The organism is Rhodoferax sp. TH121, from assembly GCF_002251855.1.
Lineage (GTDB): Bacteria > Pseudomonadota > Gammaproteobacteria > Burkholderiales > Burkholderiaceae_C > Allorhodoferax.
In genome coordinates, this window is the sequence record NZ_NOXW01000018.1 from 113,976 (window position 1) to 171,646 (window position 57,671).

52 protein-coding genes and 1 riboswitch (2 of these 53 cut by a window edge) are annotated in these 57,671 nt (G+C 63.5%); of the genes, 45 read left to right on the plus strand and 7 right to left on the minus strand.

Translation table 11 applies throughout. The features are described from left to right. A protein-coding gene (locus CHU94_RS03715) for an ATP-binding protein (protein ID WP_094476898.1) crosses the window boundary here: on the plus strand, window positions 1–219 show its final stretch. It extends 2,109 nt beyond the left edge of the window; only the last 219 of its 2,328 coding nucleotides appear in the window; its start codon lies beyond the left edge, outside the window; the stop codon is at window positions 217–219. A 195-nt stretch (window positions 220–414) separates the two neighbouring features. Then, complete coding sequence (locus CHU94_RS03720) at window positions 415–708, plus strand: hypothetical protein (protein WP_094476900.1); 294 nt, start codon at window positions 415–417, stop codon at window positions 706–708. Window positions 709–756: 48 nt separating this feature from the next. Here CHU94_RS03720 and recQ read toward each other — a convergent pair whose 3' ends face one another. Further along, the gene (recQ, locus tag CHU94_RS03725) at window positions 757–2,640 is read right to left on the minus strand and encodes a DNA helicase RecQ (protein ID WP_255033817.1); all 1,884 of its coding nucleotides are present in this window, start codon (window positions 2,638–2,640) and stop codon (window positions 757–759) included. A 139-nt stretch (window positions 2,641–2,779) separates the two neighbouring features. Between recQ and CHU94_RS03730 the strand changes: the two genes are divergently transcribed. From CHU94_RS03730 to CHU94_RS03835, 22 genes are all read left to right on the plus strand, one after another. Then, on the plus strand, window positions 2,780–5,044 hold the full coding sequence (locus CHU94_RS03730) for an EAL domain-containing protein (RefSeq protein ID WP_094477083.1): 2,265 nt from the start codon (window positions 2,780–2,782) through the stop codon (window positions 5,042–5,044). Window positions 5,045–5,057: 13 nt separating this feature from the next. After that, window positions 5,058–5,144, plus strand: a riboswitch (S-adenosyl-L-homocysteine riboswitch). Window positions 5,145–5,168: 24 nt separating this feature from the next. After that, window positions 5,169–6,245, plus strand: coding sequence for a homocysteine S-methyltransferase family protein (locus CHU94_RS03735; protein WP_094476902.1), 1,077 nt, complete (start codon window positions 5,169–5,171; stop codon window positions 6,243–6,245). A 15-nt stretch (window positions 6,246–6,260) separates the two neighbouring features. Continuing rightward, complete coding sequence (locus tag CHU94_RS03740) at window positions 6,261–7,259, plus strand: Gfo/Idh/MocA family protein (protein ID WP_094476904.1); 999 nt, start codon at window positions 6,261–6,263, stop codon at window positions 7,257–7,259. A 29-nt stretch (window positions 7,260–7,288) separates the two neighbouring features. Then, window positions 7,289–10,054, plus strand: a complete 2,766-nt coding sequence (gene metH, locus CHU94_RS03745) for a methionine synthase (protein ID WP_094476906.1) — start codon at window positions 7,289–7,291, stop codon at window positions 10,052–10,054. A 162-nt stretch (window positions 10,055–10,216) separates the two neighbouring features. Beyond that, window positions 10,217–11,020: a hypothetical protein gene (locus CHU94_RS03750; RefSeq protein WP_094476908.1), complete on the plus strand. Its 804-nt coding sequence runs from the start codon at window positions 10,217–10,219 to the stop codon at window positions 11,018–11,020. A gap of 47 nt (window positions 11,021–11,067) precedes the next feature. Further along, window positions 11,068–12,837, plus strand: coding sequence for a GspE/PulE family protein (locus CHU94_RS03755; RefSeq protein ID WP_303396084.1), 1,770 nt, complete (start codon window positions 11,068–11,070; stop codon window positions 12,835–12,837). A 2-nt stretch (window positions 12,838–12,839) separates the two neighbouring features. Continuing rightward, entirely contained in the window at window positions 12,840–14,078 is a 1,239-nt protein-coding gene (locus CHU94_RS03760) for a type II secretion system F family protein (RefSeq protein ID WP_094476910.1), read from the plus strand. Window positions 14,079–14,081: 3 nt separating this feature from the next. Next, complete coding sequence (locus CHU94_RS03765) at window positions 14,082–14,597, plus strand: hypothetical protein (RefSeq protein ID WP_141211374.1); 516 nt, start codon at window positions 14,082–14,084, stop codon at window positions 14,595–14,597. Between the two features lie 192 nt (window positions 14,598–14,789). Beyond that, entirely contained in the window at window positions 14,790–15,194 is a 405-nt protein-coding gene (locus tag CHU94_RS03770; protein WP_094477087.1) for a type II secretion system protein, read from the plus strand. Between the two features lie 88 nt (window positions 15,195–15,282). Continuing rightward, entirely contained in the window at window positions 15,283–15,765 is a 483-nt protein-coding gene (locus CHU94_RS19645; RefSeq protein ID WP_176451916.1) for a type II secretion system protein, read from the plus strand. Further along, a complete protein-coding gene (locus CHU94_RS03780) occupies window positions 15,758–16,195 on the plus strand; it encodes a prepilin-type N-terminal cleavage/methylation domain-containing protein (RefSeq protein WP_176451917.1) in 438 nt (145 codons plus the stop codon). Before CHU94_RS19645 ends, CHU94_RS03780 begins: the two co-directional genes overlap by 8 nt. A 2-nt stretch (window positions 16,196–16,197) precedes the next feature. Continuing rightward, complete coding sequence (locus CHU94_RS03785) at window positions 16,198–17,019, plus strand: prepilin-type N-terminal cleavage/methylation domain-containing protein (protein WP_094476916.1); 822 nt, start codon at window positions 16,198–16,200, stop codon at window positions 17,017–17,019. Further along, on the plus strand, window positions 17,016–17,414 hold the full coding sequence (locus CHU94_RS03790; protein ID WP_094476918.1) for a hypothetical protein: 399 nt from the start codon (window positions 17,016–17,018) through the stop codon (window positions 17,412–17,414). Before CHU94_RS03785 ends, CHU94_RS03790 begins: the two co-directional genes overlap by 4 nt. A gap of 2 nt (window positions 17,415–17,416) precedes the next feature. Continuing rightward, window positions 17,417–21,646 carry a DUF6701 domain-containing protein gene (locus CHU94_RS03795; RefSeq protein ID WP_094476920.1) on the plus strand — a complete coding sequence of 1,410 codons (4,230 nt, stop codon included), beginning with the start codon at window positions 17,417–17,419 and terminating at the stop codon, window positions 21,644–21,646. A 168-nt stretch (window positions 21,647–21,814) separates the two neighbouring features. After that, the gene (locus CHU94_RS03800) at window positions 21,815–22,894 is read left to right on the plus strand and encodes a hypothetical protein (RefSeq protein ID WP_094476922.1); all 1,080 of its coding nucleotides are present in this window, start codon (window positions 21,815–21,817) and stop codon (window positions 22,892–22,894) included. 8 nt (window positions 22,895–22,902) lie between these two features. Next, window positions 22,903–23,565, plus strand: coding sequence for a PilN domain-containing protein (locus CHU94_RS03805; RefSeq protein ID WP_094476924.1), 663 nt, complete (start codon window positions 22,903–22,905; stop codon window positions 23,563–23,565). Continuing rightward, window positions 23,562–24,176 (plus strand): hypothetical protein, encoded by a 615-nt coding sequence (locus tag CHU94_RS03810; RefSeq protein WP_094476926.1) that lies wholly within the window; start codon window positions 23,562–23,564, stop codon window positions 24,174–24,176. The genes CHU94_RS03805 and CHU94_RS03810 overlap by 4 nt, the downstream gene beginning before the upstream one ends. After that, a complete protein-coding gene (locus CHU94_RS03815; protein ID WP_141211375.1) occupies window positions 24,173–24,601 on the plus strand; it encodes a hypothetical protein in 429 nt (142 codons plus the stop codon). Before CHU94_RS03810 ends, CHU94_RS03815 begins: the two co-directional genes overlap by 4 nt. Then, window positions 24,598–26,349 (plus strand): pilus (MSHA type) biogenesis protein MshL, encoded by a 1,752-nt coding sequence (locus tag CHU94_RS03820; protein WP_141211376.1) that lies wholly within the window; start codon window positions 24,598–24,600, stop codon window positions 26,347–26,349. Before CHU94_RS03815 ends, CHU94_RS03820 begins: the two co-directional genes overlap by 4 nt. Next, the gene (locus CHU94_RS03825) at window positions 26,349–27,248 is read left to right on the plus strand and encodes an ExeA family protein (protein WP_094476932.1); all 900 of its coding nucleotides are present in this window, start codon (window positions 26,349–26,351) and stop codon (window positions 27,246–27,248) included. Before CHU94_RS03820 ends, CHU94_RS03825 begins: the two co-directional genes overlap by 1 nt. After that, a complete protein-coding gene (locus CHU94_RS03830) occupies window positions 27,245–28,366 on the plus strand; it encodes a hypothetical protein (protein WP_094476934.1) in 1,122 nt (373 codons plus the stop codon). Before CHU94_RS03825 ends, CHU94_RS03830 begins: the two co-directional genes overlap by 4 nt. Window positions 28,367–28,374: 8 nt before the next feature. Beyond that, a complete protein-coding gene (locus tag CHU94_RS03835; RefSeq protein ID WP_176451918.1) occupies window positions 28,375–29,136 on the plus strand; it encodes an ABC transporter substrate-binding protein in 762 nt (253 codons plus the stop codon). Between the two features lie 53 nt (window positions 29,137–29,189). Here CHU94_RS03835 and CHU94_RS03840 read toward each other — a convergent pair whose 3' ends face one another. Beyond that, a complete protein-coding gene (locus tag CHU94_RS03840) occupies window positions 29,190–30,734 on the minus strand; it encodes a YifB family Mg chelatase-like AAA ATPase (protein ID WP_094476938.1) in 1,545 nt (514 codons plus the stop codon). A gap of 249 nt (window positions 30,735–30,983) precedes the next feature. On the opposite strand from CHU94_RS03840, the gene glnK reads away from it, so the two are divergent. The 7 genes from glnK to CHU94_RS03875 all read left to right on the plus strand — a co-directional run bounded on the left by glnK (window position 30,984) and on the right by CHU94_RS03875 (window position 38,186). Then, window positions 30,984–31,322 (plus strand): P-II family nitrogen regulator, encoded by a 339-nt coding sequence (glnK, locus tag CHU94_RS03845; RefSeq protein ID WP_094476942.1) that lies wholly within the window; start codon window positions 30,984–30,986, stop codon window positions 31,320–31,322. Window positions 31,323–31,341: 19 nt separating this feature from the next. After that, window positions 31,342–32,859 carry an ammonium transporter gene (locus CHU94_RS03850; RefSeq protein ID WP_094476944.1) on the plus strand — a complete coding sequence of 506 codons (1,518 nt, stop codon included), beginning with the start codon at window positions 31,342–31,344 and terminating at the stop codon, window positions 32,857–32,859. A gap of 111 nt (window positions 32,860–32,970) precedes the next feature. Continuing rightward, window positions 32,971–33,837, plus strand: coding sequence for an aldose 1-epimerase (locus CHU94_RS03855; RefSeq protein WP_094476946.1), 867 nt, complete (start codon window positions 32,971–32,973; stop codon window positions 33,835–33,837). After that, window positions 33,834–34,745 (plus strand): SMP-30/gluconolactonase/LRE family protein, encoded by a 912-nt coding sequence (locus CHU94_RS03860; RefSeq protein ID WP_094476948.1) that lies wholly within the window; start codon window positions 33,834–33,836, stop codon window positions 34,743–34,745. Before CHU94_RS03855 ends, CHU94_RS03860 begins: the two co-directional genes overlap by 4 nt. Window positions 34,746–34,895: 150 nt before the next feature. After that, window positions 34,896–36,110 carry a glycolate oxidase subunit GlcE gene (gene glcE, locus CHU94_RS03865; RefSeq protein ID WP_094476950.1) on the plus strand — a complete coding sequence of 405 codons (1,215 nt, stop codon included), beginning with the start codon at window positions 34,896–34,898 and terminating at the stop codon, window positions 36,108–36,110. 9 nt (window positions 36,111–36,119) lie between these two features. Then, complete coding sequence (glcF, locus tag CHU94_RS03870) at window positions 36,120–37,376, plus strand: glycolate oxidase subunit GlcF (protein ID WP_094476952.1); 1,257 nt, start codon at window positions 36,120–36,122, stop codon at window positions 37,374–37,376. Window positions 37,377–37,439: 63 nt separating this feature from the next. Continuing rightward, on the plus strand, window positions 37,440–38,186 hold the full coding sequence (locus CHU94_RS03875; protein WP_094476954.1) for a hypothetical protein: 747 nt from the start codon (window positions 37,440–37,442) through the stop codon (window positions 38,184–38,186). 16 nt (window positions 38,187–38,202) lie between these two features. On the opposite strand, the gene CHU94_RS03880 is transcribed toward CHU94_RS03875, so the two are convergent. From CHU94_RS03880 to CHU94_RS03890, 3 genes are all read right to left on the minus strand, one after another. Beyond that, window positions 38,203–40,161 (minus strand): hypothetical protein, encoded by a 1,959-nt coding sequence (locus tag CHU94_RS03880; RefSeq protein ID WP_094476956.1) that lies wholly within the window; start codon window positions 40,159–40,161, stop codon window positions 38,203–38,205. An 11-nt stretch (window positions 40,162–40,172) separates the two neighbouring features. After that, window positions 40,173–41,087 (minus strand): hypothetical protein, encoded by a 915-nt coding sequence (locus tag CHU94_RS03885; protein ID WP_141211377.1) that lies wholly within the window; start codon window positions 41,085–41,087, stop codon window positions 40,173–40,175. A gap of 87 nt (window positions 41,088–41,174) precedes the next feature. Beyond that, on the minus strand, window positions 41,175–41,660 hold the full coding sequence (locus CHU94_RS03890; protein WP_094477091.1) for a glutathione peroxidase: 486 nt from the start codon (window positions 41,658–41,660) through the stop codon (window positions 41,175–41,177). A gap of 104 nt (window positions 41,661–41,764) precedes the next feature. Here CHU94_RS03890 and CHU94_RS03895 point away from each other — a divergent pair, with 104 nt between their 5' ends. Then, window positions 41,765–42,991: a GGDEF domain-containing protein gene (locus CHU94_RS03895; RefSeq protein WP_094476960.1), complete on the plus strand. Its 1,227-nt coding sequence runs from the start codon at window positions 41,765–41,767 to the stop codon at window positions 42,989–42,991. Here the strand turns inward: CHU94_RS03895 and lplT are convergent. After that, complete coding sequence (gene lplT / locus CHU94_RS03900) at window positions 42,988–44,271, minus strand: lysophospholipid transporter LplT (protein ID WP_094476962.1); 1,284 nt, start codon at window positions 44,269–44,271, stop codon at window positions 42,988–42,990. The two genes, CHU94_RS03895 and lplT, sit on opposite strands and share 4 nt — an antisense overlap. A 127-nt stretch (window positions 44,272–44,398) precedes the next feature. Between lplT and alr the strand changes: the two genes are divergently transcribed. Continuing rightward, the gene (gene alr / locus CHU94_RS03905; protein WP_094476964.1) at window positions 44,399–45,493 is read left to right on the plus strand and encodes an alanine racemase; all 1,095 of its coding nucleotides are present in this window, start codon (window positions 44,399–44,401) and stop codon (window positions 45,491–45,493) included. 10 nt (window positions 45,494–45,503) lie between these two features. Next, window positions 45,504–46,715 (plus strand): HD-GYP domain-containing protein, encoded by a 1,212-nt coding sequence (locus CHU94_RS03910; protein ID WP_141211378.1) that lies wholly within the window; start codon window positions 45,504–45,506, stop codon window positions 46,713–46,715. 3 nt (window positions 46,716–46,718) lie between these two features. On the opposite strand, the gene CHU94_RS03915 is transcribed toward CHU94_RS03910, so the two are convergent. Further along, a complete protein-coding gene (locus CHU94_RS03915) occupies window positions 46,719–49,298 on the minus strand; it encodes a cation-translocating P-type ATPase (RefSeq protein WP_094476968.1) in 2,580 nt (859 codons plus the stop codon). A gap of 236 nt (window positions 49,299–49,534) precedes the next feature. Between CHU94_RS03915 and radA the strand changes: the two genes are divergently transcribed. From radA to waaF, 11 genes are all read left to right on the plus strand, one after another. Beyond that, window positions 49,535–50,902, plus strand: coding sequence for a DNA repair protein RadA (gene radA / locus CHU94_RS03920; RefSeq protein WP_094476970.1), 1,368 nt, complete (start codon window positions 49,535–49,537; stop codon window positions 50,900–50,902). Between the two features lie 38 nt (window positions 50,903–50,940). Beyond that, the gene (locus CHU94_RS03925) at window positions 50,941–51,282 is read left to right on the plus strand and encodes a hypothetical protein (RefSeq protein WP_094476972.1); all 342 of its coding nucleotides are present in this window, start codon (window positions 50,941–50,943) and stop codon (window positions 51,280–51,282) included. 95 nt (window positions 51,283–51,377) lie between these two features. Further along, window positions 51,378–51,776: a DUF1924 domain-containing protein gene (locus CHU94_RS03930; protein ID WP_255033825.1), complete on the plus strand. Its 399-nt coding sequence runs from the start codon at window positions 51,378–51,380 to the stop codon at window positions 51,774–51,776. A gap of 30 nt (window positions 51,777–51,806) precedes the next feature. Further along, window positions 51,807–52,343: a diheme cytochrome c gene (locus tag CHU94_RS03935; protein ID WP_094476974.1), complete on the plus strand. Its 537-nt coding sequence runs from the start codon at window positions 51,807–51,809 to the stop codon at window positions 52,341–52,343. A gap of 33 nt (window positions 52,344–52,376) precedes the next feature. Next, on the plus strand, window positions 52,377–53,138 hold the full coding sequence (locus CHU94_RS03940; RefSeq protein ID WP_094476976.1) for a cytochrome b/b6 domain-containing protein: 762 nt from the start codon (window positions 52,377–52,379) through the stop codon (window positions 53,136–53,138). 49 nt (window positions 53,139–53,187) lie between these two features. Then, window positions 53,188–53,856: a response regulator transcription factor gene (locus CHU94_RS03945; RefSeq protein ID WP_094476978.1), complete on the plus strand. Its 669-nt coding sequence runs from the start codon at window positions 53,188–53,190 to the stop codon at window positions 53,854–53,856. Window positions 53,857–53,862: 6 nt separating this feature from the next. After that, on the plus strand, window positions 53,863–55,224 hold the full coding sequence (locus tag CHU94_RS03950; protein ID WP_094476980.1) for an ATP-binding protein: 1,362 nt from the start codon (window positions 53,863–53,865) through the stop codon (window positions 55,222–55,224). A 4-nt stretch (window positions 55,225–55,228) separates the two neighbouring features. After that, a complete protein-coding gene (locus tag CHU94_RS03955; RefSeq protein ID WP_094476982.1) occupies window positions 55,229–55,663 on the plus strand; it encodes a glycerate kinase in 435 nt (144 codons plus the stop codon). 49 nt (window positions 55,664–55,712) lie between these two features. Continuing rightward, window positions 55,713–56,651: a branched-chain amino acid transaminase gene (locus tag CHU94_RS03960; RefSeq protein ID WP_094476984.1), complete on the plus strand. Its 939-nt coding sequence runs from the start codon at window positions 55,713–55,715 to the stop codon at window positions 56,649–56,651. 5 nt (window positions 56,652–56,656) lie between these two features. Then, the gene (locus CHU94_RS03965) at window positions 56,657–56,863 is read left to right on the plus strand and encodes a zinc-finger domain-containing protein (protein ID WP_094476986.1); all 207 of its coding nucleotides are present in this window, start codon (window positions 56,657–56,659) and stop codon (window positions 56,861–56,863) included. 107 nt (window positions 56,864–56,970) lie between these two features. Beyond that, on the plus strand, window positions 56,971–57,671 hold the 5' portion of the coding sequence (waaF, locus tag CHU94_RS03970) for a lipopolysaccharide heptosyltransferase II (protein WP_255033832.1). It continues 289 nt past the right edge of the window; the window shows 701 of its 990 coding nt (coding positions 1–701); its start codon is at window positions 56,971–56,973; its stop codon lies off the right edge, out of view.

The window sequence follows — 57,671 nt, forward strand, 5'->3', positions numbered from 1 at the left end:
GCCGAAGCCTGTGCAGGACAAGCGGTGTTGCCCGCAGCCCTGGCCGGCCGCTTGGCAGCGTTGGACCAGCTGTGTTTGGGTGACGTGGCCGCGGTACGGCGCCAGGCCGACATTTTGGGCGTGGCCTTGGGGCCAGAGGAGTTTCTGGAGCAGTTGGAGGCCGAACATCGGCTCAAACCCGAGGTGCGTGAACGCCGATCCATGGGGTTTGTGCACTGAGGCGGGCGTTTCTGCGACCAGATTGCCCATTCCGGGGATGCACCGTTCTGGTAACCCATTTGTAATTATTTGAATCGGCTGTCAACCGATCCCCTCCTTGGTGCGTGAAAGGCTCATGCGGACGCCAAACCGCAGCCCGCGTTGGACTCACTGGGGCTGCATCGGTGTCTATTTCTTTCCCTTTGCGTCGCAACTATGCACCGAGACACGATCCAAGTGCCTGAAAAAGGCACCTACAAGTGGCAGCTGTTTGATTACTGGTCTGGCGAATTCCGCCAAACCCATGCGGACCATTCGGCCTACATCGCTCTGAATTTTGCCGGCGCTTTGGAAGCCTGCCGTGCCAAATTCCAGGCATTGGTGCAGCACCACCGGGCCAAAGCGGCCGACGCAAGCTGCTCGGCCCGCCACTTGCGCGCCATCCAGCGCCTGCAAAACACCATGTCCGGGGCTGCCATGGCCTACGAGAGCGGTTTCCACCGCCACTGAGCCGCCGGTTTCTCCCCCCGGGGCGGTTTGCCCGGGCCGCATCAGGCCTTACTCCAGCGCCACCACCCGCAGAACATCACTGGCATAGGCTTCCAGCTTTTTGGCGCCAATGCCGCTGATGCCCTGCAGGTCGTCCAGGCTCTGGGGTGCCCGCTGGGCAATAGCGGCCAGTGTGGCGTCGTGAAAGATCACATACGCTGGCAGGTTGTGCTCCTTGGCGACCTCGGCACGCCAAGCCTTCAGGGCCGAGTAGCGCAGCAGCCCCTCGCTGTCCAGGTTGATCGGGGCCTTGACCACCGCCCCCAGGCGTGGGTTGCGCCGGCTCTTGCGGTCGGCCGGGGTCGACACCGATTCCCGCAACAGTACCGGCACCTCGCCTTTCAGCACCCCGCGTGACTCGGCCGTGAGCTGAAGCGTGTTGAACTCGCCGCCCTGCACCGCCACAGCGCCCATGGCAATCAATTGGCGCAGCACACCACGCAACTGCAGTTCCGAGAAATCGGAGCCCAGGCCGAACGTGCTCAAGCTGGCATGGTTGTACTGGGACACCTTCTCCGTGGTCTTGCCGCGCACAATGTCCATTAGATGGCCGGCACCAAAGCTCATGCCGCTCATCTGCTGGATCCGGTAGATCGTGGACAGCAACTTGCGGGCGGCGTCCGTGCCGTCCCACACCGCAGGCGGGTTCAGGCAGTTGTCGCAGTTGCCGCAGGGTTCGCTCTTCTCACCAAAGTAGCCCAGCAGCCGGACCCGGCGGCAGTCGGTTGCCTCGGCCAAGCCTAACAAGGCGTCGAGCTTGCCACGCATCACCTGTTTGAATTCTTCGCTGGCCGGGCTCTCATCAATCATGCGGCGCTGGTTCACCACGTCCTGCAGGCCGTAGGCCATCCAGGCGTCGGCGGCCAGGCCATCGCGTCCGGCGCGCCCTGTCTCTTGGTAATAGCCTTCGATGTTCTTGGGCATGTCGCGGTGGGCGACAAAGCGCACGTCGGGCTTGTCGATGCCCATGCCAAAGGCGATGGTGGCCACCATGACGATGCCTTCTTCGCGCAGAAAGCGGTCTTGGTGGGTCTGGCGCACTTTGGCATCCAGCCCGGCGTGGTAGGGCAGGGCCTTGATGCCGGCGTCCACCAGCGTCTGGGCCATGTCTTCGACTTTCTTGCGGCTTTGGCAGTAGACGATGCCGGCGTCGCCTTCATGTTCGCGTTCGATGAAGCGCAGCAGTTGGGTGGTGGAATCCTTCTTTTCGACGATGGTGTAGCGGATGTTGGGTCGGTCAAAGCTGCTGACAAAGGCGCGTGCGTCCTCCAGCTGCAGCCGTTCCAGGATGTCGGCGCGCGTCAGGTCGTCGGCGGTGGCGGTGAGGGCAATGCGCGGAATGCCCGGGTAACGCTCGTGCAGCACCGTCAAATTGCGGTAGTCGGGCCGGAAGTCATGGCCCCACTGACTCACGCAATGGGCTTCGTCAATGGCAAACAGGCTGAGCTTGCCACGTTCGAACAGTGAATCCAGCAGCGCCAGAAAGCGCGCGTTGTTGACCCGTTCGGGTGCGGCGTAGAGCAGCGTGATTTCTCCGCGCAGCAGTTGCTGCTCGATCTGGTAGGCCTCGTCGCCGCTGAGCGTGGAATTGAGGAAGGCGGCGCTCACACCGGCCTCGTGCAGCGCACCCACCTGGTCATGCATCAGCGCGATGAGCGGAGAAATGACCAGCGTGGCACCCTGGCCTGCCTGTTGGCGCACGATGGCCGGTACCTGGTAACACAGACTTTTACCGCCGCCAGTGGGCATCAGCACCAGCGCGTCTCCTCCATCGGCCACATGCTGCACGATGGCCTCTTGCGGGCCACGGAATGCGTCGTAGCCGAAGACGGTACGCAAAATGCGGTTGCACGCATCCAGGCTAGCGCAAGGAGGGGGAGAATTTGCTATCAAAACAGGAGCTAGTCGCGCAGTATCTATGAGGTCTGGAGGCCTAAAACTTCCAAAGTGTGAGTTTGTGGGCACTGCCGCAGTTTTTCGCGGTCCGGACGGCTATTGTCGGGCATGGCCATGGCTACACTCAGCGTCCATGATGGACTCCCAGAGCGCGCTGGATGCGCAACACCCCACCAAAGCACTGCTGCAGCTGTGCAAACGTCTGGAGCGCGCGCGTACCTTGCCCGATATTCTGGGTGCGGTGGCGCCTGTGGTGGAGGGGGTGCTCGGATATGCCCACACTTGGTTGGCCTTGGTCGGAGACCGGCCCGGTTTTGTGTCTGTGATCAGCCAACTCACGTCGGATCCCCGCTACCTCGATCGGCACCAGATTGCCCAGACCATGGACATCCCGATTGCCGGGGACCGCATGCTGGAAGAAATTCTGGCAGCCGACCACGTGGTGGTGGTGAACGATGCCCGCACCGACCCGCGCACCAACAAGGCCGTGGTGGCGCAACTGGACAACCGCACCATCGTGAATGTGCCCCTGTGGCTGGCCGGTGAGCGGCTCGGGGTTGTGGGCATGGGCACCTTTGGCGATACAGAGGGCGTGCGCCCGCCGCAGGACTGGCAGCTGGACTTTATGCAGGCATTGGCGGGACACGTGGCCGTGGCGCTGGACCGGGTGCGCTTTCTGGAGCGCCAGAAACGTGCCGAAGATGCTCTGTACCAAGAGAAAGAGCGTTTGCAGGTCACCCTGCACGCGATCAGTGACGCCGTCATCACCACCAATGCCCAGGGGCAGCTGCTCTACATCAACCCGGTGGCGGAGGCCCTGACCGGGGTCTCGCTGGTGGCCACCGTCGGTCAGCCCTACCAGCTGGTGTTTCCCCTGGATGGCACCGAGGTGGCGCCCGGTCTGGATGTGGTGGCCAGCGCCATGGCAGCGGGACAGACCCAGCGTTACCCGCAGCTGGACCTGGTCTTTGCGCGGGGCCGTGTACTGGTGGAGGCGGCGGTGTCCCCCATCCGCGATGCAGACGGGGTGGTGCAGGGGGCCGTGCTGGTGTTTCGCGATGTGACCGAGCAGCGCCGCCTGAGCCGGGAAATCGCGTTTCAGGCCACGCACGACGAGTTGACCGGACTGGGCAACCGCCGTGCTTTTGAGGCCACGCTGACCCAGTGTTTTGTACGTACCCGCGAGCAGGCAGAGACCCATGTGCTGTGTTATCTGGACTTGGACGAGTTCAAGGTGGTGAACGACACCTGCGGCCACAGTGCGGGTGACGCGCTGCTGTGTCAGGTGGCCCAGCTGTTTTTGGAGGTGCTGGGCCCGCAAGACCACTTGTGCCGCCTGGGTGGCGACGAGTTTGGCATGGTGCTCACCGCGCACAGCCTGCCGCAGGCCATGCGCGTGGCGGAGCAGCTGCAGCAGGCGCTGGCGGCCTACCGTTTTGTCTGGCATGACCAAAGTTTTGGTGTGGGGGTGAGCATTGGCATGGTGCAGCTCGATGCCCGCAGTGAAAGTGTGGGCGCGCTGCTGCAGGCGGCTGACAGCGCGTGTTATGTCGCCAAGGACGCCGGTCGCGGCCGCATCCACGTGTATGCCACCGATGACCCGGCACTGGCCCGGCGCTATGGTGTGATGGAGTGGGTCAGCCGCATTGAAAACGCATTGCGCAATGACCGTTTTGTGCTCTATGCCCAGCCCATTGTGCCCATTGGGGAGGGGGCCGTGCGCGGCTTGCACTGCGAGTTTTTGCTGCGCATGCATGATGAACATGGTGGGCTGGTGTTGCCGGGTGAATTCATGCCCGCGGTGGAGCGTTACCACCTGGCCGCACGGGTGGACCGCTGGGTGGTACGCCAGGCGCTGGCGTGGATGGTGCAGCACCAGGACCAGATCGAGCAGTGTTCCATCAACCTATCGGGCCAGTCGCTGGGCGACACCCAGTTCATGGCCTTTGTGCTGGAGGCGCTGGCCACCACCCCCATGCCGTGTCACAAGCTGTGCTTCGAGATCACCGAAACCGCCGCGATTGGCAACCTGCACGCCGCCCAGGACTTTATCGACACACTGCGCCAACTGGGCTGCAAGCTCTCGCTGGATGACTTTGGCAGCGGCTTGTCGTCCTTTGCCTACTTGCGCAACCTGCCGGTGGATGTGCTCAAGATCGACGGCCAGTTTGTGCGTGACATCGCCACCGATGCGGTCAGCCTGGCCATGGTCAAGTCCATCCACGAGATTGGCTGCCTCATGGGTAAGCAGACCGTGGCTGAGTTTGTCGAGAACCCGGCCATCCTCGATGTGTTGCGCGGATTTGGCGTGCATTACGCACAAGGCTATGCGGTGGGTTTCCCCGTGCCGCTGGACCAGGTCCTGCTTTCTCTGGCTCCCGGCACGCCGGGCACTTTGTGAACTAAAATCGGCCCTTCCCAAGGGGCGCTGCAGCTGGCGCCTGCCTTCAGACAGGCAGGCCTCCGGTCAGGCTTGGGGACTCCAACCGCGCTCACTTGTTGAAACCCACACAGTGAGCCGCCGAATGAAGCCCATCACCTACACCCGCGCCCAAACCCTTCCCGGCATTCTCGCCAGCCGCATCGCCATTCTGGATGGCGCCATGGGCACCATGATCCAGCGCTTCAAGCTGGGTGAAGCCCAGTACCGCGGCGAGGGCTACAGTGGCCCCGGCGGCCAGGGCGATCGGTTCAAAGACTTTCCCAAAGACGTCAAAGGCAACAACGAGCTGCTGAGCCTGACACGCCCGGACGTGATCACCGACATCCACGAGGCCTATTTGGCCGCCGGTGCGGACATGATCGAGACCAACACCTTCGGCGCCACCACCGTGGCTCAGGCCGATTACGACATGGCCGACTTGGCGATCGAGATGAATTACGTGTCTGCCAAGTTGGCCCGCGCCGCTTGTGACAAGTACAGCACGCCCGACAAGCCCCGCTTTGTGTGCGGCGCCCTCGGCCCCACACCCAAGACCGCCAGCATCAGCCCCGACGTGAACGACCCCGGCGCGCGCAACGTCACCTTTGAAGAACTGCGGGCCGCCTACTACGACCAGACCAAGGCGCTGGTGGAGGGCGGGGCCGACGTGATTCTGGTGGAAACCATTTTTGACACGCTCAACGCCAAGGCCGCGCTGTTTGCGGTGGACGAGTACTTTGAAGCCAGCGGCGAGCGCCTGCCCATCCTCATCAGCGGCACCGTGACCGATGCGTCTGGCCGCATTCTGAGCGGCCAGACCGTGACCGCCTTCTGGCACAGCGTGCGCCATGCGCAACCCCTGGCCATCGGCCTGAACTGCGCGCTGGGTGCGGCGCTGATGCGCCCCTATATCCAGGAGCTGAACAAGGTGGCGACCGACACCTTCATTAGCTGCTACCCCAACGCCGGCCTGCCCAACCCCATGAGCGACACCGGCTTTGACGAAACCCCCGATGTGACCAGTCGTCTGGTGCGCGAGTTTGCCGAAGAGGGGCTGGTCAACATCGTGGGCGGCTGCTGCGGCACTACGCCCGACCACATTGGCGCCATCGCCCATGCGGTGAACCCGATTGCCACGCGCAGCGTGCAACGCCATTTCTTCTACAAAGAAGCCGCTTGAGGCAAGGACATCACCATGAAAAAAGTTAGCTGGGGCGTGCTGAGCACCGCCAAGATCGGCATGGAGAAAGTCACCCCCGCGCTGATGCGCAGCCAGTGGTGTGATGTGCAAGCCATCGCCTCGCGCTCGCTGCCATCTGCACGCGCGGCGGCGGACAAGCTGGGCATTCCCAAGGCCTATGGTTCCTACGAAGAATTGTTGGCCGACCCGGCGATCGAGGCGATCTATAACCCTCTGCCCAACGACCTGCACGTGCCGCTGACGCTGGCGGCCGCGCGCGCAGGCAAGCATGTGCTGTGTGAAAAGCCGATAGCCTTGAACGCCAACGAGGCTGCGCAGTTGCGCGAAGTGGCGGCCAAGGTGCACATCATGGAAGCCTTCATGGTGCGCTTCCACCCGCAATGGATGCGCACGCGCGAGCTGGTGCAAAGGGGGGCGCTGGGCGAGCTGCGCACGGTACAGGCGTGGTTCTCGTACTTCAACCGCAATGCGACCAACATCCGCAACGATGCGTCCAAGGGCGGCGGCGCGCTGATGGACATCGGCTGCTACCCCATCGTGGCGGGGCGTTTCCTGTTTGACGCCGAGCCAGTGCGTGTGATGGCGCTGGCCGACATGGACCCGGACTTTGGCGTGGACCGCAGCTTCAGCGCGCTGCTGGACTTTGGCCAAGGGCGCCGCTTGGATTTCACGGTGTCCATGCAGACCACGCCTTACCAGCGCGTGCACGCCATTGGCACTGAAAAGCGTGTGGAGATCGAGATCCCCTTCAACGCGCCTCAGGGTCAGGAAACCCGCATTTTTGTGGACGATGGCAAGGTGCTGGGCGGCCGCGCTGCAGTGGTGGAAACCTTTGCGGCCTGCGACCAGTACAGCCTGGAGGGCGATGCCTTCTCGCTGGCCATCCGTGGCGAGCAGCCCTTGCAATACGGCGTCGACGACGCTATCCAGAACATGCGCATCATCGACGCGCTGTTTGCCTCCCAGCGCACGGGCGCATGGGTTGCGGTGTAAACCGCCGAACTCTGATTTTTAGGTTATTTATGCCTCAAGCTACCGCTAATACTGCGCCAGCAGCTCCTAATACTGTAGCGCCCATGCTGCTGTCAGGGCTCGAACCCATCACCATTGACAGCAACAGCCTGTTCGTCAACGTGGGTGAGCGCACCAACGTCACCGGCTCCAAGGCCTTCGCCCGCATGATTCTGAACGGGCAGTTTGAAGAGGCCTTGGCCGTAGCCCGCCAGCAGGTGGAAAACGGCGCGCAGATCATCGACATCAACATGGACGAGGCCATGCTCGACAGCCAGGCGGCCATGGTGCGTTTCCTGAACCTGATCGCATCCGAGCCCGACATCTCCCGCGTGCCCATCATGATCGACAGCTCCAAGTGGAGCGTGATCGAGGCCGGCCTGCGCTGTGTGCAAGGCAAGGCGGTGGTGAACTCCATCAGCATGAAAGAGGGCCTGGACGAATTCAAGCGCCAGGCCAAACTCTTGCGCCGTTATGGCGCGGCTGCGGTGGTCATGGCCTTTGACGAAAAAGGCCAGGCCGACACCTACGCGCGCAAGATCGAGATCTGCGAGCGCGCCTACCGCATCCTGGTGGACGAGGTGGATTTCCCGCCCGAAGACATCATCTTTGACCCCAACATCTTCGCCATTGCCACCGGCATTGAAGAGCACAACAACTACGCGGTGGACTTCATCGAGGCCACCCGCTGGATCAAGCAGAACCTGCCCGGTGCCAAGGTAAGCGGTGGCGTGTCCAACGTGTCCTTCAGCTTCCGCGGCAACGACCCGGTGCGCGAGGCCATCCACACGGTGTTCCTGTACCACGCCATCCAGGCGGGCATGGACATGGGCATCGTGAATGCGGGCATGGTGGGGGTGTACGACGATCTGGAGCCCGCGCTGCGCGAGCGCGTGGAAGACGTGGTGCTGAACCGCCGCCCCGATGCGGGCGAGCGCTTGGTGGAGATTGCCGAAACTGCCAAGAGCGGCGCCAAAGACGAAAGCAAAAAACTGGAATGGCGTGGCACGCCCGAGGCGCCTGCCTCGGTGCACGCACGCCTTTCCCATGCGCTGGTGCATGGCATCACCGACTTCATCACGCAGGATACGGAAGAGGCCTACCGCGAGATTCTGGCCAAGGGTGGCCGTCCGCTGCACGTGATTGAAGGCCCGCTCATGGACGGCATGAACGTGGTGGGCGACCTGTTTGGCCAGGGCAAGATGTTCCTGCCGCAGGTGGTGAAGAGCGCACGCGTGATGAAGAGCGCCGTGGCGCACCTGCTGCCATATATCGAGGCCGAAAAGGCTGCGATGGTCGAGGCCGGTGGCGAGGCCAAAGCCAAAGGCAAGATCGTGATTGCGACGGTGAAGGGCGATGTGCACGACATCGGAAAAAATATCGTCACTGTTGTCTTGCAATGCAACAACTTTGACGTGGTGAACATGGGCGTCATGGTGCCCTGCCACGAAATCCTGGCCAAAGCCAAGGAAGAGGGCGCGGACATCATTGGCCTCTCCGGCCTGATCACGCCCAGCCTGGAAGAGATGCAGTACGTGGCAGGCGAGATGCAGAAGGACGACTACTTCCGCAGTCGGAACATCCCGCTGCTGATCGGCGGCGCGACCTGCAGCCGGGTGCACACCGCGGTCAAGATTGCACCCAACTACGAAGGCCCGGTGGTCTACGTGCCTGACGCGTCCCGCAGCGTCAGCGTGGCCCAAAGCCTGCTGAGCGAGCAAGCCGCCAAGTACATCGACGAACTCAACGCCGACTACGACAAGGTACGCCATCAGCACGCCAATAAAAAGCAGACGCCCATGTGGCCGCTGGCCAAGGCCCGCGCCAACAAGACGCCGATCAACTGGGCCGCGCACCAGCCCACGACACCGAAGTTCATCGGCCGCCGCGTCTTCAAGAACTTTGATCTGGGCGAGCTGGCCAAGTACATCGACTGGGGGCCTTTCTTCCAGACTTGGGACCTGGCCGGCCCGTTCCCAGCCATCCTGAAGGACGAGGTGGTGGGTACCGAGGCTGTGCGCGTGTACGCTGACGGTCAGCGCATGCTCAAGCGCCTGATCGAAGGCCGTTGGCTCACGGCCAACGCTGTGGTGGCCCTGTACCCTGCCAATACGGTGAACGACGACGACATCGAGTTTTATACGGACGAGACCCGCAGCGAAGTTGCCATGACCTGGTACGGCCTGCGCCAGCAGACCGAGAAGCAAGAGATCGACGGCGTGATGCGCCCCAGCCGCTGCCTGGCAGACTTTGTGGCGCCCAAGGGGGTGAAGGCGGACTACGCTGGCCTGTTTGCGGTGACCGCGGGCATTGGCGTGGACAAGAAAGAAAAGTACTTCCTCGACGACTTGGACGACTACTCCGCCATCATGCTCAAGTCGATTGCCGACCGCCTGGCTGAAGCTTTTGCCGAATGCCTGCACCAACGCGTTCGCCTGGACCTGTGGGGCTACGCGGCCAACGAAGCGCTGAGCAACGAAGAGCTGATTGCCGAGAAGTACCAAGGCATCCGCCCCGCGCCCGGTTACCCGGCCTGCCCGGACCACAGTGTCAAGAAAGACATGTTTGCACTGCTGCAGTGCGAGGAAATTGGCATGGCTGTGACCGAAAGCCTGGCCATGACCCCGGCGGCCAGCGTGAGCGGCTTCTACATCGGCCACCCGGACGCCACCTATTTCAACGTGGGCAAGATTGGCGAAGACCAGGTGCAGGACCTGGCCAAACGCCGCCAGCTCAACCAGGCCGATCTGGAGCGCCTGCTGGCGCCCAATTTGTAAACACCGGCCCCCGCCGGGTGTTGGGCCAGCCCCATCTTTACCCAGCGTTACAACTCAGACACGGTGGCGAGTACTGCGCTGTGTACCTTTGGCAGGCCTTGGTCGTTGTAAGGCGACCCAGGCTTGAAGGGGCGATTCCGCCCCTTGCCAAAGGAGAGATGTATGAGCAGTGCCATGTCCTTGCCCGGCGCCGTACCGGCGGCCGGTGTGTCTAGCAACCGTTTTCTGTGGGCGTCGGTCGGCGCCTTGGGGGCGACCACGCTGGCCCTGGGGGCCGCGTTGGTGCAGGTGAACTATCGCAATGCCGACGTTGCGGCGCCCGCTGTGCCGCAGCCCCCCGCAGTCGCAGCGGCGGCACAGCCAGTCCCCGAGTTGCCAGCGGTCCAAGCAGCGCCCGCCAAGGTGGCTACACCTACCCCTGAAAAAGTGCAAAAAGTAGCCAAAGCGCCCGTAAAATCTGCGCAAGTAGCTCCTAAAACAATAGCAAAAACACCGCCTGCCGTGGTGGAGCCTGTGGTGGCCGACAGCCTGCCTGGGCGTGACCAGTCGTGGGAACCCGTGGCTGCGGCGCCCCAAGTGGCGCCCAAGCTGGTGTGCAGCAGCTGTGGCACGGTGGAAACCGTGACCCCCATCCAGCGTGAAGCGGCACCCAGTGGTGCTGGTGCGGCGGTGGGGGCAGTTTTGGGTGGCGTGCTCGGCAACCAGGTGGGCGGTGGCAGTGGCAAGACCCTGGCCACCATCGCCGGCATTTTTGGCGGCGGCATTGCGGGCAATGCGGTCGAGAAAAACATGAAGAAAGAAACCGTCTACCAAGTGGCCATCCGCATGGAGGACGGATCTTTGCGCCGCGTCGAGCAAAGCAGCCCGGCCGCAGTCGGTGCGCGGGTGACGGTGGACGGCAACACCATCAGCCCCGCCAGCAACGCTGCGCCAGCGGCTTTGCCTGCAGCGCACAACGCCACCTGAAGGACCTCGCGTGCTATTATTTTTGCAAACCGCAAAAGGAATAGCGCATGAACATGGCAACGGCAGCGCCCGGTGCGACCGACGGCCCGCGCCCCCCCTCAGGTCGTCCTGAAAAACTGCGTCTGGGCGATGTGCTGGTCCAGCAACGCCTGATTTCCCAAGAGCAGCTCCAGCAAACCCTGGAGCTGCAGCGCACCACCGGCAAGAAGGTGGGGCGCTTGCTAATTGAAACAGGTGTCATCACTGAAGAGCTGCTGGCTAACGGCTTGGCACGCCAGCTTCGCATTCCCTTCGTCAACCTCAAGACCTTCCCCTTCCGGGCGGATGTGGTCAAGTTGCTGCCTGAGTCGGCTGCGCGGCGCTTTCGGGCGCTCGTGCTGGAGGACAAGGGCGACATGCTGCTGGTGGCGCTGGGCGACCCGCTAGATCTGTTTGCCTACGACGAGCTGACCCGGCTGCTTAAGCGCAATATTGGCATTGCCGCGGTGCCCGAGAGCCAGCTGGCCCTGGCCTTTGACCGCCTGTACCGTCGCACCGAAGAAATCACGGGCCTGGCCCGCGCCCTGGAAAAAGACCTGGGCGATGCGGTGGACTTTGGCGAGCTGACGGCCACTGTCGGCACCGAAGGGGCGCCCGTGGTGCGCCTGCTGCAGTCGCTGTTCGAAGACGCCATGCAAGTCGGCGCGTCGGACGTGCACATTGAGCCGCAAGAGGGGTTTCTGCAAATCCGCGTGCGCGTGGACGGCGTGCTGCAAACCCAGACCCAGGCCGACAAACGCATTGGCGGTGCGCTGGCCCAGCGCCTTAAGCTCATGGCGGGGCTGGATATTTCCGAGAAGCGCCTGCCGCAGGACGGCCGTTTCAGCGTGCGCCTGAAAGACAACACCATCGATGTGCGCCTCTCCACGCTGCCCACCACCTATGGCGAGTCGGCGGTCATGCGCTTGCTCAACCAGGGGGCGGGCATGCGCCGCCTCGACAGCATTGGCATGCCACCCGACATGCTCAAGCGCTTTCGGGAGGTGCTGGCGCGCACCTCGGGCATGGTGCTGGTGACCGGCCCCACGGGCTCGGGCAAAACCACCACGCTGTACGCCGCACTGGCCGAAATCAACGCCGCCGAGCTCAAGGTTATTACCGTGGAAGACCCGGTGGAGTACCGATTGCCCGCCATTACCCAGGTGCAGGTGAACGACAAAATCGAGCTGACCTTTGCCCGCGTGCTGCGCGCCTGTCTGCGCCAGGACCCTGACGTGATCCTGGTGGGTGAAATGCGCGATGCGGAGACGGCCGAGATCGGTTTGCGTGCCGCCATCACCGGGCACCTGGTGCTCTCCACCTTGCACACGCGCGATGCCATCAGCACGCCGTTCCGTTTGCTGGACATGGGCGTGCCGCCCTTCATGGTGGCGACTTCCCTGCAGGCGGTGATTGCCCAGCGTCTGGTGCGGGTCAACTGCTCCGAGTGTTCGGCACCCCACACGCCCACGCCACAAGAACAGTCGTGGCTGGACGCCACGCTGGAGCCTGGCACCACGCTCACGCCCAAGCGCGGACTGGGCTGCTCTGCTTGCAATGGCACGGGATACGCTGGGCGCCAGGGGGTCTACGAGCTGCTGGAGATGGACGCCGTGCTCACCCATGCTGCCTCGCATTCCGACCCCGCCAGCTTCATGCGCACCGCACGCGAGCGCATGCAAGGCCACACCATGGCCCACCACGCGCTGGAGTTGGTGCGCCAAGGTCGTACGTCCCTGGCCGAAGCCTTGCGCATCGGTTTTGATGCGGACGACGACGAAACCACACTGGGTAGCTGAGCATGGCCCTCTACGCCTGGCGTGGCCGCAACAACCGGGGCGAGGCCGTCAACGGCCAGCTCGAAGCTATGACAGAGGGCGGCGTGGCGGACCAGCTCCTGTCCATCGGGGTCTCGCCCGTGCATATCGCACTGGCCGAGGCCAAAGAAGAAAAAACCAGCGGTTCTGCGCTGGCATGGCTCAACCGCAAACCGGTGGTGGTGGAAGACTTGCTGATCTTCTCGCGCCAGATGTACACGCTCAACAAGGCGGGGGTGCCCATCCTGCGCGCCTTTGCCGGACTGGAGGCCTCCGCCACAAAACCGGCGATGGTGGACATGCTCAAGGACATCCGCGCCAGTCTGGACCAGGGGCGCGAACTGTCGGCATCGCTGGCTCGGCATAGCGCGCTATTTGGCGGGTTCTACATCTCCATGATCCGTGTGGGCGAGATGACAGGCCGCTTGACCGAGGTGTTTCTGCGCCTGACCGAGCACATGGAGTTTGAGCGCGATGTTCGCGAGCGCATCAAGCAGGCCGTGCGCTACCCCATGTTTGTGATGATCGCCATGGTTATTGCCATCGTGATCCTGAACATCTTTGTGATTCCGGTGTTTGCCAAGGTGTTTGCGGGCTTCAACACCCAGCTTCCTCTCATCACACGTGGCCTACTCGCGTTTTCCAGCTGGATGATTGCCTGGTGGCCTTTGCTGTTGGCGCTGACAGTGGGTGCCGTGGTTGCCGTACGCGCCTACTTGCGTACCCCTGAAGGGCGCTACCGCTGGGACTCCCGCAAACTCAAGCTGCCCATTGTGGGCGACATCATTCTCAAGGCCACCTTGGCCCGCTTTGCACGCAGCTTCGCGCTGTCCAGCCAGAGTGGGGTGCCGCTGGTGCAGGCACTCACTGTGGTGGCGCAAACGGTGGACAACGCCTTCATTGGCAGCCGTATCGAGCAGATGCGTGACGGCATCGAGCGCGGCGAGAGCATCTCCCGTTGCGCAGCGGCCACTGGGGTGTTCACGCCGGTGGTGCTGCAGATGATCAATGTGGGCGAGGAAACCGGCGAGCTGGATAACCTGCTGTTTGAAATTGCCGCCATGTACGAGCGCGACACTGACTACAACATCAAGGGCCTGTCTGCCTCGATCGAGCCGATATTGCTGGCCGTCATCGGAGTCTTGGTGCTGTTGCTGGCTTTGGGGGTGTTTTTGCCACTGTGGAACATGGGCCAGGCCGCCATGGGCCGGGGCGGCGGCTAGGCCGTGGCCGTATTGCGCCCCGCAGCCCAGCCCGCGCCGGTATGGAATGCGCGCCTCACCGAATGGGGCGCGATGGTGGTGTTGGTGCTGGTCTTGGGCATGGTGTTGGCGTACCAAGCGCGTGAGTTGCGTGGTCAGGCCGAGTTGGCCCAGATCAAAGGCACCCTGGGCGCCTTGCGCACCGCGCTGGTGGTGGCTCACCTGGAGTCCAAGGTCGCCAAGGCCCGTCCAGAGGGTGGGGTTGTGGTGCCAGCACAACGCAATCCCTTTGATGCACTACAGCAGTCTCCGCCCAACTATGCCGGCCTTGCAGGCCCTGAGGCATTGGCAGTCTTGCCCGGTGGTAGCTGGGTGTTTGACCCTGTGTGCCGCTGCATTGGGTACCGCCCTACCGAGACCGCTTGGTTGCAGTCCCCAGTGGGAGCCGTGTCGATGTGGTTTCGCGTGGGCTCGACCGAAGGTCCGCTGCAGATCACGGCCCAGGAATCCTATGTCTGGATGGGGCAGCCTGTGGACTGAGGTTGCGGACGGGATTGCAAACGCGACAAATACAGGGAAATTGTGAGTTAACTCACATACTTAGCCTGCAAACTTCATCCACAACAATAGTTCATTGCCCTAGAATTAATCCGTCATGCAACGATCAAGATGACGTTGGGAGCCCGGCAGGTCGCTTGGGCTGCAAGATTTTTCACACGAAAGGCGGACAACATGAAACAAGTACAACGCGGCTTTACGCTGATTGAGTTGGTGATGGTGATCGTGATTTTGGGCGTGCTGGCCGCGGTTGCGATTCCGAAGTTTGTGGATTTGAAGAGTGACGCGCAAGAGGCATCCATGAAGGGTGTTGCTGGTGCTGCTGCGTCTGCTTCCGCCATTAACTACGGTGGGTGCTCTATTTCCACAGCGGCTAGTGCGCCAGCAAAATGCAAAGTGGTCAATGATTGTGACGATATCAAAGCTGCTCTGAGTGGCGGAGTCTGGCCTACTGGGTACAGTGTGACCACTGGTACGGCCTCCACAACGAACGGGACTTCAATGACATGTACATTGGCTCTATCCGGTTTCACCCCAACCACGCCCGTCACATTTGAAGTGATTGCTGCAGGAAACTAATTTGGTGTAACTACTTCGTCGCTACCAGAAGCTGCGTATGTGACCAAGTGTTTGTGGCAACTCAACTATGCAACGCGAGGATTTCTTCATGAAACCCTCGCGTTTTGCTTTTTATGGTGGCTTTACCCTGATCGAGCTGGTCATGGTGTTGGTGATGCTGGGTGTGCTTGCCGTGTTCGCAGCGCCACGGGTGTTCAACCGCAATGACTTTGAGGCCCGGGGGTTTCACGACCAGGTCTTGTCCACCCTGCGTTTTGCGCAAAAAACAGCCATCGCCCAGCGCCGCACAGTGTGTGTGGCGTTCACGTCCACCACCGTCTCACTCACCCGCGCTGCGGCAGAAGCCAGCAATGTCTGCGACCCCACCCTGCCGGTGCCCGGTCCGCGTGGCGAGCTGGTGTTGACTGCGCCCGCGAATGTGGTTTTCACGGTTGTGCCTACCGGCTTTTCGTTCGACGGGCTGGGCCAGTCGCGGCCCGCCAGTGTGGCGCCCGCAGTGCGTACCATGACGGTGGTAAACGCGGGGCGCACCATCACCGTGGAAGAGGTGACCGGCTATGTGCATGACTAGGCTCCGCCAGCGGGGCTTCACCCTGATTGAGTTGATCATCTTTATCGTGGTGGTCGGTGCAGGCGTGGCCGGTATTTTGTCGGTCATGGACCAGGTCGTGCGCGGCAGCGCTGACCCCATGCTCACCAAACAGGCGGCCGCCCTGGCCGACTCGGTGCTGGAAGAGGTGCTGCAAAAAGCCTATGCAGACCCTGACGGAACCAATGTAGGAGAGACGGGCCGCCCCGATTGGGACAATGTGGACGACTTCAACGGGGCGACCCAGGCCGCGTTTGGGCTGCCACCCGAACTGGCTGGCTACACCTTGACGGTGGCCGTCATTGACGGCACGGCCACGTTGGGAGTTGCGGCGCGGCGGGTGGTGGTCACTGTCACCATCACTGCCAGGGGCGAGAGTGTGGTCTTGGCTGGCTACCGGGCGAATTACTGAACATGCGGCAATCCTCACGTACAACACCCCTGCGCCAGCGTGGCTTCACGCTGGTGGAATTGGTCATGGTGATCGTGATCATGGGTGTGATTGGCGCGGTGGTGGCCGTGTTCATGCGCAGCCCCATAGACGCCTATTTGGACAGCAGCCGCCGGGCCGCGCTGACGGACACGGCCGACACGGCGGTACGCCGTATGTCGCGGGATGTGCGCAAAGCCTTGCCCAACAGCGTACGCACTCCCAATCCCCAGTGCCTGGAGTTCATTCCTACCCGTACCGGAGGCCGCTACCGGACCGCCGAAACGGTGGCCGGTGACAACACCAGCCTCAATTTTGCTGTAGCCGACACTACTTTCAATATGTTGGGCCAAAACAGCCTGTCCCCCGCAGACCAGCAAATTCAGATCGGGGACACCATTGCCGTTTACAACCTAGGCATTGCCGGGGCCAGTGCCTATTTGGGCAACAATACTGCGGCGGTAACCGGCGTTACTGATGGAGCGGAGACCACCATTAGCATTGCTGCCAAACAGTTTCCCCTGGAGTCGGGTAGTACACGCTTCCATGTGATTCCTCTGGAAGAACAGGTGGTGGCATATGTGTGCACGGGCGGCAACCTGCGCCGCACGGTCATCACTGGCAGCTTTGTTAGTGCCTGCCCAACAACAGGGCCGGTGTTGGCCACCAATGTGGAAAGCTGTACGTTTGTGTACAACGGCAGTGATTTGCTGCGCAATGGTCTGGTGCAGATCCAACTCAACCTCAGCTCCAACAACGAACCCGTGCGCCTGTACCACGAGGTACACGTGAACAACTCGCCATGACACGCCCACCCATATTCCAACAAGGTTTTGCCGCAGTAGCCGCCGTGTTTTTGGTAGTGGGGCTGGCGGCTTTGGGCGCTTTTATGCTGTCCTTTTCCAACACCCAACAGCTCACTTCAGCGCAAGACGTGCAGGGCTCGCGGGCCTACTGGGCCGCTCGCGCGGGCTTGGGTTGGGGGCTGGCCAGCCTGAAGGCCAACCCGACGGTTTGCCCCGCACCCAACCCGCGAAATTTTGTGCTCGATGGCTTTACCGTCGAGGTCAATTGCACGTCCTCCGTGTACTCGGACGCAGGCGTTAACAACGTGCCCATTTACCGTGTGGTTTCGCGCGCCAGCCAAGGGGCGGGTGCTGCCGCAGTAGAGCGTAGTGTGTCGGCGTCTGTGGAGTTTTAACGATGAACATGATGTATGCGATTGCGCGGGTTTTGGTGCTAGGACTGTTGGCCGCAGCCACCCAGCTGCATGCGGCCAACTATGTGTTTCCCGGCACCTTGCCTGCCGGTTGCAGCGGTTCAGGCCCCAGCTACACCTGCAGTGCGTTGACATTGGGAAACAACGACACCATCACCATCAACACGCCGCGACCGGCGACTATCTCCATTAACGGCAACTTTTCCACTGACAACGCCAAGATCAATAGCTCGGGGGCCCCCGGGAATCTCACCATCAATGTCAGCGGCACCATCACCACCGGTTACCGCGCGGAGGTGAATGCCAATGTCACCGCAGGGGTCGTGAACGACACCGGCGGCGAGGTTAAGTTTGGCGGAGATGTGACCGCAACGAGCGGCAATGTGTTGCTGGGCTACAAAACCACCGTGGCTGGTACGGTCACTTCTGGCAGTGGCTCCATCACCATGGGCAATGAGGCGCAAATTGGCGGCTCGGTGGTGAGCACCAGTGGCGCGGTGTTGATCAAGTACCGATCCGAAGTGACGGGCTCTGTGTCCACCAATGGCACGGTGACCCTTGAGAACGAAACCACCGTGGGGGGCTCAGTGGTGGGCGGCGCTGGTGCGATCAATGTGCAGTTCAAGGCAGAAGTGACTGGTTCGGTGGTGAGCACCACGGGGGCGATCACGATGGCCAATGAAACGGTGGCCGGTGCCTGCGTCAAATCGTCAGGTTCTGCGTCCATTACGCTGAACTACCAATCCAGTGTCAACAGTGTGTGCTGCGGTGCTACCTGTGGCAACAGCTGTGTCACCAACAACAGCAGCTTTGCCATGCCGCCTGCGTGTACCTCGCAAATCATCGCCGAATACCGCATGGATGAGGCTTCGTGGAACGGCACGGCGGGCGAGGTGAAAGACAGTAGCGGGAATGGCGCGCATGGGACGGCCAAGATTTCCAATGGTTCCACGCCAGTGGCCAGCACTGCGGGCGGCAGCCCTGCCTACACCAATGCCAGCCAGTCCACTTGCCGGTATGGCGAGTTCGACACCACCTCTGGCACGGTGCGCACCTACACCTATGTGGAGTTGCCCTCCATGCCGGTGCTCACCAACGGCTTCAGTGTGACGGCCTGGATTCGGTCTACCGATGTATCCGCCAGTGGTCAGCGTATTTTTGTGCGCGACGATAACCAGAACGGCTGGGCCATTAGCCTGGGCGATGGTGGTTCTGGAAGGCTGCGGTTTTTTAACCGCAGCACGGCCAACTCGGGCGCCGTGACTGGTGGAACCAATCCCAACGCGGGTGCGTTCGCGATTGACACGCCCGCCGTCATCAATGCCAACACCTGGTACTTTGTGGCCGCCACCGTGAATACGGTGAGCAAGACCATCACGGTGTATGTCTATAGCAATACGGGTACGCAGCTGGCCAAGGCCAGCTCCCTGTATTCGGGCACTTGGTCTGATGGCACAGGCATGGCTGCCATCGGCGGTGAAACGGCAGCCTCCGGTGAAGGGCAGACCGCGGCCTTTCACTTTCGGGGCAATGTGGATGAAGTGGCCTTTTTTACAGGGGCCCAGACCCAAAGCCAGATTGAGACGCGGCTGACCCAAGTGCGCACTTGCACCGCATCGCAGACCTGCATCGTGGATGACTTTGCCAGCGGTTCCCTCAACAACAGCCTCTGGAACCCGGTGACTATTGGCGGAAGTTACTTGCCTCAGGTGGTGGACGTGTCCGGGCAAAAGCGCTTGCGCCTGACCACCGCGGGCGGCAACCAAGCTACGCTTGTGCAGCTTAAAAAATGGTTTCCGGGTGCTGGCAACAAAATTGTTGTGCAGTTTGACCACTATGCCTATGGCGGCAACGGCGCCGATGGTGTGGGGGTAGTGTTCTCGGATGCCAGCGTGGCACCAGCGCCTGGTGGCAACGGCGGTTCTTTGGGGTACGCGCAAAAAAATGCGACCAACGGGTACGCTGGAGGCTGGCTGGGCGTGGGCATTGACGAGTTTGGCAACTTCCCCAACTCCACGGAAGGGCGTCTCGGCTACCCCACCGGGTGGACGCCGCCTGCGGGCGCAGCAGTTGCCGCAGGGTTTTATGCTGATAGCGTGTCCGTGCGCGGTAGCGGCTCGGGAACCACGGGGTACCGCCTGCTGGCCAACAGCGGCGTATTGGCACCCGAGATTTGGACCAATTCCAACAACTCGGCATCGCTGCAGAAATACCGGATCACCATTGACAACACCAACAACGTCAACGCCTATGTGACGGTACAGCGCGATACCACGGGAACGGGCGGTAGTTACACCACCGTGATCCCCACCTTCGATGCGCGTGGCACCAACAGCCTGCAGGCTGCGGTGCCAGCCAACTGGTTGGTGTCGTTCACCGGCGGAACGGGCGGCTCCACCAACGTCCACGAACTGGCCAACATCAGCATTTGTGCCACCTACATGAACGACCCTGGCGGATCGTCCGACGCCAGTGCTTTTGATTGCCTGGAGACAGGTACCAATGCCCCCTGGAGCCCAAGCGCGCGCAAACCGCTCTATACCAAGCGCGCGGGCGTGAACTTCAGCATGGACATTGCCGCCCTCAAGGCGGATGGCACGCTGGAAAGCAACTACGTGGCCGCGGGCGGCAATACCAAGCATGTGCGGGTTGAGCTGTTCAATGACTCGGCCACACCTGCACCTGCGTGTTCGGCGTACAGCAGTCCTGTGGCCAGCCAGACGGTGTCCTTCACATCGGGCACCTACTCGGGGTCTGCCGGCCGCGCATTGTCAGGAAACTTCAACGTGGCCGCCACCTACGCCAAACTCCGTTGCCGTGTCCGCGAGTGCACCGACAGCAGCTGTGGCAGTTTCACGGCGGTGGCGCCCGCGTGTTCGTCCGACCAGTTTTCGGTGCGCCCCAGTGCCGCCACCTTGGTCACGTCCGCCACCGCCGCCGCACCATCCACCTCGGCTACCCCTGCCATCCGCGCAGGTGCCAATTTCACCTTGCTGGCAACCACAACGCCCGCGACTTACACCGGGAGTCTTGTGCTGGATACCGGAAAGCTCAGCGCCCAAACCACGACCCAGGCCAGTACCCAGGCCGCTGGGGGCGTGGTGGGCACCTTGTCGGCCAGCACGGTGACGGCCAACGTGACGGTGGGCAGTTCCACCTATTCCGAGGTGGGGTATCTCTATTTGGCTGCTGGCGCTTACCGTGACGACGCCCTAACCGCGGTGGATGCTGCGCAGGGCGATTGCGTGACGGACACCACCAATGGCAACAACCTGTCCGACAGCCTCAGTGGTGGGAAATATGGCTGCGCGGTGGGGAACAGGACAACGGTGTCATTGGGGCGGTTTTATCCCGATCACTTCACCATCTCGTCGCCTGCGGTGGTCCCGTTTTGTTCCGCGACCGCCACTGCGTTCACGTATTTTGGCCAAGACGGGTTCGGGACCAACTTCACCATGACCGCGCAGAACACCAGCAATGGCACGACCCAAAACTACCGTGGCGTGTTTGCCAAGTTTGTGACGACGGCCTACGGCAACTATGGCTTCACGGCCGCGACCTTGCCGGCCGGTTCTGCGCTGCAGACCAGCGCGACCGCCCCCACTGGCACATGGACCAATGGTGTGGCCTCCATCGTGGCGCGTCATCAAGTGAGCCGCCCGACGAACCCGACCGCCGATACCCTGCTGACCGTCAGTGCCGCGCCTACCGACGGTGAAGTGCCTGCAAGTGCCACAACGGCGGTGGGCTCCAATGTGCGCCTGCGCTACGGCCGCTTGCGCATGCAGAACGCTTACGGTTCGGAACTTCTGGCCTTGCCGGTCCCGCTGGAGGCTCAGTACTGGAATGGCAATTTCTATGTAGTCAATGCCGATGACAGCTGCACCACCTTGCCCATGAACAGCATCGTGATGTCCAACTTCACCGGCAACCTGCAAGCGTGTGAAACCCAGATCACTCCTACCGGGACGCAGACCCTTGCCAACGGGCGCATCCCGGGTGGGCTGATCCTCACGCGTCCAGGTACCACCAATTCCGGCAGTGTGGACCTCGCGGTAAATGTGACGGCTACCCCCGCGGGAAATACCTGTGTAGGTCCCGCGTCCAGTGCAGCCAGCGCTGCCAACCGCCCCTGGTTTGGCCCCAATATCGGAGGTCGTGCCACCTTTGGTATTTACAGGAGTCCGCTGATCTACTTGCGCGAGAACTATTGAGCGCGCCACAGGTTTTCTCAATTCATGTGAAATACTGCCTACAAAGCCTGTCATGATTGCGCAATCAGCTATTAAAATGAGAGCAAGCCGCTCTGCACCGTCACCCAACATGATCGAAGCAACGCTCCATTGCCCCCTCTGTGTTTCCGCCCGGAAGGTCTGCTGACCATGCGCTGGCCCTGGCAACGCAAGTCTTCAGCGGACCTCCTGGTCGTCTCCTGGTCGGACCAGACCTTGGCCTATGTGCGTGCGCGTCCGGCAGGCCGGGCGTATGAAGTTAGCAGCGTGGGGGTGGAGCGCCCCGACAGCGGCAGCCGCGAGGATGTGGTGCAACGCTTGCAAGCCCTGGGCCTGAAGGGCTTGCGCACGCACATCATGTTGCGCCCCGAGCAGTACCAGTTTTTGCAGATCGATGCCCCCGCTGTCCCCCCCGAAGAGCTGCGCTCTGCCGCCCGCTACCAAGTGCGGGATTTGGTGGACTCCCATCTGGATGACATCACCCTGGACGTGATGCGCTTGGGCGACGGACAGGAAAAAGGCCAGGCACACCTGTTCGTGGTGGCTGCCCAGAATGCGGTGGTGCGGGAGGCCATGGCCTTGGCGGATGCGATGGATTGGGACGTGGGCGTGATTGATGTGCAGGAAACGGCCCAACGCAATCTGCAAAGCCTGGTGGCTCAGAGTGAGGGCCTTCAAGAGCGGGCCACCGCTGCGCTGGTGCTGACCGATGGCAAGCAGGCCCTGCTGACCATCAGCGCCAACGAAGAGCTCTACTACACGCGCCGCCTGGAGCTGCCCGATGGCTTCATGACCATGGCCTGGAGCCAAGGCGAACCTGCAAGTACCTCTGACAGCTACACCCCGGTAAGCGAGTACGTACCTGACTACAGTGTGGGTGGTGTCGCGTACGGCAACGACTATTCCGATGCACGAGGTGCTGGTTTGGCGGCTGGCAACGCGGCCGTTGCCGACCATGAACGCGCACAGCGTTTGGTGGTGGAGGTGCAGCGCTCGCTGGACCTGTGGGAACGTTCCTGGACCCAGTTGCCCCTTGCAGGTGTGCGTGTGTTTGCGGGTGAACGCTCCCTGGAGTTGGCGGACTGGTTAGGGCGTGAAATCGGGCAAGCCGTGGGTGTGCTGGACATCGCCGCGCACTGGAAGGGTTTGCCGCCCTTGGACACGCCAGATGCCGCCTATTGCTTGCCGCTGGTGGGCGTGTTGCTGCGCAGTGAAACGCGCAAACTGTAGGGTCGACCATGCCGCAGCAAATCAACCTCTGTACCCCGCTTTTATTGGCGCCCAAACGCTATTTCTCTGCGCAGACGATGGCCGCGGCGCTGGCTGTCTTTGTGGTGTTGGGTGGTGCTTTGTGTGCCGCTTGGGTCTGGAACCTCAATCGCAGTGCCGCAGACATGGCGCAGCTCAGGGCGGGCCAGGCAACAGAACTTGCGAGCCTGCAGGCCGCCCTTTTGGCAAATACCGCTGGATCGGCTCCCTTGAGCCCGGACTTGCAAGCCCAGGTGCAAAGCCTGCGCAGCCAGGTGCAGGCGCAAGAAAAGGTATTGCTCGCTTTGCAGCAAGGGCGCATGGTGCCGGGTGCTGCGCACTCTGACCGCTTGGCCCTGGTGTCGCGCAGCATTCCCGGGCCGGTGTGGCTGACCGGCGTGGATGCCGATGCCACGCGTTTTGAAGTGGCGGGGTACACCTTGGAGCCTGCGGCCCTGAACGAGTGGGTGAATCGCCTGGCCTTCAGCCCCCTCATGCAAGGCTTGCGCCTAGCGACGGTCAAAGTGCAAAGTGCGCGTCTGGCCAAGGCAACAGCTGAGGCAACGTCTGCGTCCGGCGGACGCGAGGTGTGGTCGTTCACGCTGGTGAGTGCCCAGCCACCGGCGCCCCCTGCAACAGGAGGCACCCCATGAAGCAATGGTGGCTCCAGCAAAGCGCACGTATTGACGCCTTGAGCCTGCGCGAGCGGGTGTTTATGTTTGTGTCGGTGATCGCGTGCTGTCTGGCGCTGGCAGACGTTCTGTGGCTTTCACCTGCAGCGGGGGCGCACCAGCTGCAAACCCAGCAATTCGTTGCCCAGAATGCAGAGCTGCAGCGTTTGCGCACTGAACTGCAAAATTCTCCCAAGCCGGTGGATGTGAACCTGCCTCTGCGCACCGAGGTGGCTGCCCTGCAGCAGCAACTGGCAGAGCTTCAGAGCCGCATTGCGGCCGATGCGGACAGCGGCAGCCCGGCCCTGGAGCCGGTGTTGGCCGAGTTCCTGCGCCGCCGCGAGGGGTTGACTTTGCTTTCCACTGCGACGCTGGCGGCCGATCCAACGGCCGGCAAGGAGAGCACGGTGCCTGGCATTACCCGGCGCGGCGTAGAACTCAAAGTGTCGGGCCCTTACGGTGAGCTGCTCAAGTACGTCAAAAGTCTGGAGCAGGCACTGCCCAATTTGCGCTGGGGCCCTATGCAACTGCGCAGCGAAAAACAGCCGCCCGAATTGACTTTGCAAGTGTTTGTGCTGGAGGTGCAGCCATGACGCTTGGGCATCGCGCTTTGCGTGCGTTTGTCGTTGGGGCTTGCATGGCAGCCCAGGCGGTGCAAGGACAGGAGTTCCGCGACCCGACCACGCCGCCGCCCGAGGCCATGGCCCAGCCAGGCGCGGTTGCCGCACCGACCCCTGGTATGGCCGTGGTGATACAGGATGGCAAGCCCCATCTGGTGGTTGGCACACGCTTGGTGGCGGTGGGCCAGAAGGTGGGCAACGCCAAGCTGGAACGCATCACCGAAACCGAGGTGTGGTTGCGGGAAGGCAAACAACTGACCAAGGTACCCCGCTTCAGCGGCATCCAGCGCAGTGCGGCCAAGCCTGCCGTGCCGTGTCTGGCCCCGTCGGCCCAGACCCGCAACCGCTCCAAACCTGTCGTGACCCCCGCAGCTCCCTGCGAAGGAGTGCAACCGTGAAGTCTCGCCCCATGAAAGAAATGATCACCCCATCTGCTCCCCCTCGCCGATCTGCGCTGGCCATTTGGTCCTTGCTGGGTGCCGGGGTACTCAGCGGCTGTGCCGCATTGGATCGCCCGCTGCGCACCCCCGATGTGAGTGCCGCGGTGCGCGCCGAGCTGCCAGCGGCAGCGCCCAGTCCCGTGGTGCCTACCAAGGTGTCGGATGCGCTGGCCGAGCCGGCTCCGCCCCCCGTGGCCTTGCCCCCCGAGCCTCGTCTGGACTTGTTGGTCAACAATGCCCAGGCACGGGAAGTGTTTTTGGCCATCGTCGCGGACACGCGCTACAGCATGCTCATGCACCCCGACGTGTCTGGAACCTTGTCCGTCACTTTGCGTGGCGTGACCGTGACGGAGGCGCTGGAAGCCATTCGCGACGTGTACGGCTACGACTTCAAGATCGATGGCCGCCGCATCACCGTCTACGCCCCCACTTTGCAGACCCGCGTGTTCACGGTCAACTATCCGACCTCCTTGCGCTCGGGCAGCAGCGAGTTGCGGGTGTCGTCCGGAGCGGGCTTGCAGAGCACCACGGCAGGAACTTCTTCCACAACGGCCAGCAGCACAGCATCTGCTGCCCAGCAGCCGGAAAACAGCCGGGTCTCGACTTCCTCTCGGTCCGACTTTTGGGGAGAACTGGCGGCATCCGTCCGCAGTCTGGTCGGAACCGGCGAGGGGCGCAACGTGGTGTCTAGCCCGCAGGCGGGCATTCTGGCGGTGCGTGCCATGCCGGAAGAGCTGCGCCAGGTGGACAAATTTCTCAAGGCCACCCAGGCCTCCGTGGAGCGCCAGGTCATGCTGGAGGCCAAGGTGGTGGAAGTCGAGTTGCGCGACGGTTACCAGAGCGGTGTGAACTGGGGCGCCATGGGGAGTGATGTAAACGGGCAGGCCGCCGTGGGCGTGCTGGGCAGCGGGGTGAGCAGCACCAATGCTTTTGTGCAGGGCACCACCACCATCAACGGTGCCGTGGCCTTCCCGGCGGCAGCCACCGGCGGCGGTCTGTTTGGTCTGGCGTTGGCGACCAGCCAGTTCGGCGCGGTGTTGGGTTTCCTGGAAACCCAGGGGGATGTGCAAACCCTGTCCAGCCCGCGCCTGGCCACACTGAACAACCAGAAGGCCGTGCTCAAGGTGGGGTCTGACGAGTTTTATGTGACCGGGGTCACTGGCGGTACATCCACCAGCAGCAGCTCCACCACGAGCAGCAGCAACACCACCATGCCCACTGTCACCTTGACGCCGTTCTTCTCGGGCATCTCGCTGGATGTGACACCGCAGATTGATGATGGCGTGAATGTCACCTTGCATGTGCACCCCTCGCTCACCACCGTGACTGAGAAAACCAAGCAGGTCGATTTGGGCAGTGTTGGCAATTACCGCTTGCCCTTGGCATCGAGCAGCGTGAATGAAACTGACACGCTCGTGCGTATTCAGGATGGCAATATCGTGGCGATTGGTGGGCTGATGCAGCTGGAGTCCAGCCGCAATGCCTCGGGCATTCCGGGAACCACCGGCATGCCTGGCTTGGGCGCCCTGTTTGGCAACCGCGCCACGCAAGGTCGCAAGAAAGAAGTGATTGTGCTGATCAAGCCCACCATCATCCGCTCCGCAGCCGATTGGGAGGCCCAAGGCCGCCGTACGCGTGCGGCGCTGGATGACATGGATGCCGCGCGCGCGCGCGTGATCCAGATCGACGGCAACCAAGTCAAGTGATGTACCTGGGGCACTTTTCGCTGCGGGAGGCCCCGTTTTCCATCACGCCGGACACGGACTTTTTCTTTGCGCACGAAGGTGCGCAAGCTTCCCTCAACATGTTGCTGGTGGCTTTGCGCAGCGGTGAGGGTTTTCTCAAGGTGGTAGGGGAGCTGGGTTGTGGCAAAACTGTGTTGTGCCGCCAACTGCTCAAAACCTTGCAAGGCGAGTGCGTTACCGCCTACATTCCCAACCCCGACATGGGGCCAGACGATTTGCTGGTGGCTTTGTGCGGGGAATTGGGGTTAGCCGTCGAGCAACCAGTGCAGCGCCACCAGCTGATGGCTGGGTTGGCCCAATGCCTGCTGGACCATGCCCAGCACGGACGCCGGGTGGTGGTTTGCATCGACGAAGCGCAGGCCATTCCCGTGCGCACGGTCGAAAGCCTGCGCCTGCTGTCGAATCTGGAAACTGAAAAACGCAAGCTCTTGCAGCTGGTGCTGTTGGGTCAGCCGGATCTCGATGACAAGCTCGCGCGACCAGAAATTCGCCAGCTTTTGCAGCGCATCACCTTCAGCGAATACTTGGGCCCCATGCGTCCCGAGCGGGTGCCTGCCTACATGGCTCACCGCTTGGAGCGTGCAGCGTTGGGTGCAACGACGGATACGGATGTATTTACGCCCGCTGCAGCGCGTGCCATTGCCCAGGCCAGCGGTGGTGTTCCTCGCCTGATCAATATCTTGGCGCACAAATGCCTGATGCTGGCATACGGAGAAGACCGACATCGGGTCAGTGCCGCACATGTGCGTCTGGCAGCGCAGGACACGCCCGGCGTGCTACCCCGTCCATTGTGGTGGCGGCGCTTGTGGCCGGTGTCCCGTACACGGCGTTTGCGTGGCACCCAAGGAGAATGGGAATGAGCGTCATCAACAAAATGTTGCGCGATCTGGACCAACGCCAGCCGCCCACCGCAGGGGCCGCCGACCCGCTGCGCCGCCAAACGGCGAGTGTGCCGATCCCGCCAGCAGTGCGCCGCCCTTCACCAGCCTTGCGTTGGGCCACTGGGCTACTGCCTGTCGCTGCCTTGGTGGCGGGCGGCTTTGTGTGGTGGAGTTTCCAGCAACCCGCCTCTGCGCCTGCTGCCCCCCACCCCATGGCACAACTGCCGCCTCCCGCAGACGCGCCGTTGGCAGCACCGCTGGCCGCAGCATCCGATCCAGTGGTGACCGAGGTGCCCCAGCTGGCTGCAAGTGCTGTGTTGCCACCCGCCACCGCCGTGGTGGCCGCGATGCCAATGCCGGTGGAGGTGCCGCCTGCTTCTTCCGGGCCTGCTCGCCTGGGTTTGCGCATGGATGCAAGCTTGTCCAGTCCTGCGGCGGCACCTGCGTTGCGCTCTGCTGCGTCGGCGCCTATGGCCGTGCCGGCTTTGCCTGCGCAGCTCGCCGCCAGTGTCCCGCAGGCAGCCCCCCCACCAGTGGCACAGACCACGGCCAAACCCCAGCCGCAGATAGTGGATGCCGCACCGCCCAACCGCCAGCAGCAGGCCGGCCGTGAAGCACTGGCCCAGGCTCAGGCTTTGTGGGCCAGCGGCGCGCGCGACACTGCCATCAGCACCCTGCAAGAGGCGGTGGCCACGGCAGAGCGCAGCCCGGCGGGTACGGCCAGCGCCAATGTGGTGCCCCTGGTGCGCGAACTGGCGCGCATGGAATTGGCTGAGGGCCGCTCTGCCGCCGTGTGGGAGCTGTTGACGCGCATGGAACCCCTGCTGGCTAACCAGCCCGAGTTGTGGGCGTTGCGTGCCAATGCCGCGCAGCGTTTGGGTCGCCACCAAGACAGTGTGAACGCCTACACCACCGCGCTGCAGAGCCGCCCCAGTGAACAGCGCTGGCTGCTGGGCGCTGCGGTGTCACTGGCCGCGCTGGGACAGACTGTGCCCGCTGCCGAGATGGCGGACAAAGCCCGAAGCGTGGGGCCGGTCAGCCGCGAGGTGCTGGCATACTTGCGCCAACAGGGAGTACCGTTGACCGACCAACCATGAGGTTTGTGATGCGCGTTTGCCTGTCTGCCGGAGTCCGCCTGTGGGGGATATGCAGCCTGCTGCTGGGGCTGGCGCTACCCGTCCAGGCCCAGCCCACCAGTGTGGATCTGGTGACCGGGGAGTACCCGCCCTTTTCCAGTGAGGATGCGCCTGCCATGGGGGTGCTGTCCGAGGTGGTGGTAGCCGCATTCCAAGACCAGGGCGTGAGCGCCCAGGTGCGTTTTATGCCCTGGCAGCGTGGCTATATGGAGACACGCAACGGCTTGCACACAGGCACCTTTCCCTATGTGAAAAATGAAGAGCGGCAGCGCGACTTCTGGTTTTCGCTACCGCTGTACCCGGATGTGGTGCGCATATTTGTTGCCGCCGATGCCGACCCTGCCATGACATGGGCGGGCAAGGCGGTGTGTGTGCCCCAGGGTTACAACATTGCGCGCGTGGCTCCCTTCATTGAGAGTCAACAAGCTCGCATGGAGCGGCCACCTGACATGCTGAATTGCTTCCAGATGCTGCAGCGCGGGCGCGTGCAGGCAGTCTGGAGCAGTGAAATGGTGGCCGATTTTGTGACGCGTGACCTGCGCCGCGACGGCCTGCGCTTCAAAGCGCTGACACTGGGGCTGGAGTATCCGGTGGAGTTGTACCTCATCATTTCGCGCCAGCTGCCCCAGGCGCAGCAATGGATAGAGCGCTTCAATACCGGTTTGACCCGAATCCAGAAGAACGGCAGCTACGCCAAAATCCTGGCGCGCCACAAAATACAAGCCAAATAGGGCTCTAGGCTTCGTGGATCCTGCGCAATTAGCTACTAAAAATATAGCGAAACCTAGGGGTTGGCGCGCAACACCCGCCGGTACTGCATGGCTTCGGCCACATGGGCGAGGGCGGTGGTCTCGGCACCCGCCAAGTCAGCAATGGTGCGGGCGATCTTCAGCGTACGGTGGGTGCTGCGGGCTGACCAGCCCAGTTGGGCCGCAGCCGCTTGCAAAAATTTGGCCGCCGCGGCGTCCAACTGGGTGTGGGCATCGATGGCCTGGCCGCTCAGGGCCTGGTTGGGCACGCCCTGGCGGGCCACGGCGCGGTTGCGGGCTGCCGTGCAACGGCCGCGGATACTCTCGGTCGACTCCCCAGCCGGGCTGCCGAGCAGCTCGTGGGCCGGCAGGGCTGGCACCTCGATGTGCAGGTCAATCCGGTCCATCAGCGGGCCGCTGAGCTTGGCTTGGTAGCGGTGAACTTGGTCGGGCGTGCAGCGGCAACTGTGTGTGGGGGAGCCCTGGAAGCCGCAGGGGCAGGGGTTCATGGCGGCCACCAGCTGGAAGCGCGCCGGAAACTCGGCCCGCCGCGCCGCACGGGCGATGGTGATGCTGCCGGTCTCCAGCGGTTCACGCAGGGCTTCCAGGGCGGCACGCGGGTACTCGGGCAGCTCATCCAAAAAAAGCACGCCGTGGTGGGCGAGTGAAATTTCGCCTGGTCGAGGTGGCGAACCGCCACCCACCAGCGCCACCGCACTGGCCGTGTGGTGCGGGCTGCAGGTGGGGCGCTGGCCCCAGCGCTCCAGGGCAAAGCGACCGCACAGGCTGCCGATGGCCGCGCTCTGTAAGGCCTCATCGGTGTCCATATCGGGCAACAGGCCGGCAAAGCGGTGTGCCAGCATGGACTTGCCCGAACCTGGGGGGCCGACCAGCAGCAGTGAATGGCCGCCAGCCGCTGCAATTTCGAGTGCGCGTTTGGCGCCTGCCTGGCCCTTGACGTCGGCCATGTCAGGACCGCGCAGTTGTTGGCCGGGTGGTGCTGCTTGGACACGCACCCAGCCATCGGGGTCTTCCGGGGGGGCTGGGGCATCGGCTGCGGGTGGTGGCGCAAAGTGGCGCACCACATCGAGCAGGTGCCGCGCTCGCACCACATGGGAGTCCGGCACCAGCGCGGCCTCTTCGGCACTCTCCGGTGGCAGCACCAAACGGGTGCTGACCCGGGCGGTGCGCAAGGCCAGTGCCATGGCCAGCGCGCCGCGTACCGGCCGCAATGCACCTGAGAGGGACAACTCGCCCGCGAACTCGTACTGGGCGAGTGCGGCACCGTCGATCTGGCCACTGGCGGCCAGGATGCCCAACGCAATCGGCAGGTCCAGCCTGCCAGAGTCTTTGGGCAAGTCGGCCGGGGCCAGGTTCACAGTGATGCGCTTGTTGTGGGGAAATTCGAGGCCGCTGTTCTGGATGGCACAGCGTACGCGCTCGCGCGCCTCCTTCACTTCCACATCAGCCAGACCCACCAGACCAAAGCTGGGCAGGCCATTGGCCAAATGGACTTCGACCGTGACTTGCACCGCCTCCAGCCCCAGCAGGGCGCGCCCCTGCACCAAAGACAAGCTCATGGACCCGTACTCCCAAAATGGTGCGCTGCATCGCAGTGCATGGACGGCAGTTGCACCAATGACGTGCATGCTGTATTTATATACAGGCATGTTACTCCAGTTGGTGCCGCTTGGGCCGTAGCCGTGCGAAATAGAGGGACTTTTAACTTGGCATGCCTTCTGCTTTATGGGTGTATCTCCAGACCATGGAGAGGCAGACCAGCCAGACCCGGTGTCTGTATTCAACTGTTTTCAAGCTGAGGTGAACACATGAAACTCGTAACGGCCATCATTAAACCGTTCAAGCTCGATGAGGTGCGAGAAGCCTTGTCTGGCATTGGTGTGCAGGGCATTACCGTCACGGAAGTCAAAGGCTTTGGCCGTCAAAAAGGCCACACCGAGCTGTACCGCGGTGCAGAGTACGTGGTGGACTTTCTGCCCAAGGTGAAGATTGAGGCGGCGATTGACGACGCTTTGGTGGACCGTGTGATCGAAGCCATCGAGGGTGCAGCCCGCACCGGCAAGATCGGCGACGGCAAGATTTTTGTCTACAACCTGGAACAGGTTGTGCGCATTCGTACCGGCGAAACCGGCAAAGAAGCGCTGTAACCAGAAAGAGAGCTCGAACATGAAAAAACTGCTTGCCTCCCTGGCCTTGGGCCTGAGCCTGCTGGGCGCCGGTAGCCTGGCACTGGCCCAGGACGCCAAACCCGCCGAAGCCCCCGCTGCGGCAGCGCCTGCCGCTGCCGCCCCCGCTGAAGCTGCAGCGCCTGCCGCAGCCCCGGCACCCGCAGCGGCCGAAGCGGCACCTGCCGCGCCTGCGGCCGCAGCACCTGTCCCCAACAAGGGTGACACCGCCTGGATGACCACCGCCACGGCGCTGGTGATCTTCATGACACTGCCCGGTCTGGCACTGTTCTACGGCGGCCTGGTACGTAGCAAGAACATGCTGTCCGTGCTGATGCAGGTGTTTGTAGTCAGTGCCCTCATTTATGTCTTGTGGGCTATCTACGGTTACACCCTCGCCTTCGGCGGTGATGGCAAATTCATCGGCACGCTGGACAAGCTGTTCCTGAAAGGCATCACGCCCGAATCCGTGGCAGCGACCTTCAGCAAGGGCGTGGTTATTCCCGAGCTGAGCTTTGTGGCCTTCCAGGCTACTTTTGCGGCCATTACTTGCGCCCTGATCGTCGGTGCTTTTGCCGAACGTATCAAGTTCGCCGCTGTGCTGGCATTCAGCGTGATTTGGTTCACCTTCAGCTACCTGCCTATTGCACACATGGTCTGGTACTGGGCCGGTCCTGATGCGATCTCTGACGCTGCTTCGCTGGAAAAAGTGGTGGGTGCAGCCGGTTACCTGTGGGCCAAGGGCGCACTGGACTTCGCTGGTGGCACCGTGGTGCACATCAACGCGGCCGTTGCCGGCCTGGTCGGTGCCTACGTGGTGGGCAAGCGTATCGGTTACGGCAAGGAAGCCATGGCTCCCCATAGCTTGACCTTGACCATGGTCGGTGCTGCCATGCTCTGGTTTGGCTGGTTTGGCTTCAACGCCGGCTCCAACCTGGAAGCCAACGGCCTGACCGCCCTGGCCTTCGTGAACACGCTGTTGGCAACCGCTGCTGCCACACTGGCCTGGATCACCGGCGAAGCCCTGACCCGTGGCAAGGCATCCATGCTGGGTGCTGCTTCCGGTGCTGTGGCTGGTTTGGTGGCCATCACCCCCGCTTGCGGTTTTGTCGGCCCCATGGGCGCCATCATCATCGGCCTGGTGGGCGGTTTTGCCTGCCTGTGGGGTGTGAATGGTCTGAAGCGCCTGCTGGGTGCTGACGACTCCCTGGACGTCTTCGGCGTGCACGGTGTGGGCGGTATTGTTGGCGCCGTGCTGACTGGCGTGTTCGCTTCTCCCTCCTTGGGCGGCACGGGTGTGTACGACTATGTGACCAATGCCGTGGCTGAAGGTTATTCCATCGGCACCCAAGTCTGGATCCAGACCCAAGGCGTGTTGCTGACCATCGTCTGGTCGGCCGTGGTCTCCTTTATCGCCTTCAAGCTGGTGGACCTGGTGATTGGTCTGCGTGTGAGCGAAGAAGAAGAACGCGAAGGCCTGGACATTTCCAGCCATGGCGAAACGGCCTACAACCGCTAATCCCCAGGATTCGGTTACGAAATAGTTTCAATTCTTCTTGAGACGCTGGCCCGGTCGGACTTTGGTCCCACCGGGCCTTTTTTTTGCCGGTGCGCAGTGCACAATCCCGCCATGACTTCCACACTCACCTTGCGCCACGGCGACCTGCTGTGCGACATCAAACCCGAACTGGGCGGCAGCATCGCTGGCCTGTGGCTGGGCACCGACCCGGTGCTGAGCTCCCTGCCAGGGGCGCAAATGCAGACTGTGCGCCAGTCGGGCAGCTACCCCTTGGTGCCTTTTTCCAACCGCATCGGCCAGGCCCAGCTGCAGTGGGCGGGTACCAGCCATCCACTGGTCCGCAACTTTGACCCTGAGCCCCATGCCATCCACGGCGTGGGCTGGCAGCGGCCCTGGGCGGTGCTGGAATCGTCTGACACCTTTGCGCTGTTGGGCTTTGAGCACCGGGCCGACGCGGCCTGGCCGTTTGACTTCGATTGCTCGCAGGCCTTCAAGCTGGAGGCCGGGGCGCTGGAAATGTCGCTCTCCATCACCAACCAGTCGCCTGTGGCCGCACCGGTCGGGCTGGGTTGGCATCCTTTCTTCCCCAAACGCCCGGGCACCGAGGTGCAGTTCACGGCCACTGGCCGTTGGGAGATGGGCAGCGACAAGCTGCCCACCCACCGCGTGGCGCACCCCGGCTTGCAGCAAAGCGTGGAGTCGCTCACCGTCGACCATTGTTTTGATGGTTGGGGCGGTGTACTGACGCTGCAGGATGCCGTGTTGCGCGTGCGCGTTTCTTCCGCACTGAGCCGCCTGGTGGTGTACACCCACCCCGAGCGCGACAACATTGCCGTGGAACCCGTGAGCCATGTGAACAATGCGCTCAACCGCATGGCCCAGACCGGCGCGCGTGCCGAAGACTTGGGCGTGGTCATCCTGCAGCCTGGCCAGAGTTTCTCCTGCGAAATGCGCATTGATGTGGAGCGTGCCAAATGAGCTGGCAGCCTCTCAGCCAAGACACCTTCCAGCTCGGCGAATCGCCGTTTTGGCACCCGCAGGAGCAGCAGCTCTACTGGGTCGACATTCCCGGCAAGGCCTTGTTGCGCGCCAACGTCTACATGGGCACGGTTCAGCGCTGGGACATGCCCAGCGAGCCCGGCTGCATTGCGCCAGCTGCAAAGGGCGGGTTGGTGATTGCGCTGCGCCATGGCGTGTTCCGGGCGCGCGAGTGGGGCGGGGCGCTTGAGCCCATCGCCACCTTGCCGTATGACACAGCCACCGTGCGTGCCAACGACGGCAAGTGCGACGCACTGGGCCGCTTCTGGGTCGGCACCATCGACGAGCCCAAGGCCGGCCGCGTGGCGGCGCTGTTCTCCATCGACTGCCGCCGTGGCCCGCCCGAGGTGGTGCAGCACGCCGGTGGCGCCCTTACTGGCAACGGCCTTGCCTGGAGCCCGGATAACCAAACTATCTACTGGTCCGACACACCCAACCATGTGGTCTACGCGTGGGACTACGACCTGGAAACCAACACCCTGGACGAACAGCGCACCTACCAGCAATGCGCACCCAAGCCCGCGGGCTGGACCTTCGAGACCACGGCCTATGCGGGTCGCCCGGATGGTGCAGCGGTGGACGTGGAAGGCAACTACTACGCCGCCATGTTCGAGGGCCGGCGCATCTGCAAGTTCGCGCCCGATGGCACGCTATTGGCCGAAATTCCTGTGCCCGCCCAATGCCCCACCATGCCTTGCTTTGGTGGCGAGGACCTGAAGACCCTCTACGTCACCACCGCGCGCCATGGCCGCAGTGCGGCCGAGCTCGAGACCATGCCACTCTCCGGCGCGGTGTTTTCCATGCGGGTCGACGTGCCGGGTCTGCCGGTGAACTTCTTCGTGGATTAGCCACCACGCCCCGCCGCTGCGCGGGTCGCTGCCCCGAAGGGGCTGACCCGCCTTGGGGCGGCCCAGCGGCGCGCGGCCGCCAATTTTTTGGCGCTACTTGCACCAAAAAATTCACGCCTCGCCCGCCCGTGGCGCCGTACCATCGGCGCCATGCATGCAGCCCCTTCACTCCAAACATTGCTGGACCAGGTCCGCACCGCCGTGGCCGAGCGCACCCCGCTGCAAATTCGGGGTGGTGGTAGCAAGGATTTTGTGGGCACCATCCAGCCCGCGCAGCTGCTCGACACGCGCATACATAGCGGCATCCTCGACTACGCGCCCAGCGAGCTGGTCGTGACCGTGGCCGCCGGCACGCCGCTGGCGGAGCTGGAAGTCGCGCTGGCGGAAAAGGGGCAATGCCTGCCTTTTGAGCCACCGCACTTCGCGTGGTCGGGGGCCGACAAGACGGCGACCCGCGCGCAGCCGTTGGGCGAGCGCGTCCGGGACAGCGGCCCCGCCGCAGGGAGCGTAGCGACCGTAGGTGGGATGGTGGCAAGCGGCCTAGCCGGCCCAGCCCGCGCCACCGTGGGTAGCGTGCGCGACTATGTGTTGGGCCTGCAATTGATCAACGGCCAGGGGGAGCACCTCACCTTTGGCGGCCAAGTCATGAAAAACGTGGCGGGCTACGACGTCTCGCGCCTCATGGCGGGCGCCATGGGCACGCTGGGGGTGATCACCCAAGTCTCCCTCAAGGTGCTGCCCATGGCTCCTGCAGAGGCCACGCTGGTGTTTGGCGTCGACCAGGCCAGTGCGCTGGAGCATTTGCACCGCTGGGGTGGGCAGCCCCTGCCGCTCAACGCCAGCTGCTGGGTGCACGACGACACCGCCCCCGGTGGCGGGCGCGACCTGCTGTTTGTGCGCCTGCGGGGGGCCGTGGCCGCGGTGGACGCCGCCTGCCACAAGATGTTGGCCGAGCTGCCAGGCGAGCGTATGGACAACGCCCAGGCCGGCCCCGACTGGGTCCTGTGCCGCGACCAGCGCCTGCCTTTCTTTGCCGATGCGCGAGCCCCCGAGCTGGCGCTGTGGCGCCTATCGGTGGCGCCCACCGCGCCAGTGCTGGACTTGCCATGGGCCCAACTGGTGGAGTGGCAGGGCGGGCTGCGCTGGCTCTGGGCGCCGCAGCAGGCGGGTGCGCAGCTGCAGGCAGCTGCCCGTACGGCGGGTGGGAATGCTACTGTTTTCGTAGCTGCTCGCGCAGATTCCACGAGGGCTGGATGCCAATTTGACACTAAAAATGCCGCGCGGGACGCCATCACCCGCCGCCTCAAGGCCGCCTTTGACCCTCAGGGCCTGTTCAACCCCGGCCGCCTCTGCGCCGACCTCTGAGCCCGCGCCATGCAAACCCAACTCGCCCCCGAATACCAGAACACCGCCGACGGCCAAGCCGCCGAGGCCATTCTGCGCAAGTGTGTGCACTGCGGCTTCTGTACTGCCACCTGCCCCACCTACCAGCTGTTGGGCGACGAGCTGGACGGCCCGCGCGGCCGCATCTACCTGATGAAGCAGGTGCTGGAAGGCCAAACGCCGACCCGTGCCACGCAGATGCACTTGGACCGCTGTCTGACCTGCCGCAACTGCGAAAGCACCTGCCCCAGCGGCGTGGACTATGGACATCTGGTGGACATCGGCCGCAAGCTGGTGGATGCCAAGGTGCCGCGCCCTATGGGCGAGCGGGCTGTGCGCTGGGCGCTGAAAGAGGGCTTGCCCTCGCCATTGTTTGCACCGGCCATGAAGCTGGGGCAGCTGGTACGCCCGCTGCTGCCGCAAAGCCTGAAGAACAAGGTACCCGCCCCACAGGAAGCCGGCGCCTGGCCCACGCGCCAGCACGCCCGCAAGGTGTTGATGCTGGAAGGCTGCGTCCAGCCCGCCATGGCGCCCAACATCAACAGCGCCACCGCCCGCGTGCTGGATGCTGCCGGGGTGCAGGTCCAGGTGGCGCGCAAGGCAGGCTGCTGCGGTGCCGTCAAATTCCACCTCAACGACCAGGACGGTGGCAAGGCCGAGATGCGCGCCAACATCGACGCCTGGTGGCCCTATGTAGAGCAGGGCGCCGATGCACTTGTGATGAATGCCTCGGGCTGTGGGGCCACCGTCAAGGAGTATGGCCACATCCTGCGCGACGACCCGCTATACGCCGCCAAAGCGGCCCACATCAGCGCGCTCACCCGCGATCTCAGCGAGCTCCTGCCCGACTTGCTACCCGCCTTGAAGGCCCGCCTGGACGGGCCAGCGGTGGCCGCACAACCCGCGCTGGTCTTCCATCCGCCCTGCACGCTGCAGCACGGGCAAAAGCTCAAGGGCGGGGTGGAGGCCCATCTCGCGGCGTTGGGTTTTGACGTGCGCATCGCGGCCAACGAAGCGCATCTGTGCTGCGGTTCGGCCGGCACGTACTCGGTGCTGAACCCAGCCTTGTCGTACCAGCTGCGCGATCGCAAACTGAGCTACCTGGCACCTGCGGCCAACGAGGTCATCATCAGTGCCAACATCGGCTGTATCACCCATTTGCAAAGTGGTACGACCACTCCGGTACGCCATTGGGTGGAGGTATTGGACGCTGCTTTGTGCGCCACGCCGGGCGGGTTCGCCGCATAATCTTGGCAAAGGGCTGCCTGTGCAGGGTGGCGCCGGTTGTGCCTGTTTGATCCAGGGGGCCCCATGATCCCGTCCGACCACATCGATGACCCGCGCCGCCAGTGGCTGATCCAGGCACTGGCGGCCGGCCTCTTCGGCCCCGCGATGGGGCTGGCGCAAGCCCAAAGCCTGTTTGGCAATCGCCCCAGCAAACTGCCACCCGGTCAGTCTATCTATAGTCTCAGCGGCCAGGTGCGCGTCAATGACAAACTCGCCACGCTGAGCACACCCATCAAGCCTGGCGACACACTGCAGACCGCCAAAGACAGCCAAGTGATCTTTGTGGTCAACACCCACTCCATGATTCTGCGTGGCGACAGCAAGCTAGTGATCGAAACCCCTGCCACTGCACCGGCTGATACCTCACTCACAGGCCTGTTGATTGGAGGTTTGCGCATGGTGACTGGCAAGTTGTTGTCGGTGTCGCGCAATTCGCCCATGCGCGTTACCACCTCAACCTCCACCATTGGCATCCGGGGCACCGGGTTTTATGTGGAGTCCGACCCCGAGCAAACTTACTTTTGCACCTGTTATGGTGCCACCGAAGTGCAGGCGACCGACGACCCCGAGAGCCGCGAGCAGGTGGTGGCCTCGCACCATGACCGCCCGCTCTACATCGTCAAGGACGGTGGCCGGGGCAAGAACATCCGCAGTGCCCCGTTCCTGAACCATACGGACCAGGAACTGGCGCTGATTGAAACTTTGGTGGGGCGCAAGACCCCGTTTGTATTTGCGACCGACGCTTACACCGGACCCAGGCGCGGCTACTAACCGAAGGTCGTTCGTCCTACTCCGGAGCGCCGTTCAGAATCCAGTTCAGGAAGGTGTCGTAGTGCACCCGGTCCCCATGGCCCGGCGCGGCGCTGGTGTCAAACCCAGTCAGCAAGCCCCCGTTGTGGTGGTTGCCCGAGGGTTTGCGCAGAAGGGGGCTGGCCGCAATGTCGCTGAAGTTGATGCGCCCGCGCAGCTCGGTATAGAACCAGTGGTCATCGGTAGCGTCGGTCACGCCGTCTGCATTGCGGTCGAAGTTGCTGTACCAAATTGGTGGTTGGCCGGAGTCCCCAATACCCGAGGTGTGGCAACCTGTGCAGGTGCCAGCACCTTGCAAAATGGTTTTGATGTCACTGAAGCGCAGGGCCGACGGCGTGTAGGCCAAGGCGGTGTCCACCACGATCACCAGTTTGGCTTCCGCGCTTTGGACGGCCCCTTTGCTGACCCGCAACATTACCCAGTAGGTGCCATTGCCCAGCGCGGTGAAGGTCGGTGTGGCGGTGTTGGCATTGCTCAGGCTGGCGCCTACCGTGGGTGAGCTGGGCGAAATGCTCCACTGGTAGCTGTCGGCATACAGGCTCATGCCGGCTGACAAGGTGGTGCTCAGGGCCTTGACCACGCGGTCAGGCCCCGGGTCGGCCACGGGCGCACCGGGCTGTGTGCTGGTGTTGCTGTAGCCCTTGCCAGCCAGGTAGGTTCCCATGGGCGAGTAGGTCGCACTGCTGGCCCAGTAGTTGTCGTAAATCAGCTTGGCCAAGGGCATGTTGCCCCGGTCCAGCACATGCGCCTTGATACGGGCGGAGTAGCCATCAAACTTGGCAAAGGTGGCAAAGTCGATGTCGGACTGGTTGCCGTTGCCCCGCAGCAGGTGGCAGACCCGGCAAGCCTGGGCCTGGGTGTTGAGGTAGAGCGCGGACTGCACGGCCCAGCCTGCGGGGACGTAGGTGTCGGTGGTGGCGGTGTTGGACTGGGGCAGTCCCGCGCCGCCATACATGTCCTTGAGGTGTTCGGCCACGGTGCCTTGGTACTCATTGCCAATCGCAGTGCGGCGGCAGGCATCCTCACCCCCGGCCGCCACCGGAATGGGCAGAGAACACAGCACCATCTTGTTGATGGTCTTGATCTTGGCTTCCTGCATCAGACGGGTAAAGCCGGGCAGGCTGGAGAAGTCGAAGGAGGCGGGCTCTAGCGGGTGCAGTTGGGCTGCGATATCTCCACGGACACCGCCCTGGTTGGGGGCGACGGCGTCGACCGCTGATTTCACGTTCATCAAGCGGGGAAACAGGGGCTTGCCTGCCACTGCGGGTGTCAGCGGGTCTCCGCGGCCGCCATGGCAGGACGCACATACGGTGGGCATGGCCTTGGGGCCGCGGCCATCCAGATTGCCCATCATCAGCCGTGCTCCGGTCACGGGGTCGTAGGTGTAGAACTTGACGAAGTTGATCGTACCGCCGGGACCCGGGCTGAACTCAATGGCATTGGTACCCAAATGCCACTTGGCCTCGGGCATGATGGCCGCCTCCAGGTTCAGCGCGTTGTACGCGCCGTAGGCGCCCACCATGTAGTTCTCCACCACAAAGGCCAGGGTTCCATCAGGGTTCTGGCGTGCCGTCATCTTGCGCCCATAGCCCAGGTCACGCTGGTCGCCGACGATCACGGTTTCTTCGCCTAGCGTGCCAGCCGCCGTGCCAAACAGGTTTTTGGCCTTGAACTTGGCCAGTGTGTCGCGTTCGTTGTTGGGGTCTATCGCTTCGTAGTAGGCGGTGGCGTAGGCCAAGGAGGCCACTTGCAGCGTGCCGTCATCCTGTTTTTGCGGGTTCGGGAACAGCAGAAAACTGTCGGGGCCACTGGTCGGGCTGGTGGTGCGCGGGGCATTCGGGTCCACATCGTTGCCACCATTGGTGCCGCCGCATGCCACCAGTATCCAGGGCAGCAGCAGGCACAGGGACCGACAGATAGCTGCATGCGCGGACATGTGCACCTCCCTCAGAAGCGAAACAGGTAACTCGCCAGCAGCTGGTTGCTGATGTAGCTGCGCGGCGACGTCGCCCAACTGGGGCGCAATTCTGGTGTGGATTCCACGCGCCGCCAGGCAATGTCGATTGCTCCGTTTTGACCCAACGAATGGTTGTAGCCCACGGTGGTCAGCCAGGTGCTGCCATTGATCTTGTAGCTGAAGAACTGGCCTCCGGTGAACGCGTTGTCCAGCACGAAAACCTTGGAGATGGTCACGTTCTCCAGCGAAGCGCGCCCGGTGGAGACGACATCCCCCACGCGGTACTCGGCGCTCAGGTACAGGGCCTTGCGGGCACTCAGCGCGTAGTCCAGGCTCATGCGGGCGGAGGTGTCCACGGTGCTGAAGACTTTGCTGTTGCTGGCGCGCTGGTTGCTGGCGAGCGCAGCAAACAGGCCTATGCGGTCGGTCAGTGGTTGGCTCAGTGACAGGCCCAGGCTGTAGCGGACGCCGTCGCGCAGGTTTGACTCATAGTCTTCTGCCTTGACCTTGGCGAACACCCCCAGGGTGGGGGCGGAAAACTCGGAGGATTCACGATATTGCAGTTCTGCTTCGACGGCTGCGTCCAGATGGCTGAGGCCCGAGTAGGACTGGAAACGTTCGCCGCCCAATATCCCCGTGAGCAGCAGGCGACTCTGGCTACCCAGTGCCCAGGTGGCCGACTTGCTGAGGTTCACACTGTAGGCCGCGTCGTTGAGGCGGTCATTGCCCTCTTTGGCCCGCGTGACGTTGTCGTCGAGCGTGAGTCCTGCGTCCACCAGCAGGCCAAAGCCCTGGTTCTCGTCTGCCAGTGCGGGTAGCGCCGTGACCAGGCACAAGAGCAGGGCCCACCGGGAGGAACGCCCGATCGCAGGGGAGCCGCAATGCAACGCCGATGTACATGCCATGCTGGCCATCCCTCGCAAGAGCCACGATGGCCGCCAGTCTAAAGCAAGCGGCGCGCCTTGCATACCGCACCGCGCAGTGCTGCGGCTTCAGGCTGCCAAGGCCGCCTCAATGTCCTGCGCCAGGCTGGCTGGGGTGTCGGTCGGGGCGTAGCGCTTGAGGACCTGCCCATTCTTGCCGATCAGGAACTTGGTGAAGTTCCATTTGATGGCCTTGGTGCCTAGGAAGCCCGGGGCTTCCTTCACCAGCCACTGGTACAGCGGGTGGGCGTCGCTGCCGTTCACATCGATCTTGGCCATCATGGGGAAGCTGACCCCATAGTTGAGCTGGCAGAACTCTGAAATCTCGTCGTTGCTGCCCTTGTCTTGCGCACCAAACTGGTTGCAGGGAAAGCCCAAGACCACCAGACCTTTGCCACCATAGGTTTTGTGCAGCTCTTCCAGGCCCGCGAACTGGGGCGTGAAACCGCAGGCGCTGGCGGTGTTGACAATCAGCAGGGGCTTGCCCTGAAACTGCTTGAGGGGGACCGGTTGCCCGTTGATTTGCAGGGCGTCAAAGTCGTACACAGAAGACATGGATAGGGCTTTCTGGAGTGGCAGGTGCTTCACGATAGCAGTTTGTGAAAACACTTGTCCCTGCCGGATTTTGCTGAGAAGATTCCAAGCATCAAGGAGATGCGGTGAACAAAGCCCCCTGGTACCAGCCCTATGTGGATTGGTTCTGGCTTACCAAACAAGAATATGACGTGGTGCAGGGCGAGGGCACCATGGAGTCGCTGCGTCGCTTCCGTTGGGTTGCCTGTCTCATGGTCCCCTTGCACCTGGCCATGGCCATTTTGCTGGATGCCTACCATGCCCCAGCGGAGCACCCGGAGTTGCAGGTCTGGGCCAGTCTTGTAGGGCGGGCCCACTGGACGGCGGCAGCCTTGGTGAGCGTGTGCGGTGTGGCCGCCCACTACTGCCTGCGCCAGGCGCGTGCTTCGGCGGCCGCCATCACCTTGCAGATTCTGGTGGCTATTGCCTACATCTACCTGGGTGCCTACCTCAGCATTGCCGACCTGGTGGCCAACGCAGGCGCTGGCCTGTCCAGCTTTATGCTGATCTGCATCATGTTCGGTGTCTTGTCCCTGATGCGCCCGGCTATTTCTGTACCTCTTTTTTTCGGCGCCTACCTGGTCTTTGCTTACATGCTGCGCCAGGCTCCCATTGCGCCCATGCACAACAACAGCCTCAACATCATGGCTTTCTTCTCACCTTTGTTGGCCCTGGTGGCGTCGGTTATGGTGTGGAACCAGTTTGCCAAGGCGGTGATGTTGCGCCGCCAGCTCAGCCGCAGCAACCAGGCGCTGGTGGCCCAACAGCGGGAATTGGCCTTTCTGGCTGCCCACGACACGCTGACGGGCCTGATCAACCGGCGTGAATTCATGCGCCAGGCGCAGCAGGAGCTCAACCGGGCGGTGCGTGCCACCGTGCCTACGCACTGTGTGATGGTGGACCTGGACTACTTCAAGACAGTGAACGACGTGCACGGCCACCCGGTAGGAGACGCCATGCTGCAGCATGTGGCGGCAGTGTTGCGTCGCGGTGTGCGCAGCACCGACACCGTGGCGCGTCTGGGGGGCGAAGAGTTCATCGTGCTGCTGCCCGACACCGCGCGCCAAGGGGCGTGTGATGTGGCGGAGAAGCTGCGTTTGTTGGTACGCACTGAGCCCTTGGTTTACCTGGGGGTGGCGCTGCCCATGACTGCCAGCTTTGGCGTGAGCGGCACCACGCAGGGCCAAAAAGTGGCCATTGAGTGTATTTATGCCGCGGCAGACCGGGCGCTGTATGTCGCCAAACAGCTGGGCCGCGACCAGGTGCAGTACGCAGTACCTGAGCCTTCGGAACTGGCGGCGCCCCCGGCTTAGCCGTGCAGGTTGTCGTTGCGGGCGATGTCTAGCAGGTGATTCACCACGGCGGCGTGATCGCGGCAGTTGCGTTCATGCCAGCGTTTGATCAGCCACATGCAGCCCGCCACCACGACGCCAAACACGGTGATGGCACCAAAGGCTGACAGGCCCATGCCCGTGGACAGGCTGTAGAAGGCGCCCAAGCCGAGAATGCAGGCCTGCTCGTTGAAATTCTGCACGGCAATCGAGCGGCCTGCGCCCATCAGGTTGTGGCCGCGGTGTTGCAGCAGTGCATTCATGGGCACGACCAGAAAGCCACCCAGGCCACCCAGCAGAATCAGGAACGGAGCGGCTACCCACACGTTGCTGATGAAGTTCAGCAGGATCACCAGCAAGCCCATGGCAATGCCCAAGGGGATCACGTTGACCGCGTGCTCCAGCCGCATGCGCAGCGAAGCGGCCACCGCACCCACGGCGGTACCTATGGCTACTACGCCCACCAAGGCCGAGGCCTGGGTCACGCTGTAGCCCAGTGCAGCGGAGGCCCAGGCCAAGACGATGTAGCGCAGATTGCCGCTCACGCCCCAGAACAGGGTGGTGGTTCCCAGCGAGATCTGGCCCAGACGGTCTTTCCACAGCTTGGTGTTGCATTGCCAGAAATCTGGCAGCAGGGATAGCAGGTTTTTGGGCATGGCGCGCATGGAGACGCCGGTGTCAGGAATGCGGGTGTTGAACCAAGCCGCTGCCAAGTAGACAAAAATCAGGATGCCAATGGCCGCCTCGGGGGCGGTGTCGATGCTGGTGTCAATCAGCGGTAGGTCAAAGGACAGCAGCGCCTGCGAAATCATGGGGCTGACCAATTGGCCGCCCAGCAGCACACCCAGAATGATGGAGGCAATGGTGAGTCCTTCGATCCAGCCATTGGCCTTGACCAGCTGGCTGGCGGGCAGCAGCTCGGTCAGGATTCCGTATTTGGCAGGCGAGTAGGCGGCTGCCCCCAGGCCCACGATGGCATAGGCCATGAGCGGGTGGGTGCCAAACAACATCAGCAGGCAGCCCACAATCTTGATGCTGTTGCTGATCAGCATGACCCGGCCCTTGGGCATGGAGTCCGCAAATGCACCTACAAACGGGGCCAGCACCACGTAGAACAGCGCAAACATGGGGACCAGAGCGGCTTGTTGCCATTCCGGGGCCCCGCTGCTACGCAGCAACTGCACGGCGCCCACAAACAAGGCATTGTCGGCCAGCGAGCTGAAAAACTGCGCTGACATGATGGTGTAAAAACCGCGTTTCATGGGTGGGGGATAAGGCACATTAGCGGGGCTAATGCGCTAGGTATTGTTGTAGGTCTCCAAACGTGCTGCGGTTATAGCACGCCCGCCAATGTCAAAATCTTCGTAGTTTCACGCCCCAACCGTCCCCATGCCCCGTCCCATCCAAGCCACCATCCACACCCAGGCCTTGCGCCACAACCTGGAGGTGGCGCGCCGCGCGGCACCCGATGCGCGGGTGTGGGCGGTGGTCAAGGCCAACGCCTATGGGCACGGCATCGAGCGGGCCTTTGATGGCCTGCGTGGCGCCGACGGCATCGCTTTGCTGGACCTGGACGAGGCCCAGCGCGTGCGCGGTCTGGGCTGGCGTGGTCCCATCCTCTTGTTGGAAGGTGTGTTCGAGCAGCGCGACCTGGAGTTGTGCTCCCGCCTGGGCCTGTGGCACACCGTGCACTGCGAAGAGCAGATCAACATGCTGGCCATCCACAAGACCAACGAGCCGCACCGCGTCTTCCTCAAGGTCAACTCCGGCATGAACCGACTGGGCTTCCAGCCCGAGCAGGTGCGCTCGGCCTGGACACGGCTGAACGCGCTGCCGCAGGTGGACGAGATTTCCCTGGTGACCCATTTCAGCGATGCCGATGGCCCCAAAGGCATTGCGCAGCAGATGGCCGTCTTCAAGGCCGCCACCGATGACCTGCCCGGCGAACGCACGGTGAGCAACAGCGCCGCCACACTGCGCCACTCCGGTCCCGGCCTGGTGTCCGACTGGGTGCGACCCGGCATTGCGGTGTACGGCAGCGCACCCGATTACCCTGAGCACACGGCCGCCCACTGGGGCCTGCAGCCGACGATGACGCTTGCTGCAAAAATCATAGCTGTTCGCGCAATAGAGATGGGGGCTAGCGTTGGATATGGCTCTACGTTTGTGGCCGACAAACCGATGCGCATTGGCGTGGTCGCCTGTGGTTATGCCGACGGCTATCCGCGCCTGTGCCCCACTGGCACGCCGGTGCTGGTGGACGGCGTGCGCACCCGCACCGTGGGCCGCGTCAGCATGGACATGGTGACCGTGGACCTGGAGCCTGTGCCCCAGGCCGGCATGGGCAGCGAAGTGACGCTGTGGGGCCGGGCTGCCAATGGTTCGGTGTTGTCCATCGACGAAGTGGCCGTCAGCGCCGGCACCGTGGGCTACGAGCTCATGTGTGCGCTGGCACTGCGCGTGCCCGTAGCGGTGGCAGACTGAAGCGCCGGCCTTGAAGTACGTGCCCATTCCGGTCGCCCTGCTGGCAGTGGGGCGGCCCATCCCGGTCAATATCTGGAGCGAAGCAGGCCAACTCTTGCTGCGCAAGGGCCAGCCCGTGGTCTCCGAGCAGCACCGCGACAAGCTCCATGCCTTCAACGCCTCGGCCACCCCCAGCGATGCACTGGCCTGGCAGCGCGCCTACGAACGCATGGTGCACGAGATGCTGCGCGACGGTGTGGACGTCATGACCATTGCCAAGGCCGGCATGCCCAGCGAGATCCGCGAGGCGGACTACGTGGTGGGTGCCCAGCTCAGTGGTGGCTGGCTGGACCTGCAAGAGGTCTTGCGCGGCATCCTGTACCAAGGGGGCTTGGCCATCAACCCCTTGAGCCGACTCGATGGCATTGCGCGCAAGCTTCTTAAGCTGCTGGAAGAGGATGCCGACGACAGCCTGTTCTGCCTGTTTCAGGCGCTGGCCGACGACAGCCTGGGTTACTGCGCCACCCACGCCTTGTTGTGTGGGGTGGTGAGTGCCCTTACGGCGCAGAAGCTGGGGCTGGACCCGCACGCCCGCCGTAGCCTGGTGGATGCCGCCCTGACCATGAACATTGCCATGGCCCGCGACCAGGACAGTTTGGCGCGCCAAGCGACTCCCCTGACCGACTGGCAGCGCACCCTGATCCGCGAACACCCGGAACGCAGCGCTGCCATCCTGCAATCCTTTGGGGTGGAAGACCCCGACACACTGGATTTGGTGCGCTGGCACCACGCGCCCGACGCGCCCGAGGCCCTGCCGCGCAACCTGCGCTCGCGCAAGATCCTGAGCACTGCCGACGCTTTTGTCGCCAAGATGGCGGCGCGCAAGACCCGCTCGCCCTTGTCGCCGCTGGGCGCGGCCAAGTCCATCTATGTTGGGGCGGAAGGCGACGCGGCCGCCGTGGGCGCCGCCATGGCCACCGCCGTCGGGTTCTATCCGCCCGGTACCTACCTGTTGTTGGCCAATGGCGACACGGCCGTGGCGGTGCAACGTGGCGCCAAGGCCACCACGCCGTGGGTCGTCGGTGTGATGGATAAAAACAGCATGCCCATCACCCGTTACCAGCCGATAGAAGCTGCCGGCACAGAGGCCACCATCGTGGCACCGGTGAATTTTGAAACCGTCAAAATTGCCATCAGTGCGGACAGGGTGCGCCGCGCTCGTGACCGCATCCCCAAGCCCTGAGCCTCAGGCCGCGAGGGGGCGGCGCTGCCAGGCCTTGAGCGCCTCAAACCACAGCACACACAGCAAGCCCAGGCCCACTGCGAGTGCCAGTCCGTCGCCAGGCATGGGCGCAAATGCAAACAGCCCTTGCAGCCAAGGCAGGTACACCGCCGCCAGGGTGAGCAGCAGCGCCACGCTGCACACCACCCACAGCGTTCGGTTGGGGGTCGCTACCGAACGCCACAGGGGCAGATGGCTGCGGTTGCAAAAAATCAGGCCCAAATTACCCAGCACCAGCGTGATGAATGCGAAGGCTCGTCCGCCGTCCTCTCCCCACTGGCCCATCGCCCACCACTGCGCCGCCATCACCACGGCAAGGGCGCCAGCGCCCTGCAGCAGGGCAAGGCCCAGCGTGCGCTGGCCCAACAAGGGGGCTTGCACATCGCGCGGGGGGTGGCGCATGCCATCGGTCTCGGCGGGCTCGTTTTCAAACACCATGGAGCAGGCCGGGTCGATCACCAGTTCCAGAAACGCAATGTGCAACGGAAACAGCACCGTAGGCCAGCCCAGCAGCACCGGCAGCAGGGCCATGCCGGCAATCGGCACATGGACCGCCAGGATGTACGACATGGACTTGCGCACATTGTCAAAAATGCGCCGCCCCAGCCGGATGGCCCCCACGATGGAGGCAAAGTTGTCGTCCAGCAGCACCAGCGCGGCGGACTCGCGTGCCACGTCCGTGCCGCGCCCGCCCATGGCAATGCCCACGTGGGCCGCCTTGAGCGCTGGGGCGTCGTTCACGCCGTCGCCGGTCATGGCCACCACCTGGCCATCCGCTTGCAGGGCTTGCACAATGCGCAGCTTTTGCGCCGGGGCCACGCGGGCGCACACGGCCACTTCGCGCATGCGGCTGCGCAGGGCGGCATCGTCCAGCGTGGCAATCTCGTCACCGCTGAGCACCCCGGCCGCATCGCCCTGGGCCAGGCCGGCGGTCCGGGCAATGGCGTGGGCGGTGGCGGGGTAGTCGCCGGTGATCATCACCACCCGAATGCCGGCCGTGTGGCACTGGGCCACCGCGTCGGGAATGCCGGGGCGCAGCGGGTCTTGCAAACCCAGCAGGCCGACAAAATGGAAGGTGAAGTCGTGCTCCTGCGCCGGCCAGTCAGTGCCTTCAAACTGGCCTTGCGCCACCCCCAGCACCCGCAGGCCTTGCCCGGCCATGGCGTCCACGGCGGAGGCAATGCGCAGGCGCTCGGCCTCGGGCAGGTGGCACAGATCCACCACCGCTTCGGGCGCGCCCTTGGCCGCCACGATGCGAGTGTGGTCCTGGGTGATGGTCCACACATGGGACATGGCGCGCAGCTGGGGCGTCAGGCCGTACTCGCGCACCAGGGTCCAGTCCCGGTGCAGGTGCTCGGTGCCTTGGAGGAAATGGGCGCCCAGCCGGTGAAAGGCCAGCTCCATCGGGTCGTACGGGTCTTGCACACTGGCCAAGATGGCGAATTCGGCTACGGTGTGAAAGGCCTCCGGAAGCTCTGACTGCGCGCTGTAGTCCACCGCCAACGTGGCATCGGCCTGTGTGCCGCCATAGGCGTAGAGCTGGGCCACGGTCATGCGGTTTTCGGTCAGGGTGCCGGTTTTGTCCACACACAGCACCGAGGTTGCGCCCAGCGTCTCAATGGCGGCAATGCGCCGGGTCAGCACCTGCAGTTTGGACAGGCGCCACGCGCCCAAGGCCGGCAGCACGGTCAGCACCACGGTGAACTCTTGCGGCAGCAGCGCCATGGCCAAGGCAATGCCGGCCAGCACGGCGCCCATCCAGTCGCCGCGCATCAGGCCATAGGCCAGTACCAGGCACACGCTGGCGGCCAGTGCCACTACCGCCAGGGTGCGCACCAGCCGCGCCGTCTGCGCGCGCAGCGGCGAGGCTTCGGCCTGCAGGCTTTGCAAGGCGCTGCCAATGCGGCCCATGGCCGTGCGTTCGCCGGTGGCCAGCACACGCGCCGTGCCATGCCCTTTGACCACCAGCGTGCCGCAGTACAAAAACGGTGTCTGGTTACCGCCGGCCTGCGGAGGCAGAGCGGTCGGCATATCGCTACCCGCAGGCACCGCCAGCTTGTCGACTGGGGTGGATTCCCCGGTCAGCAGGGATTCGTCGGCCATCAGCTCGCTGCCGTCCAGCAACACGGCGTCGGCGGCAATGCGGTCGCCCTCGGCCACCACCAGGATGTCGCCCACCACCACATCCTGCCCGGCAATGCGCTGGGGCTGGCCATCGCGCAGCACCAGCGCGCGCGGGCTGGAGAGCTGGCGCAGGGCCTGCATGGCGCGTTCGGTCTTGCCTTCCTGGTACAGCGTGAGCCCCAGCACCACGACCACCAGCCCCATCAAAATGCCGCCTTCCTGCCATTCGCCCAACACGCCGTACAACACGGCGGCGGCCAGCAGCAGCATGAACATGGGTTCTTTGAGCGTTTCCTGCACGATGGCCGCCAGCCGGCGCGGCTGCTCACCGGGCATCACGTTGGGGCCGTCGGCCTGCAGGCGCTGCGCCGCCTCAGCCTGGCTCAGGCCAGTCGTTGGGTCTTGGGATGAAATTGGCATCTAGCCCTCATGAAATATGCGCGAACAGCTCCTGAAACCATAGCAATTCAGGCGGTTGGAGGCAACTGGACGGCCTGCGGTGGATGATGCGCCCACCGGCCCGTAGCCGTGGGTGCGCCAGCGTACGCTGCGCCGCGGTGTTGGCACCTGATGTGGCGCAATCACGGCGCAAAGAGCCACTCAGTCCCTGGGCGGGGCGCCTTGGTATCTGTAAATACATACAGTATTATTCGGCCATGGCCAAAGAAAAAACTGTCTTCACCTGCAACGAGTGTGGTGGCACCAGCCCCAAGTGGCTGGGCAAATGTCCGCACTGCAACGCCTGGAACACGCTGATCGAATCGGTGGCCAGCAGCGACGGTCCGGCCAAAAACCGCTTTGCTTCCTTGGCCAAAACCGCCGAGGTGGCGGTGTTGTCCGACATTGAAGCGTCCGATGTGGAGCGCACCCCCACGTGCCACGAGGAGCTGGACCGCGTGTTGGGCGGCGGCATGGTCGAAGGCGGCGTGGTGCTGATTGGCGGGGACCCCGGCATCGGCAAGTCCACGCTCTTGTTGCAGGCGCTCGATTCGCTGCAGCGTTTGGGCAAAAACACCTTGTATGTGACGGGCGAGGAGAGCGGTGCGCAAGTGGCCTTGCGCTCACGCCGCTTGGGGCTGGACCATTCGCAAGTCAAAGTACTGGCCGAAATCCAACTCGAAAAAATCCTCGCCACGCTGGAGGCCAACCGCCCGGATGTGGCGGTGATCGACTCCATCCAGACGGTGTATTCCGAACACCTCACCAGCGCGCCGGGCTCGGTCGCCCAGGTGCGCGAGTGCGCAGCCCACCTGACCCGTGCGGCCAAGGCCAGCGGCACGGCCATCGTGCTTGTGGGGCATGTGACCAAAGAGGGTGCGCTGGCCGGACCGCGTGTGCTGGAGCACATGGTGGACACGGTGCTGTACTTTGAGGGCGACACGCACAGCCAGTTCCGGCTGGTGCGCGCCATCAAAAACCGCTTCGGCGCGGTGAACGAGATCGGCGTATTCGCCATGACCGAAAAAGGCCTCAAGGGCGTGAGCAACCCCAGCGCCATCTTTTTGAGCCAACATGCCGAGCCGGTGCCCGGCAGTTGCGTGATGGTCACGCTGGAAGGCACGCGCCCGCTGTTGGTGGAGATTCAGGCATTGGTGGACAGTGGCGGTCCATCACCGCGCCGCCTCAGCGTGGGCTTGGACAAAGACCGCCTGGCGATGTTGTTGGCCGTGTTGCATCGCCACGCAGGCGTGGCGTGTATGGACCAGGACGTGTTCATCAACGCCGTGGGCGGTGTGCGCATTGGCGAGCCGGCGGCTGATTTGGCGGTGATGCTCTCCATCACCTCGAGCTTGCGCGGCAAGCCGCTGCCCAAAGGCTTCATCGCGTTTGGCGAAGTGGGGCTGGCCGGCGAAGTGCGCCCGGCACCGCGCGGGCAAGAGCGCTTGAAAGAAGCCGCCAAGCTGGGCTTTACCGTGGCCGTGGTGCCCAAGGCCAATGCGCCCAAAAAGCCCATTGAGGGCATGACCATCCACGCCGTGGACCGGGTGGAAGAAGCCATGAACGTGGTGCGCGGTTTGGGTTAGCGCAACACACTATCTGCCGCGCGGCCTACACTGCGGGCATGCGCTGGCTCAACAAACTTCCCGGCTCCATCCGCTCTGCCAGCGGGCTGGAGTGGGCTTTGTGGCGCAAGTTGCCCGCCATTTGGGCGGCTGGCACGGTGCTGCCCCTGGGGGCGCTGGGCGCCTACCACTGGCTGGCCGATGCATCCACCCCGGCTGCCGCGCGTGCCGTGTTGCTGGCCGACTATGTGGTGGTGGGGCTGGTGGTGTTCCACTGGACGGCGGTGCTCACCATCGCCATTGGCTGCGTGGTGGTCATGCTGATGAAGGGCCCCGCCTATGTGGCCGACGGCTTGGCGGTGAGCCACAGCGACCAGCCCCGGACTGAGCCAGAGCACTGACCTTGGCGGCCGTTTTGGTGCGCTCTGGTTTGCCATTTGTTGCCTTAAGACCCCGTTAATGTGTGCTTCCTACCATGCAAGGCATGGAGGTTTTCATGCACCGTTGTCACCGTACCGTGCTGCCCGTGGTGGCAGCCGCCTTGTGCTCCACCGCGCTGTGGGCCGGCACCCCCGCTGAACAGTTGAACGCTCTGGCTGCCCAGGCGGGGCGCAGTCCCAACCCGGCCCAGGGCCAACAATTCTTCAATGCCCAACACGGCCGCGAGTGGAGCTGCGCGTCCTGCCACAACGCGCTGCCCACCGGCGACGGCAAACACGCCAGTACGGGCAAAGCCATCACTGCGCTGGCACCGGCCTTCAACCCCGAGCGGTTCACTGACCCCGCCAAGAGTGAGAAGTGGTTCCGTCGCAACTGCAATGACGTACTGGCCCGCGAGTGCAGCGCGGCCGAGAAGGCGGATGTGCTGGCCTGGCTCATCAGCCTCAAGCGCTGAAGGCAGCGACCCCCGTTTCAAAGGAAATTTATGCCAAATTGGCCTCTAGCCACCGTGCAATATGCGCGAGCAGCTCCTAAATGGATAGCGGTTCTGACCGTGGCGTGCCTGTCGTTGGGCAACGCCTGTGCCGACTCCAAAGGCCCCATGGTGCCGCCCCTGCCCAAGTACCAGGCCGAATGTGCGGCCTGCCACATTGCCTACCCGGCGGGCATGTTGCCCGCGCCCTCGTGGAAGCGGCTCATGGGCTCGCTGGACAAGCACTACGGTACCGACGCCTCACTGGACGAAGCCAGCGTGCGCGAGATCAGCCAATGGCTGCAGGTAAACGCTGGGACCACCAAGCGGGTGCGCGAAGAGCCCCCGCAGGACCGCATCACCACCTCGGCCTGGTTTGTGCGTAAGCACGATGAGCTGGACCCCGCCATCTGGAAGCAAGCCGCCGTGAAGAGCGCAGCTAACTGCATCGCCTGCCACACGCGGGCTGACAAAGGTAGTTTCAGCGAACGCGAAATTACCTTTCCCAAAGGCTTGGACGCGCGCTTTCGCCGCAACTGGTCGGACTGACCCTCAACCCCTTTTGCTTTGACGAGGTTCCCCATGACCACCACCACTTTTCCCTCTGCCGCCTCACCCGCACAAGCTGCGCGTCGCCGTGTGGTGGACGCGCCCACCCGCGTCTTTCACTGGCTGTTTGCCCTGAGCTTTCTGGGCGCTTATCTCACCGCCGATGGTGAGCGCCTGCGCCTGCTGCACGTCACGCTGGGCTACACCATGGCGGGTCTGCTGGCGTTTCGCGTGCTCTACGGCCTGCTGGGGCCGCGCCAGGCGGCGCTGTCCCTGCTGTGGCGCAAGCTGGCGGGGCTGGGTTCCTGGGCACAAGCGATCAAGACGGCCGCACAAGCAGACGCAAGCCCGGCGGTGAACTGGCGCCAGGGGCAGAACCTGTTCATGGCGCTGGCCATCGTGGCCATCCTGGTCATCGTCCTGCCACTCACACTGTCGGGCTATGCCACCTACAACGAGTGGGGCGACTTTCTGGGCGGTGACTGGATTGCCGAGGTGCACGAGTTCTTTGGCAACACGGTGCTGGCCGCGGTGCTGGCGCACATTGCCGCCATCGTGGGCCTGAGCCTGTTGCGTCGCAAGAACCTGGCTGCACAGATGGTGACTGGCCGTGCTGACGGACCTGGCCCGGACCTCGCCAAGCGCAACCATGGTTGGCTGGCTGCCCTCTTGCTATGCGCCGTATTGGCCTACTGGACTTGGGAGTGGCGGCAGTCGCCACAAGGCTTGATTTCGCCGCAGGCCATCAGTGCCGTGTTGAGCGGGCAGGGTGACGATGATGGCGACGACGATTGATGACTTCGCCATGCACAATAGTCTGAACAGTTCCTGCGGAGCCCCCTGAATGCGCATCCTTCTTGCCGAAGACGATTCCATGCTGGGCGATGGCCTGCGCTCCGGGCTGCGCCAGCTGGGGTTTCAGGTGGATTGGGTGCGCGACGGCATGGCTGCCGAGCGCGAACTCTCAGGCGGCGAATACGCCGCTGCCGTACTGGACCTGGGCTTACCGGCCAAGGATGGACTGGATGTGCTGCAGGCTCTGCGCAGCGCCGGTGTGGCCACCCCAGTCCTTGTGCTCACCGCCCGCGACGCCGTACCCGACCGCATCCGCGGGCTGGACCTGGGTGCTGACGACTATGTGCTCAAACCGGTGGACCTGCACGAGCTGGCCGCACGCCTGCGCTCGCTGGTGCGCCGTTCACACGGTCTGGCGCAAGAGGTACTGCAGATGGGTGCCCTGGCGCTGGAGCCCGGCACCCGCCGCGTGCTCTGGCGGGGTGAAGAAGTGGCCCTGTCGACCCGCGAGTTCGATCTCTTGCATGCGCTGATGCGCAGCGCCGGGCGGGTGCTCTCGCGCGAGCAACTGGAGCAGCAGATGTACAGCTGGGGTCACGAGGTGGAGAGCAATGCGATTGAGGTGCACATCCACCACCTGCGGCGCAAGCTGCAGGCCGATGCCATCCAGACCGTGCGCGGCGTGGGCTACCGCGTGAACCCGCAGCCGGGCGTTTGATTGAATATGTCAGGCGGTCGCTCCCTTCAACTGCGCCTGCTGGTGCTGCTGTCGGTCTCGCTGACGGTGGTGTGGCTGTCCGTGGCGGTGTGGACCTGGGTGGACGCGCGCCACGAAGTCGATGAGCTCATGGACAGCCACCTGGCCCAGGCCGCCGCCATCCTGGTGGTGCAGCCGCTGGACTTGGAGGACGACGCCGTGGCCGATGCTCCCGCCCTGCACAAGTACAACGCGCGGGTCGCGTTCCAGGTGTTCCACGAGGGCACGCTGGTCATGCGTTCTGCCAATGCTGGCGCCGAGCCTCTGAGTCGGCAACGCCGGGGATTCGACACCGTGCGTCTCGGTAACGAACGTTGGCGGGTGTTTGCCACGCGGGGGGCTGAGAGCGATGTGCAGGTGTACGTGGGCGAGCAAATCGACTCGCGCAATGACATCGTTTGGGCTATGTTGCGCGGCATGTTGCTGCCCATGGCCCTGGCATTGCCCGTACTGGCCGCCTTGTTGTGGTGGGCGGTGCAGCGGGCACTGGTGCCGTTGCGCACCCTGAGCCACACCCTGCGCCAACGTGCGCCCGATGCCCTGAATCCGGTGATGGTGCCCGATGTTCCCACCGAGATGCAGCCACTGGTGGCCGAACTCAACGGTCTGCTGGCTCGCATCGAACGCATGGTGCAAAGCGAGCGCCGCTTTACCGCCGATGCTGCGCATGAACTGCGCACGCCGATTGCCGCCATCCGTGCCCAGGCCCAGGTCGCTCTGGGCGCTGGGGACGATGCTGCAGAGCGCAACCATGCCCTGCAAACTACGCTGGCCGGGTGCGATCGGGCTGCGCATTTGGTAGACCAGTTGCTGGCACTGGCCCGCCTGGATGCCGGGGCCACCATACCGGCTGCCGACGCCTGCGATTTGCGCGCCCTGGCCCGCGAGGTGGCGGCCGATCTCGCACCTGCGGCTTTGGAGCGCGGGCAAGACCTGGAGTTGGAGGATGGCGGCAGCGATGTGGACCGTGATGCGACCTGCGTAGTGTCTGCCCCCGCGGCCTGGCTGCTGATGTTGCTGCGCAACCTGCTGGACAACGCGCTGCGCTACAGCCCGGACGGTGCGCGTGTGCAGGTGCGGGTGGCCAACACGGCTGGGCCGGTGGTGCTGGAGGTGCATGACAGCGGCCCCGGGATGGCTGAGGCCGACCTGCAGCGCCTTGGCGAGCGGTTTTTCCGAGTGCTGGGGCACACCCAGAGCGGCAGTGGCCTGGGCTGGTCCATCGTGCGCCGGATTGCCGAGGTGACGGGGGCCGAGGTGACCGTGCAGCGTTCGGCGCTGCTGGGTGGGCTGCAGGTGCGGGTGGTTTGGCCTGGCCTGCGAAAATAGGCGGATGCAAATTCAAAAAATTCTGGTGCCCGTGGGCGCTCTGGTGCTGGCCGTGGCGGGTTATCGGGCCTACGGTTGGCAAGGTCTGGCCTTGGTGGCGGGCGGCTTGGTGATGTGGCAGCTGTTGCACTTCACGCGCATGCTGCAAATCCTCAAGAAGGCGGCCAACCGCCCCATCGGCCACGTGGACAGTGCCGTCATGCTGCATTCCAAACTGGCCGCCGGCCAGCCCCTGTTGCATGTGGTGGCCCTGACCCGCGCGCTGGGCCAGCTGGAGTCGCCCAAGGACACTCAGCCCGAGCGCTACCGCTGGACCGACACGGCCCAGTCCAGCGTCCTGTGTGTGTTCCAGGACGGCAAGCTGCAGAGCTGGGAGCTGACGCGCCCGGCAGGTGGGGCCCTGGCGGACCCCGCCGGACCGGGTGCTTTGGCCCCGTAAAATCGCTTTTTCTGCCAGCTGTGCAGCCCACCCCAACAAGGACACCCCGATGAGCGTACTTCCTCCCTCTATGTCGGACCGCGACGGAAAAATCTGGATGGATGGCCAGATGGTCGAATGGCGCGATGCCAAGATCCACGTGCTGAGCCACACCCTGCACTACGGCTGCGGCGCTTTCGAGGGCGTGCGCGCCTACAACACCGTCAACGGCCCCGCCATCTTCCGCCTGGAAGAGCACACCGAACGCCTGTTCAACAGCGCCAAGATTCTGCGCATGAAGATCCCGTTCACCAAGGAACAGGTGAATGAAGCCCAGTGCGCCGTGATCCGCGAAAACAAGCTGGAATCCGGCTACCTGCGTCCGCTGACCTGGATCGGCGACAAGAAGCTGGGCGTGTCCCCCAAGGGCAACACCATCCACCTCATGGTTGCCGCCTGGCCCTGGGGCGCCTACCTGGGCGAAGAAGGCATGAAGCGCGGCATCCGCGTCAAGACCAGCAGCTACACCCGCCACCACGTCAACATCACCATGACGCAGGCCAAGGCGGTGAGCAACTACACCAACTCCATCCTGGCTAACATGGAAGCCACCGATGACGGCTACGACGAAGCCCTGTTGCTCGACAGCTCCGGTTTTGTGTCCGAAGGCGCTGGCGAAAACATCTTCGTCATCAAGAACGGCGTGATCTACACCCCCGACCTGTCGGCCGGTGCCCTGAACGGCATCACGCGCAACACCGTGTTCCACATCGCCAAAGACCTGGGTCTGGAAATCGTGCAAAAGCGCATCACGCGCGACGAGGTCTACATCGCCGACGAAGCTTTCTTCACCGGCACCGCCGCTGAAGTGACCCCCATCCGTGAGCTGGACCGCATCGAACTCGGTGCCGGTAGCCGCGGCCCGATCACCGAGAAGATCCAGACGGCATTCTTTGACATCGTCAATGGCCGCAATCCGAAATACGCCCACTGGCTCACGAAAGTCTGATCACCATGACCCAAGCAGTTGTTGAACTCCTGGCCAAGGACCTGAACCATCAGGGCGGCGTGTTTTGCCCCAGCCCTGTGGCTGGCATGCAGACCTGGAACACCCACCCCAAGGTCTACCTGGACGTAGCCCGCACCGGTGAAGCCAAGTGCCCCTACTGTGGCACCGTTTACAAGCTGAAAGACGGCGAGCACTTCGCTGCAGGCCACTAGGCGTGCAGGTGGCCCCAGGGCAGGCCGCAGCGGAACCGGCTTTGCCGGGCCGCCAGCGGCGCCCCCTTGAGGGGGAGGCGGCCGCGGGCTGCTTCGGGGGGGAGTCATTGGTGATCGCGCCCCAATGGATAGGGGATGCGGTGATGACCGAGCCGTTGATGCGCCGCCTGCAGGCGCGCGGTGAGCGACTCACGGTGGGAGCGCTACCCTGGGTGGCGCCGGTGTATCGGGCCATGCCGCAAGTGGCCGAAGTGATCGAGTTTCCCTTCGCCCATGGCGGCTTGCAGTGGGCTGGGCGTCGCGCCATGGCCAAGGCGCTGCGGGGTCGCTTTGATGCCGCCTATGTCTGCCCCAACTCCCTCAAAAGCGCCCTGATCCCCTGGTGGGCCGGTGTTCCCCGACGTGTGGGTTACTCAGGAGAGAGCCGCTGGGGCCTGATCAACCCGCGCCTGCCCAATCCGCCCGAGGGCGAGCGTCCGCCCATGGTGGCGTTTTACTCCGCCCTCAGTGGCGAGACCGGCCTGGACGCTGACCGGCCTCAACTGCAACTGACCCCCGGCGCTGCGGATCAGGCACTGGCCGCGCAGGGGCTGTCAGCCCACGGCTTTTATGTGATGGCGCCCGGCGCCGAGTACGGCCCGGCCAAGCGCTGGCCAGCGGCCCACTTTGCCACGCTGGCCAGCCAGCTGGCCTTGCCGGTGCTGCTGCTGGGCTCGGGCAAAGATGCTGCAGTGTGTGCCGAAATTGCCAGTGCCGTGAACGCCAGTCAGCCCGGCCAATGCGTGGACTTGGCCGGGAAAACCTCGCT

Coding starts and splice junctions, on each gene's coding strand:
- CHU94_RS03855 (WP_094476946.1), top strand. CDS start 32,971: ATGACTTCCACACTCACCTTGCGCCACGGCGACCTGCTGTGCGACATC.
- CHU94_RS03930 (WP_255033825.1), top strand. CDS start 51,378: ATGCACCGTTGTCACCGTACCGTGCTGCCCGTGGTGGCAGCCGCCTTG.
- CHU94_RS03810 (WP_094476926.1), top strand. CDS start 23,562: ATGAAGCAATGGTGGCTCCAGCAAAGCGCACGTATTGACGCCTTGAGC.
- alr (WP_094476964.1), top strand. CDS start 44,399: ATGCCCCGTCCCATCCAAGCCACCATCCACACCCAGGCCTTGCGCCAC.
- CHU94_RS03815 (WP_141211375.1), top strand. CDS start 24,173: ATGACGCTTGGGCATCGCGCTTTGCGTGCGTTTGTCGTTGGGGCTTGC.
- CHU94_RS03835 (WP_176451918.1), top strand. CDS start 28,375: ATGCGCGTTTGCCTGTCTGCCGGAGTCCGCCTGTGGGGGATATGCAGC.
- CHU94_RS03950 (WP_094476980.1), top strand. CDS start 53,863: ATGTCAGGCGGTCGCTCCCTTCAACTGCGCCTGCTGGTGCTGCTGTCG.
- CHU94_RS03965 (WP_094476986.1), top strand. CDS start 56,657: ATGACCCAAGCAGTTGTTGAACTCCTGGCCAAGGACCTGAACCATCAG.
- CHU94_RS03875 (WP_094476954.1), top strand. CDS start 37,440: ATGATCCCGTCCGACCACATCGATGACCCGCGCCGCCAGTGGCTGATC.
- lplT (WP_094476962.1), bottom strand. CDS start 44,271: ATGAAACGCGGTTTTTACACCATCATGTCAGCGCAGTTTTTCAGCTCG.
- glcF (WP_094476952.1), top strand. CDS start 36,120: ATGCAAACCCAACTCGCCCCCGAATACCAGAACACCGCCGACGGCCAA.
- CHU94_RS03770 (WP_094477087.1), top strand. CDS start 14,790: ATGAAACAAGTACAACGCGGCTTTACGCTGATTGAGTTGGTGATGGTG.
- CHU94_RS03750 (WP_094476908.1), top strand. CDS start 10,217: ATGAGCAGTGCCATGTCCTTGCCCGGCGCCGTACCGGCGGCCGGTGTG.
- CHU94_RS03925 (WP_094476972.1), top strand. CDS start 50,941: ATGCGCTGGCTCAACAAACTTCCCGGCTCCATCCGCTCTGCCAGCGGG.
- CHU94_RS03740 (WP_094476904.1), top strand. CDS start 6,261: ATGAAAAAAGTTAGCTGGGGCGTGCTGAGCACCGCCAAGATCGGCATG.
- CHU94_RS03880 (WP_094476956.1), bottom strand. CDS start 40,161: ATGTCCGCGCATGCAGCTATCTGTCGGTCCCTGTGCCTGCTGCTGCCC.
- CHU94_RS03795 (WP_094476920.1), top strand. CDS start 17,417: ATGAACATGATGTATGCGATTGCGCGGGTTTTGGTGCTAGGACTGTTG.
- CHU94_RS03720 (WP_094476900.1), top strand. CDS start 415: ATGCACCGAGACACGATCCAAGTGCCTGAAAAAGGCACCTACAAGTGG.
- CHU94_RS03935 (WP_094476974.1), top strand. CDS start 51,807: ATGCCAAATTGGCCTCTAGCCACCGTGCAATATGCGCGAGCAGCTCCT.
- CHU94_RS03800 (WP_094476922.1), top strand. CDS start 21,815: ATGCGCTGGCCCTGGCAACGCAAGTCTTCAGCGGACCTCCTGGTCGTC.
- CHU94_RS03840 (WP_094476938.1), bottom strand. CDS start 30,734: ATGAGCTTGTCTTTGGTGCAGGGGCGCGCCCTGCTGGGGCTGGAGGCG.
- CHU94_RS03730 (WP_094477083.1), top strand. CDS start 2,780: ATGGACTCCCAGAGCGCGCTGGATGCGCAACACCCCACCAAAGCACTG.
- radA (WP_094476970.1), top strand. CDS start 49,535: ATGGCCAAAGAAAAAACTGTCTTCACCTGCAACGAGTGTGGTGGCACC.
- glcE (WP_094476950.1), top strand. CDS start 34,896: ATGCATGCAGCCCCTTCACTCCAAACATTGCTGGACCAGGTCCGCACC.
- CHU94_RS03885 (WP_141211377.1), bottom strand. CDS start 41,087: ATGGCATGTACATCGGCGTTGCATTGCGGCTCCCCTGCGATCGGGCGT.
- CHU94_RS03805 (WP_094476924.1), top strand. CDS start 22,903: ATGCCGCAGCAAATCAACCTCTGTACCCCGCTTTTATTGGCGCCCAAA.
- CHU94_RS03940 (WP_094476976.1), top strand. CDS start 52,377: ATGACCACCACCACTTTTCCCTCTGCCGCCTCACCCGCACAAGCTGCG.
- CHU94_RS03785 (WP_094476916.1), top strand. CDS start 16,198: ATGCGGCAATCCTCACGTACAACACCCCTGCGCCAGCGTGGCTTCACG.
- CHU94_RS03860 (WP_094476948.1), top strand. CDS start 33,834: ATGAGCTGGCAGCCTCTCAGCCAAGACACCTTCCAGCTCGGCGAATCG.
- CHU94_RS03945 (WP_094476978.1), top strand. CDS start 53,188: ATGCGCATCCTTCTTGCCGAAGACGATTCCATGCTGGGCGATGGCCTG.
- CHU94_RS03790 (WP_094476918.1), top strand. CDS start 17,016: ATGACACGCCCACCCATATTCCAACAAGGTTTTGCCGCAGTAGCCGCC.
- CHU94_RS03830 (WP_094476934.1), top strand. CDS start 27,245: ATGAGCGTCATCAACAAAATGTTGCGCGATCTGGACCAACGCCAGCCG.
- CHU94_RS03780 (WP_176451917.1), top strand. CDS start 15,758: ATGACTAGGCTCCGCCAGCGGGGCTTCACCCTGATTGAGTTGATCATC.
- CHU94_RS03760 (WP_094476910.1), top strand. CDS start 12,840: ATGGCCCTCTACGCCTGGCGTGGCCGCAACAACCGGGGCGAGGCCGTC.
- CHU94_RS03955 (WP_094476982.1), top strand. CDS start 55,229: ATGCAAATTCAAAAAATTCTGGTGCCCGTGGGCGCTCTGGTGCTGGCC.
- CHU94_RS19645 (WP_176451916.1), top strand. CDS start 15,283: ATGAAACCCTCGCGTTTTGCTTTTTATGGTGGCTTTACCCTGATCGAG.
- CHU94_RS03735 (WP_094476902.1), top strand. CDS start 5,169: ATGAAGCCCATCACCTACACCCGCGCCCAAACCCTTCCCGGCATTCTC.
- CHU94_RS03825 (WP_094476932.1), top strand. CDS start 26,349: ATGTACCTGGGGCACTTTTCGCTGCGGGAGGCCCCGTTTTCCATCACG.
- CHU94_RS03915 (WP_094476968.1), bottom strand. CDS start 49,298: ATGCCAATTTCATCCCAAGACCCAACGACTGGCCTGAGCCAGGCTGAG.
- glnK (WP_094476942.1), top strand. CDS start 30,984: ATGAAACTCGTAACGGCCATCATTAAACCGTTCAAGCTCGATGAGGTG.
- CHU94_RS03890 (WP_094477091.1), bottom strand. CDS start 41,660: ATGTCTTCTGTGTACGACTTTGACGCCCTGCAAATCAACGGGCAACCG.
- CHU94_RS03850 (WP_094476944.1), top strand. CDS start 31,342: ATGAAAAAACTGCTTGCCTCCCTGGCCTTGGGCCTGAGCCTGCTGGGC.
- CHU94_RS03755 (WP_303396084.1), top strand. CDS start 11,068: ATGAACATGGCAACGGCAGCGCCCGGTGCGACCGACGGCCCGCGCCCC.
- CHU94_RS03960 (WP_094476984.1), top strand. CDS start 55,713: ATGAGCGTACTTCCTCCCTCTATGTCGGACCGCGACGGAAAAATCTGG.
- metH (WP_094476906.1), top strand. CDS start 7,289: ATGCCTCAAGCTACCGCTAATACTGCGCCAGCAGCTCCTAATACTGTA.